Genomic DNA, 54688 nt, shown 5'->3' on the forward strand with positions numbered 1-54688 from the left:
GAACATCCTCATCTACGGGAAGACCGGGACCGGCAAGACCGCGAGCGCGAAGTTCGTCAGCGAGGAACTGGAGACGACCTCCCAGAAGTACGAGGTCCCCTGCGAGGTCGAGTACATCAACTGCGAGGTGACGGACACGCAGTACCGCGTGCTCGCCCAACTCGCGAACAAGTTCATCGAGAAAAACCGGACGGTCATCGACGACCGCATCGAGGACCTGGAAACACTTCGCGAGCGCGCACACGAAGGTTCTGTTCCTGCGGACTCGTCGGCCGACGTCGAGACCGTCGACGACATCGACGAGGAGATCGAACGGCTCCAGGCTGACCGCGAGGAGTTCGAGGAGGTCCCCATGACCGGCTGGCCGACCGACCGCGTCTACAACAGCTTCTTCGAGGCGGTCGACTACCACGAACGCGTGGTCGTCATCATGCTCGACGAGATCGACAAACTCGTCGAGAAGAGCGGCGACGACACGCTGTATAACCTCTCGCGGATGAACTCCGAACTGGAAAACTCCAGGGTGTCCATCATGGGCATCAGCAACGACCTGAAGTTCACGGACTTCCTCGACCCCCGCGTCAAGTCGAGCCTCGGCGAGGAGGAGATCGTCTTCCCGCCCTACGACGCAAACCAGCTCCGGGACATCCTCCAGCACCGCTCGGAGGTCGCCTTCGAGAACGACGCCCTCACCGACGACGTGATTCCGCTGTGTGCCGCCTTCGCCGCACAGGAACACGGCGACGCCCGGCGGGCCCTCGACTTGCTCCGGACGGCCGGCGAACTCGCCGAACGCGGCCAGACCGAGCGCGTCGAGGAGGACCACGTCCGGCGCGCCCAGGAGAAGATCGAACTCGACCGCGTGGTCGAGGTCGTCCGGACCCTTCCCACCCAGTCGAAACTCGTCCTCTTCGCGATCATCCTGCTGGAAAAGAACGGCGTCCACAACATCAACACCGGCGAGGTGTACAACATCTACAAGCGCCTCTGCGAGGAGATCGACGCCGACACGCTCACCCAGCGCCGCGTCACCGACCTCATCTCCGAACTGGACATGCTCGGCATCGTCAACGCCGTCGTCGTGAGCAAGGGCCGCTACGGCCGGACCAAGGAGATCAGCCTCTCGGTCCCCATAGACGAGACCGAAGCCGTCCTGCTGTCGGACTCCCGGCTGGGCGACATCGAGGACGTCCAGCCGTTCGTCCAGGCGCGTTTCGACAACTGATTCCCGACTGTTCTCTGAACCCGACTGCGTATCGTATTGCTGCGGCCTTGAAAACCGCCCGTCTTAGCTGACCGCGAGCTCCGCGGCTTCGACGCTCGGGACCGGCGAGATCGAGCCGACGCCGAGTCGGAGCTGCCCGATGATGGGCATTCGGAACTCGGCGGTGCCGATGACCCACTCGGGTTTGACGGGGGCGGAGACGCCGCCGGAATCGAGCTGGTCGTACCGCTCGTTGTTATCGCCCAGCGTGATGAACCCGCTGTGGGGGGCTGGACAGTACTCCAGGGCGTCACAACTCCGCTTGTCCTGCGGGAGGAACTTCGCCTGGGCTTTCGTCTGGTACCAGTTCTCGCTCTGGTTCACCCAGAAGACGGCCCGGTGGATGACCGGCGTCGCGTCCCTGTTGCCGTTGGGCGCGTAGACGATCACGTCGCCAGGCCAGTTGAACTTCGTGTAGCCTTCGTCCTGTGCCTGGTAGACGGGGACGACGCCTGTGTCCCGGATCTGTTCGTCCCCGGCGAACCGGTGTTCCTCCATGACGAACACGAGGTCGCCGATCTCGATGTTCGGCTCCATGCTGCCACTCTCGATGGCGACCATCGGTGGCCACACGCCGCTGATCGCGAACAGCAGGAGCCCGATCCCGAGGACGGCGAAGATGCTGCCGAGGAAGTCGTCGAGGAAGGACCCACCCCGTGGCCCGTTCGGGGACGACGACGGCTCCGGTCGCGGCCCCCCGTTGTCCTCGCTACGCTCACTCATCGAACCAGGGTTGTCCCGGCCAGTGCTTCAACTTTGTGTGTCATCGCACTGGTGGCTCCTCGTCCCACAGTGTCCGATCTTCCCTGTCCGATCTGTTCCGGTCGATACCGATCACTGCCGATTCGGTATCCTTTTTGTTTGGTCGAGTACACTGACTGTCCGTGCCACTGGAGACGCCGGCTCGCATCGTCACCGAACTAGCCGAACGCGGGTACAACGCCGACCGCGAAGCCGTGACGCTGCTGGCGAACGCCGGCGACCCCGGCCGCGCGCTCGAACGCGCACTCGAAACCATCGACGACGACGCCCTCAAACTCTCCGCAACTCACGTTCGGCGGACCCTCGACGGAGCCGACGACGGCGCGACTGCTGTCGATTCTGTCGCCGAAACGACGGACGTGAACGAATCGCAAGCGACGACCGAATCGGCCACGGGCAACCCCCCTGCTTCGACTGGAACGAACGACCGATCGTCGGGTAACGACGGTGGGTCGACTCCAGTCGAAACGGAGGGGTATCGGGACGCGGCCGGGGCCGACGACGGGGGTCGTTCAATCGACCCGTCACGCCACGAAGTCGAGGTCTCGGGGGACATGACCGGGCAGTCCACCGGGACCGGCGAGTACAGCGACTTCGTCGCGGTGTTCCGCGACCGCTACGAGAAACTCTCCGGGCAGTTGCGCGGGCGTGTCAACCACCGTCCCACCGACGCACTCGAAGCCATGGCCGGCGGGAGCGAGGCGGCCATCGTCGGGATGGTTTCGGACATCCGGTCGACCGCCAGCGGCCACTGGCTGATCGAACTGGAGGACACCAACGGGACCTACCCCTGTCTCGTGATGAAAGACCGGGAGATCGCCGACCTGGTCGACGAGTTGCTGTTCGACGAGGTCATCGCCGTCGACGGGACCCTCTCGGACGACAACGGCGACGGCGACGGCATCCTCTTCGTGGACGACATCTACTTCCCGGAAATTCCCCGTACGTACCAGCCGTCGACGGCCGACCGGGAGGTGAGCGCGGCGCTCGTCAGCGACGTCCACGTCGGCAGCCAGGAGTTCATGGCCGACGCGTGGTCCCGGTTCACCGACTGGCTCCACACCGAGGAGGCCGAACACGTCGAGTACCTCCTCCTGGCCGGCGACATGGTCGAGGGCGTCGGCATCTATCCCGACCAGGACGAGGAGCTTTCGATCGTCGACATCTACGACCAGTACGAGGCCTTCAGCGAGTACCTCAAAGAAGTCCCCGGCGACATGGAGATCCGGATGATCCCGGGCAACCACGACGCCGTCCGGCTGGCCGAACCCCAGCCCGGCTTCGACGAGGAACTCCGCTCGATCATGTCGGCCCACGACTGTTCGATCCACTCGAACCCCTCGACGGTCACAGTCGAAGGCGTCTCCGTGCTCATGTACCACGGGGTCTCGCTCGACGAGGTCATCGCGGAACTGCCCGACGACAAGGCCAGCTACGAGGAGCCACACAAGGCGATGTACCAGCTCCTGAAGAAACGCCACGTCGCCCCGCAGTTCGGGGGCCACACCCGCCTTGCACCCGAAACAGAGGACTACCTCGTCATGGAGGAGGTCCCCGACGTGTTCCACTCGGGGCACGTCCACAAGTTCGGCTACGGGAAGTACCACAACGTCCTGACGATCAACTCGGGCTGTTGGCAGGCCCAGACCGACTTCCAGAAGAGCGTCAACATCGATCCCGACTGCGCGATGGCGCCGATCGTCGATCTTGACACGCTGAACCTGACGATCCGGAAGTTCGCGTAGTCGTCGGGGAGTACGGGGTTAGCTGTCGAGCCGGTACTTGACGGTTGGCGTGCCGTCGAACAGCGGACCGGAGCCGACGTGGTCGAAGCCGGCGTCGTCGGCGGCCGACTGGATGTCCTCGTCGGGTTCGGGGACGAGCAGTTCGACGGCCATCCCCTCGCCGCGGGCGAAGCGGACGGGTTCTTCGAGGAGGCGGTCACAGACCGACGGCGACCCCTCAAGCTGGGTGACGTGAACCGTCCGTTCGCGAGCGTCGTAGCTGACGAACCCGACGATGCGGTCGTCCTCGGTGGCGACCCGGACCGTCCGGTCGTGAACGAGGTTCGTCATCACGTCGGTCGGGACACCGGTGAGTTCGGCCAGTCGGTCGGCGTCCGCCTCGACGGCGTCGCGGACGTCCATACCATCCCGTTGCCTCCCACCGGCCTAAACGTTTGTCCACGGTCGGGCGTGACGGCTGCCGGTGACCGTGGGAGGCGGGAGATAGCGACACCATTCAGCAAATGAAAGCAGTTATCCCCGCCGCTAGACAAGCGAGCGGATATGAGCCACGACCACACACCAACGGAGGCAGGCGGATGCGCGTAGTCGCGAAGTTCGGCGGGACGAGCCTCGGGGACGGGGACCGGGTCAATCGCGCAGCGGACTCGATTTCGGCCGCGGTCGAGGAAGGCCACGAGGTCGCCGTCGTCGCCAGCGCCATGGGGTCGACGACCGACTTCCTGCTCGACGAGATCCAGTACGAGGCCAACGAGGCCGACCGCGCCGAGATCGTCAGCATGGGGGAACGCACCTCCGTCCGGATGTTGAAGGGCGCACTCTCCGCGCGCGGGGTCAACGCCGTCTTCCTCGAACCGGGGCGGGACGACTGGCCGGTCATCACGAACGAACACGGCGAGGTCGACGTCGAGGAAACGACTCGACGCGCGAAAGTCCTCGCCGAGCAGATGCACAACGATGACGTGGTGCCGGTCATCACCGGCTTCCTGGCACAAGATCACGCCGGCAACGTCACCACGCTGGGCCGCGGTGGCTCGGACACGACCGCCGTCATGCTCGGGAAGTACATGGACGCCGACGAAGTCGTCATCGTCACCGACGTCGAAGGCGTCATGACCGGCGACCCGCGCGTCGTCGAGGGCGCGCGCAACGTCGGCGAGATCACCGTCGACGAACTCCGCAACCTCTCGTTCCGCGGGGCGGAGGTGGTCGCGCCGAGCGCGCTCACCTACAAGGGCTCGGGCATGAACGTCCGGGTGGTCCACTACCAGCACGGCGACATCATGACCGGTGGGACCAACATCGAGGGCGAGTTCGAGAACCTCATCGACCTTCAGGAGGACAAACTCGCCTGTCTGACCATCGCCGGTCGCGCCATCCGCAACCGACCGGGTATCCTCTCTGAACTCTCGACGGCGCTGGCCGACGCGGACCTCAACATCGACGCGGTCTCCTCGGGGATGGACTCGGTCACGTTCTACCTGAAAGAGGAGTTCGCCGAGGAGGCCGAAACGGTGCTCCACGACGAGGTCGTCGCCTCCGAGACGCTCTCGTCGATCACGGTCGACGATCCCTTCGCCGTCATCCGCGTCACCGGCGGCGAGCTCCAGGCCGAACCGGGCATCGTCTCTCGCATCATCGCGCCGCTGGCCGACGAACACATCAACGTCCACGACGTCATCACGTCGGCGACCTCCGTCGCGGTGTTCGTCGACTGGGAGAACGGCGAGGACGCGCTCCAGCTCATCCAGGGCGTCTTCGACAACTGAGCGCCGCTCCGATCCGGAATCAACGCGTTTTGCCCGACACTCGCTGCGTGTAATCGTACCGGGCCAGCAGCAGGACGACGACGAGCAACAGCGCAACGGCCCCGACGAACTCGAAGAATCCCTCGGTGATCGGCGAAATCACCGGTCTGTCGAGCCGGCTGCGTTCCGTGACGACGACGGTGTAGTAGCTCCCGTCTCGCTCGTAGACGACGCCGGTGTCGACCGTCCCGCCGCTGTCCTCGGGTTTATCCAGGGTCGTTACCGACTCGCCGGTGACGACGACCTCGTGGGCGAGGAACTCGCGGCTCGCCGCGTCGTCGGCGCTGACGCCGGTGAGGTTTCGACCGATTTCCGCGAGCAACTGGTCGGGCGTGACTCGCTCGACGTCGTAGGTGGTCACGGTTTCGTTTTCCGTCCGGATGCGCTCGTAGTACCGGCCGTCGAGTTCGACGAAGGCCGGCCGTTCGTCACTGGCGGTGTCCGTTTCGACTGCAACCGGCCCGTTCGAGCGGAGATAGCGGTCGAACCCGCAGACTCGGGACTCGCCGTCCACACGCTGGCAGTCCACGTCGGCGAGGTCGTTCGCGTGGCCGAACGCCCACATCGAGTCGCCGCGATAAGTAATGGAGCCGTTTTCGACGCTGATCTCGGCCCGTTCGTACGTGTACTGTGGCTCGCCCTCGTTGGGGAGCAACCATAGCGAGTTCGTCACGCCGAGGAGACCGATCAGAGCGAGGAGGGCGATGCGACGGACGGAGTACGGCATCGGCCGAAACCCGTTGCCGAAGTGACGTATAGCTACCGCCCGGTGTGGAGTCGTTTGCCGATCTTTTCGGGGAGTCCGGCCGCTTCGACGGCGTCCTCGACGGCCTCGATGTCGTACTCGACGCGGTGTTCCTCGACCGTCATCGCGTCCAGGTCGAGCACGGCGTAAGCAGCTCGCGAGTCCTGGTCGCGGGGCTGTCCCACGCTCCCCGGGTTCATCACGATCCCCTCGTCGAACACCTCGTGGGCCTGGACGTGGGTGTGTCCCATAATCAGTACGTCTTCGTCGTCGAGCATCTCGGGTTTGAACAGGGAGGGGTAGGTGTAGCGGTCGGGATCGTCGGGGTGGCCGTGGACGACCTTCACGCGGTCGTCGAACTCGGTGCGTTCGGTCGGGAGCTCGTACAGCCACTCGATCTGGTCCTCGGAGAGGTGCTCACGGCTGTGTTCGACGCCCGCCTGGGCCATGCTGTTGAACGCGAACGCGGAGTCCATCGCGACCGCGCGGTCGTGGTTGCCCATCACCGTCGGTGCATCGAGGTCCCGGACCGTCTCCAGACACTCCGCGGGCCAGGGGCCGTATCCGACCACGTCGCCCGCGCACACGTACGCGTCGACGGCGGGCATGTCGTCCAGTACCGCCTCGAAGGCAACCCTGTTGCTGTGAATGTCCGAGATGACGCCAACTCGCATGGTCGAAGCCTCGCGGGCGAGCGTGATAAATCGCCGCCCGGGAAATCAGTCCTCGCCGTTCTCGATGGCCGTCTCGAAGCCGTCGCCGGCTTTGGCGACGCCCGCGGCACAGACCGCGTGTTCGAACTCCAGGTCGTACACCTCCGTGGCGACGCCGGCGGCGTCCTCGGTCACGAGCCCGTGGGCTTCCGGGGTGTCCTTCTCGTAGGTCGCGACGAGCGTCGGGTCGTCGACGGCTTCCACCAGCAACGCGTCCCGGCGGACGATGCCGATGTAGCTCTCCTCGTCGCCGACGACGCCCGCGATACGAGGAGTGTCGTAGTCGTCTTTCTCGTAGTCCAGCGCGAGCAGGGACTCCGCCAGCGCGTCTCGGGCCGGGTAGCCGAGTTCGAGCTTTTCCGTGATCGGGTCGACCTGCGTGCCGTTGCCGATAACTGCCGCGTCGTCGGTCTGACGCAGGCAGTTGTAGGAGATGTAGGGGTTGTCCGTCGATTCCGCGTCGTCGGTCGGAACCACCGTGAGGGTCCCACCGTCGCGTTCGATGATCTTTCGGTTCGGGAACGACCGCGAGGAGACCCTGTAGGCTGCCCGGTCCGGTGCGACGACGATGAAGCGTCCGACGTACATACCCTTCTCTGGCCCCCTCGGCGGAAAGTAGGTGTCGATTCCCCGCGTTCCGGCGTTCTATCATCTACTCGTCACGGGGTGGTAACACCGGTGTAACCCGATAACACCGGTGTCCGCGCCGATTTATGAGGTTTCGGGCTGTAGTGAGTATCGAAGTTATCCCCGTTTCAACAGGATACTGATACCAATGTCACAGAAAGCAGACTACGCGGACGACGCCGACATCGACGAATCGCTCGACCAGGTCCCCGACGAGAAGACCATCGAGGAGACGGTCGCGAACCTCGAAGCCAACGGGTTCGAAGTCGAGGTCGTCGACTCCGCCGAGGCGGCGCTCGACACGGTTACGGACCTCATTCCGGCGGGAGCCTCCGTGATGAACGGTCACTCGACGACCCTCGAAGAGATCGGGTTCACGGACTTCCTGGAGGGCGACCACGACTGGGAGAACCTCGCCGCGGAGATCTGGAGCATCGACGACGACGAGGAGCGTGCGGTCGCCCGACGCGAGTCCCAGACCGCCGACTACTTCCTCGGGAGCGTCAACGCCATCGCGGAAACGGGCGAACTCGTCGCCGCCGACCGCTCGGGGAGCCGCATCGGGGCCTACCCCTTCGCGGCGGGCAACGTCGTTATCGTCAGCGGCGTGAACAAGATCGTCTCGGATCTGGACGCGGCGTTCGACCGCCTCGAATCCGTGGCCTATCCGCTTGAGAACGAGCGTGCGAAGGAGGCCTACGGCGTCGAGAGCGCCATCGCCAAACAACTCGTCTTCCGACAGGAACTCGAAGAAGGCCGGACGACTGTCGTGTTGGTCCGCGACCAGCTGGGCTACTAACCGTCGGTCAGTCGTTCGATTGGACCAGTGCTGTCTGTGTTCACAACCTGTCACCGGCGTCGTTCTCGCGGTGACGAGCCTGCGACTGCGTGGCCATCAGAATCGGAAAAGTGCGGTGACGACGGACCGCTCGTGTGATATCCCCATGTTGTCGTGTTCTGCGCTCGGGCAGTCGCTGTCACCGCACTGGCACAGTCGACGGTGGCGTCCGAACCGGTTCGGATGCGCCACCTGTGCCTACCCTTCGTTTCGTGTCGAGATCGTTTCAGTCTAACGGTATGGCCGACCGTTGACAATAGAGGTCGGGGATAGGTACATACCGCACTGGCTGCTAGTGACGGGTGTGCCCGCAGGATACGCTCCCTCGGAGGTCCCACTGTACGAGAACCGCGAGACCGTCGAAGCCCAGTATCAGGCGGCCGAATCCGACGAAACGCCCTTCTTCGCCGTCGAGCAGTACGAAGAGGGGTTCGCCGTCACGTACGACTTGCTCCCGGCGGGCTCGGAACTGGCCGAGCCCGTGGTTTCGGAACTCGACGAGCGGGTCACCCGCGAGGTCGAGGCCATCGTCGGCGACGAGAGCCGGCCGACGACGGAGGTGAGCCGGAGCGTCGGTGCGTCGCTCGGCCAGCTCTCCTTTTTCGTCAGCGAGGAGTCCGCACGCGAGGTCGCCGCGACCGTCTCGACGCTCGTGTTGGACGAGGCCAACTGGGTCCCCGCGTCGCCGCCGGATCAGGGATCGAGTACGGAATTTTCCCGGAACGACTGACGGCGGCCGACCCCGCCGTGAGTCTCGGGTGGCGTCGCTCGCTCGCTGATACGCCCCCGAACACTTAGTGTCTGGTACCCGAGAGACAGCACAATGGGGTTTCGCTGGCGGGTCCCTGTGTTCGTTGCGGTCGTGGCGGTCCTCGCCGTAGCGCTCGCCCTCGGCGGTGGGTCGGCCGCGCCGACAGCGCCGACGACGGCGGTCGCCACCAGTGCGACACAGGCGGGAGCGGACCCACCACCGGAGCGGTGGAACCGTACGTACGGAGCGACGGCCGGACGGTTCAACGACGTCGAGAGCACGCCCAACGGAACCGTTCTCGCCGCGGGATCGATCCTCGCGAGCGGCGGGACCGAACTCGATGGCTGGGTGGTGAACGCGACGACCAACGGGACCGAACGGTGGAACCGAACCTACGGCGGGAGCGAGGACGACGTCATCAACGACGCCGTGCCGACCGACGACGGCGGCGCGCTGCTCGTCGGGACGAGCGTCTCCCGGGGGCCGGGCGGGGAGGACGGCTGGGTCCTGAAGATAGACCGTCGAGGGGACGTCGAGTGGCGGATCGCGACCGGTGGCCCCGGGGACGACGGGTTCGCGGCCGTCGAGCGGACGCGGGACGGCTACCTCGCCGCCGGGACCTACGCGGACGGGGAAAACACCGACGGCTGGCTGGCCAAGGTCGAAACCGACGGGACCCTCGCCTGGACGAAGCGGTACGACGTGCGAGTGGGCGATTCGATCTCGACCATCGAGCGCCGGCCGACGGGCGGGTACGTCCTCGCCGGGGAGACGGCCTCGGTCGCCAACCCTCGACCCAAAGGGCTGGTGCTGACGGTCGACGCCGACGGGACGCAGCGACGCCGGCACCTCGTCGGCGGATCGGCGAGCGATCGGTTCCTGGCAGCGCGGGCGACGCCCGACGGTGGGATGGTCCTGACCGGCGCGACCCGCTCGTTCGGGGCGGAGAAACGACAGGGATGGGCGGTCCGGCTGGACGCGAACGGGAGCGAGCGCTGGAGTCGGGTCTACGAGACGGGGCCGCTCTCGGACGTGGTTCCGGCCGCTGACGGGGGCTTCCTGCTCGCCGGCGAGACCAACCCGGCGTCCGGATTCGGTGACGGGGCGCTGGTGCGCGTCGGGGCAGGCGGGGACCCGTCGTGGTCCCGGACCTACGGCGGGTCGAGCTACGAGTCGTTCGCCGGGATCGATGCCGCGCCCGGTGGCGGCTTCGTCGTCGCCGGCGAGAGCGGCACCGACAGAGGCTGGCCCGGGACCGCGTGGCTGTTGCGAATCGGTGGTCCCGAGCTGGCGACGCCGCTCGAACCACCGGGAACGCCAGGGGACGGTTCGACGACTCCGGACGGCGAGACGCCCGCAGGTGGACCGATGCCGGGGACGGCGACCGGAACGCCGGACGCAGCTGCGCCCCCGGCGTCAGGCGACGACGGTGGCGACGAGATGTCGCTGGTGTCGATACTGCTCGTCGTCGGCGTGGTGTCGATCTTCTTCGCGGGGTTCCTGTTCCTGCTGTGGGATCTCGCGGACAACCCGCTGCGGACGATCGACCGGCGGACGCCGCTGGTCGATCTGACGGTGGTGTTCAACCGCTTCGGCGTCGGTGAGAACTCCAAGGCAGGGCCGGACGCGGCCGGGGCCGGCCGGAACGTCGACGGTCGGGGTGAGGCCGGCAGCGGGCCGGACGGGTTCGGTGGCGCAGGTGGGTCGGCAACGGCGGGGAGCGCTGACGGCACCGCTGGATTCGGAGCGGCGGGTGGCTCGACCGCGGACGCCGGCGCTGGGTTCGGTGGTGCCGGCGAAGGGTCGACGGACCCCACCGACGAACCGATCGACGTGGGCGGGGGTGCCTCGACTGCCGCCGGCGCGGCGGGCGCGTCGTCGAGCGCCGGACAAGGAGGGACGGCACAGGAATCGGGAGCGGACGCCGGCGCTGCTGGCCCCGAGTCGGATGCTGGGGACGGGGACTGGGAGTACCCCGGCGGGGAGTCGATCGCGGAATCGGTCGCGGCGTCGACCGACCTCGTGGTCGCCGGGAGCGGCGACGAGGAATCGTCGGTCCCGGCGACGCGGGCACCGGTGCCGGGGACCTTCACGCTCCGGAACGGCGGGTCGCGCGCGCTGATCTGCCGGTTCCGGTGTCACACGACCGACGAGGTCGTCTTCGACTACTGGGTCGAGGTCGAACCCGGGGCGACGCGTCGAGCCCACGCCACGCCGACCGACGCACCGTTCGAGATTCTCATCAACGTCGAGGACGACCTGCTGGCCTCGCAGGTGTTCGTGAACAACGACCGCGGCGGCGCGAACGTTACGGCGACCGTCAGCGAGGACGCCATCGACATCTCGCTCACCGAGGACCTCGCCGACTCGCCGCTGGCCGAGGCCGACGATCACGAGTCCCCGACCGACGACGACGCGCTGGCCGGCGTCGGAGCGGACGAACGGAGCGGGGACGCGGAATCGGTGGCGAGCGAGGCCGACGCCGACGCGTCGTCGGTCGAGACCGCTGGCGAACCCGACGAGGGGGGCTCGTCGGAGGCGAGCGACGACCTGAACGGCGACCTGGCCGCCGAGGACGGGGACGGGTGGACGCCGGACGTCGAGGTCGCCGAACCGGAGCCAGTCGCGGAGTCGCCGGGAGACGGGGACGCCGCCGGACCGGCCGAGGGCGACGACGCGCAACTAGCCGAGTCCGAGGACGCTGCGCTGGACGAGGCGGTGGACGCGGACCCGCTGGCGGCCGAGGAGTCCGGTGCAGCGGGAAGCGACGACGAGAGCTCCGTGTTTGCGGGCGACGAAGGGGCAGAGACGGAGACGGACGAGGACGGATGGACGCCGGACGTCGAGGTCACCGAACCGGAGCCGGTCGACGAGGGGTCGGACCCGGCGGAACCCGAGAGCGTCGGTGAGCCGACGGCTGCCGAGGACGACTCGGCGGAGGACCCGGCAGTCGCGGCCGACGAACGGACGGCCGAACCCGAGGCTGCCGGAACTGACGGGTTCGAAACCGCCTGGACGGACGAGACCGCCGAGTCGGTCGGTGAGACCGACACGGGGACGGGCGGCATCGATAGCTCGCAAGCGGGCGATATCGACAGCTCACAGCTCTCGGGTCCCGCCGAGGCCGACGATGCCGACGCGACGGACGAGGCGGACGACGTGGCTGACGCCGAGACCGGCGAGTCCGATCCGGGAGACGAGGACGGGGACGAGTGGGCTACGGAAGCGACTGACGAGTCGGACGGTGGGGACGCGGACGACGTGGCTGACGCCGAGACCGGCGAGCCAGAAACGGGAGACGAGGACGGGGACGAGTGGACTGCCGAGGCGACTGACGAGTCGGACGACGAGGGCGGCTGGACGGTCGAGTCGGACGACGGGGGAGCAGAGCCGGAGGACCCCTGGATGGAAGACGTCGACATCGACACTGGGGAGTCGGACGACGGTCCGAACTGGACGGACGAGGTCGACGACTCGGGGATGGACGGTATCGGGTCCTCCTGGGACGAGACCGACGACGACTCGGCGGACGCCGGCGAGGACTGGCCCGGAGCAGGGAAATCCGGGTTCGACGACCTCGAAGACCTCGACGACGACTGGGCGGGCGATCTGGAACACCCGGACGACGACGAGGACGGTGGTGACGACGGCGGCGACGGCGACGACGAGGAGTCCGCCGAAGAGTGACGGCGCGGTCGGTGACGACCCTCGTCAGTGCAGCGTCCCCTCGCGAACGTCGTCGTCGTAGGCGAACAGGGCGTAGCCCACCTCGGCCGGCGTGTACCCGGTGTCGTCGGCGATGGTCCGGATCGGGTCGATCATCGTGACGTAGTCCGCTGCGTCGAAGCTTTCCTTGCGACCGTCGAGATAGTCCAGTCGGTCCAGCGCCGCCCAGACCCGCGTGTCGACGACTGCGTGCCGTTCGGGGTCGAGCGCGGCCAGGACGCAGGAGGCCGTCGGGGCTTTGAACCCGCTGAGTCCCGTGACGAGCTGGATCTTCGAGAAGTCGCCTTCGACGGCAATAACGTTCTCCGTGACCTCCCGGCACCGGGACTCGGGGTTGGATTCGACGTGGTAGGCGCTCCGCGTCGAGGACTCGTAGGCGATGTCGTACAGTTGCTGGCGAGTCAGATGGCCCTGCTGGCGGTACTGTTCGCCGAACTCGTCGAGTCGCTCGGGGAGAACGCCCTGAGTGTCCCCGTAGGCGTCCAGATACTCGGCGACGAACGCGTCCAGATCCTGCATATTCGGGGCCAGGGACGGCCACCCCTTGTGTTGTGGGATCGAGTGGGCCGTCGGGGCGGTCAACCGAAGTGTTCAATCCGGTCGACGAAGGAGAGTGGGTACGATGACACGTCACACACGAAAATCGGAGTGGTCGCGATGAGCGCCGACACGCACGATGTCGACCTCGTCGGCGAGGAAGTCGTCGAGAACGTCGCGCGGGCGGCGCTGTTCGCGGCGCTGATGGGGGCGTTCGCGTACGTCAGCTTCCCGAACCCGTTCTCGCCGGCACCGGTGACGCTGCAGGTGCTGGGCGTGTTCCTCGCGGGCATCTTCCTCGGTCCCGTCTGGGGCGGGGCGTCGCTGGTGGTGTACCTGGTCGCCGGCGCGGTCGGGGCACCGGTGTTCAGCGGCGGCGCGGCCGGTCTGGGCCACCTCGTCGGCTCGAACGCCGGTTACCTCATCTCCTGGCCCGTCGCCGCGTTCGTCGTGGGGGCCATCGTCCACGGCGGCCTCACGGTCGGTGACCCGCGTGCGGTCGGGTCGGTTCGGCTCGTCGGCGCGATGGTCCTCGCGACGGCGCTCATCTACGCCTTCGGCATCGCGGGGCTGATGATCGTCCTCGGAATGGGCCCGGTCGCGGCCTTTACGGCGGGCGCGGCGGCGTTCATCCCGGCCGAGGCGTTCAAGATCGCGGCCGCGGTCGGCATCGTTCGCAGCGACGCCTTCATCGCGGAATGATCGAGACCCGTGACCTCGTGGCTCGCTACGGGGAGACGGCCGTCCTCGACGGCGTCGATCTCTCTATCGGAGACAGGGAGTTCGTCCTGCTGGTCGGCCCGAACGGGGCAGGGAAGACGACGCTCGTGCGCCACTTCAACGGCCTCGTCGAACCGGACTCGGGCGACGTGCTCGTCGACGGCCGACCGGTGAGCGAGGACCTCGTGGCCGCACGCACGACCGTTGGAATGGTGTTCCAGGACCCCCGGGACCAGTTCGTCGCGGCGACAGTCCGCGGCGACGTGGCGTTCGGGCCGGAGAACCTGGGGCTCGCCCGCGAGGAGATTGACCGCCGAGTGGCCGAGGCGCTCGACACCGTTCGAATGGGCGACCGGGGCGACGACCGCATCGATCGGCTCTCGGGCGGCGAGCAGGCTCGAGTCGCCATCGCCGGCGCGCTCGCGATGGACCCAGACCACCTCGTGCTGGACGAACCGCTCGCGAGTCTCGACCAGCCGGCCCGCGAGGCCGTGCTCGACCGCCTCGCCGCGCTCCACGACGGCGGGAAGGGAATCGTCGTCGTCACCCACGACCTCCGGGACCTCGCTGACCTCGCCGATCGGGTCGTCGTTCTCGCCGATGGAGATGTTGCCCTCGACGGTAATCCAGGGGAAATCCGGGACGAACTGTCGGCGTTCGACGTGCGACCATGCTGAAATACGAGCCGGGGTCGACGGTCGTCCACGCGCTGGACCCGCGGACGAAACTGGCCGTGCAGGCGGGATTCGCGGTCGCGGCGTTCGCACACACGACGCCGCGGGGACTCGCGGTGTTGACCGCGATCGCGCTGGGGTTCGTGGGGGCGGCCCGGCTCTCGCCGCTCGGGACCCTCGTCGAGTTGCGGTTCGTGTTGCCGATCCTGATCGCTGCACCGCTGTTGGAGGGGTTGACGTTCGGCTGGCCGTGGTTCTCGCTCGCTCAGGCGCGCTTCCCGGCGCTGGCCAGCTATCGCGTCCTGCTGATCCTGTTCGTGAGCGCGGCGTACGTTCACACGACGCCGACGCGGGAGTCCCGGGCAGCCGTCCAGTGGCTTATCCCGGGCAAGCCCGGCCAGTTCCTCGGGATGGGCGTCGCCGTGGTCTTCCGGTTCCTGCCGGTGATCGTCGACGATCTGGTGCGGGCGCGGGAGGCGATGCACGCCCGACTCGGGACCGAGCGACCCCTGGCCGAGCGGATACGGATCGTGGCGACGGCGGGGCTCCGGCGGGTCTTCGCCCGGGCGGACGCGCTCTCGCTGGCGCTTCGGGCCCGGTGTTTCGCGTGGAACCCGACGCTGCCCCGGCTCTCGCTTGGCTGGTGGGACGTGCCCGGGATGGCGCTGGGTCTCGCGCTGGTCGGGTCGGCGGTCATCGGAAGCGTGTGACCCGGTGTCGCGACGAACTTACACGATGCAAGCTCGTATGTAGCGTATGAGCGACGATCCCGCGCTGACGGACGCTCGCCCGACGGACCTGGACGACGAATCCGACCTCGACGCGTTCGTCGACGAGTCCGACCTCGCACTCGTGGAGTTCTACACGGACGGCTGTACCATCTGCCAGAGTATGGAGCCAGTGTTGAGCAACGTCGCCCGATCGACAGAGGCGGCGATCGGCCTGATCAACCCGCGCGACGACCCGCCGCTGATCGACCGGTTTCGGGTCCAGAGCGTCCCGCTGCTCGTCCTGTTCGTCGACGGCGAGCCGGTCGACCGCCGCGCGGAGGGGTTCGTCGGGGCCGACGACCTCGTCTCCTGGATCGAGGAGACTGCCGACTAGCGATTGGGCGCTCGCAACAATTCTTGCCGGATTTGCGATGATCGATCATGAAGGTTTATGTGGGTGGCCGGCGACGGTGTAGATACGATGCGTGACGAAGCGTTCGCACCGACCGTGCCCGAAGTTTCGAGCGAGTCTACCACCAGCCAGCCGGCCATCCGGGCCGACGGCGGCCAGCTCAAACGTTCGGAAGCGGCACGCGTAGGCGACGCTCCGATGGTCCCGGACCTCTCCTGAAGCCTGGTTCCGAGACGCGAAGCCTGTTTTCGCCGTAGGTTGCTGGTTTCAATCGTTCGAGGGACACGCCGTGTCGCGAATCAGAACGTTCTACTGTGCGAGCAGTAACTGGTGGCTGTGTACGGGACGATACAGCGCGCCGGATACGTCGCCCTGCTGGTGACGCCCCTCGCCTTGCTGGTGGCCGCCCTCGGCGACCCGACCGGTGTTTCGGCCGGGAGACTCTCGGTCGAGGGCGGGCTCTTTCTCGCGGCCGGTCTCACCGCCGTCGTCGAACGCGAGTACATCGGCGGCCAGCTGGCGGCGTCCGAGTTCACCCACCGTGACGGCCTCGACGTGGCCGCAGTCGTGGCCGGGGCCGTCGGGACCTACGCGATGAGCGTCCACGCCGGACTCGGTCCGGTCCTGGCCTCGGCTGCCATCGGTCTGGTCGCTGGCGTCGCGCTCCCCGATATCGACGTCCCCGTCTACTGTGGTTCGTTCGTCGGGATGGTTTCGCCGTCGGTACTGCCGACGGTCGAGCACCTCGCGGTCGCGGCCGTCGTCGCCGGCCTCGCGTTCGTCGCCGCGACGGAGTCGTTCGGCGGCTTCGGTGGCAAACTCGGCACGCTAGCGCTGTTCGGCTGTCTGGCCGCGGTCGCGCTGCCCGGCGTCACGTTCGGCACCGGAGCCCCGATTCAGTGGGGCCGCGCCTCCCTGTTCGTCCCGGTGGCCGCCGTCGCCGCCGTGGCGACGGTCGTGCTGAGCGTCCGGTTCGATCTCGGGGCCGTCGTCGGCTCGGCGCTGGTCGGGCTGGTCGCCGGCGTCGCGTTTCCCGCCCTGTCGCCGGCGGCTGGCGGGACGCTGGCGGCGGTCGCCTTCTGTGCCTCGTTCGTCGGGATGTCCTCGCCCGACCGACTGACGACCGGCCACGTCGGCCTCGCGGGGGGGCTGTGCGGGCTGGTGTTCGTTCTCGTGTCGCCCGCCTTCGTCGGGGCCGGCGGGAAACTCGGGACGATCGCGTTCGTCTCTTGTCTCACCGTGGCCGGCGTCACGGAACTGCGCGACACCCTGGCGTCCCGGACGCCCCTGTGACCGACTCGATCAGCGCCCTCCGACAATTCTTGCCGGATTTACGATGATCGATCATGAAGGTTTATGTGGGTGGCCGGCGACGGTGTAGATACGATGCGAGACGAAGCGTCTGCACCGACCGTGCCCGAAGTTTCGAGCGAGTCCACCACCAGCCAGCCGGCCATCCGGGCCGACGGCGGCCAGCTCAAACGTTCGGAAGCGGCACGTGTAGGCGACGCCCCGATGGTCCCGGACCTCTCCTGAAGCCGAAACTGCGTTCCGTTTTCACCGTTTTCCGCCGACTGTCGAAGTTGCGCGCGAACTAGTCCTGACTGCCCGTGAGCGACGGTGCGGTCGCTCGCGAGTTCGTCGAACGAAGAGAATCAGACCGCGAACGAAACAGGGCCACGCCTGCAGGATTGCCGTCGAGCGAATCGCCGAACTGGCACTTGACGATACGACTCGGGTTTGAGGATGGTCGTGATCGATAGACTAGTTCATCACCGTCCACTCTATGGTAAGGCACACCATACCATGAACCTTTCGGTGAGAGCAACGCTCGTGGGGCTGTCGTCGCGGTGGAGCCAGCGGCTGTCGAGTTCGCCTACTCGCCGTCGGTGACTGGGCCCTTGTACTTGGATTTGATCCGGTCGCCATCGCGCCACTGCCAGTAGTGATAGCGGTTGTCGTTGATCTCCTTGACCGTGAGCGTCGCCTTCGCGGGGACGCCGTCGGGCAAGTCCTCGGTGGACTGATCGGCTTCCGTCGTCGCGTCCGCCTGTTCGGTCGACTCTGATTCCTGCTCGCGGTGGGCCGCGAGTGTCTCGGCGTACGCGGCGAGTCGGCGCAGCGCTGCCGGGGACAGCCCGTCGAGCGAGTCCACGACGGCCGCGGGAAGCCCGTCGGGAGGGTCCGGTGGCGAGGGTGGCATGGATACGGCTCGTTACCCGACATATCCGCCGAGATGTTAGTCCTATCGGTCAGTTGGTGAGTTCGGCGGTCTCGAAGAGGGGATCGAAATCGTCGGGCAACCCGTCGCGTGCCCGCTGGATCTCGTCGCGGCCGCCGTGGCTGACGATGGTCGCGAGGACGGCCCGGACGTGTCGGAGGGCGTCGGCCGGTTCCACGCCGAACCCCTGGCGCTCGGCGACTAACTCGACGAACTCCTCGGCGCTGGGTTCGTCCGCCGATTCGTCTCGCTCGGTGACCGCGTCGCCGAGTGCGCCGGGCAGGAAGACGCCGAGTGCGTCGGCCTCGCTCCGTGGCACGTACTCTCCGAGAGTGAGCAGGGTCTCGATGGCCGCGCGCTCGGCCTTGGCGAGGTTGTCGATCTCGGCTCGGGTCGCGATGTCGTCGACGAGGGTGTCGTAATCCGTTCGCATTGGGAGGGACTCTCGGGGCGTCGGCTTGAATATTCGGGCCGGGTCGCGAGCGGCGCGACCCGGACGAGTGACTGTCCGTCACGTAATCGAGCGCGATCGACGCAGTTTAATCGGCGACTCGGACTACACTCGGAGTGCCATGGACTCGATCGTGTGGGCCGTCGTCCTGGCGGTAGCGACGAACGTGTACTTCCTCTCTCGGGGCTGGCAGGACGCGGACTCGAACGACGCGGGTACTGGGGCGTACTGGACCGCTCGAACGGCGTCTCGCGACGGCACCCACATGGCGGTCGTCGACGCGGACACGGTCACGTGCCGGCGGTGTGGCGGGACGAACGACTCGGAGTTCCGGTACTGTCATCGCTGTACCACGCCGCTTCCAGAACGGCAGTTTGCCACTGCCTGCGACTGACGGCACCCGGCCTCGCGGTGAGCGGCCGTGTCGACGCTCGCCGCACTCGGATGGGCGAATCGGCGTCCGGTCGGGAACGGGTGTTGTCGGAGCGCAGTGAGTCCGACACGCATATCTGGTATCGGACAACCCCTGGTGTATGGCCGACTACGGACTGGTGTCACTGGTGCCGCCGCTGCTGGCCATCGGGCTGGCCATCGTCACCCGGAAGGCGGTGTTGTCGCTGTTCCTGGGCATCTGGGCCGGTGGCGCGCTGGTCAGTGGCGGACTGGGCCTCGTACGGACCTTCGACTGGATCGTGGCCGCGATGGCCGACGAGTTGCACGCCCGGATACTGCTCTTTACCCTGTTGCTCGGCTCGGGCGTGGGGATGGTCTGGCGACTCGGCGGGTCGCAGGCGCTGCGCAACTGGGCCATCGAGCGCCTGGACACGCCCCGGAAGGCCGGCCTGGTCGCCTGGCTGCTCGGCTTGCTGTTGTTTTTCGACGACTACGCCAACACGGCCATCGTCGGCAGTACGATGAAAGATGTTTCTGACAGGCTATCGGTGTCCCGGGAGAAGCTCTCCTACATCGTCGACTCGACGGCCGCACCGGTCGCGACGCTGGGCATCTCCTCGTGGGTCGCCTTCCAGTTGGGGCTGATCGCCGACGCCTACGCGGAACTCGGCGTCGACTCGGCCCCGCCGGCGTTCGAGGTGTTCCTGCGCTCGATCCCGTTCAACGCCTACGCCATCCTCGCCATCGCGATGGTCGCGATCGTCGTCGCGTCCGGCCGGGACTACGGCGAGATGCTCGACGCCGAGGCCCGTGCCCGGCGGACGGGCGAGGTCGTCCGCGAGGGGGCGACGCCGATGCAGGACGTCGAGGGAACGCTCGGGGAGCCGCGGGCGACCCGACCGCGCCTGCTCGCCTTCTTCGGGCCGGTCGCGGTCCTGATCGCGGTGACCGTCGGGGCCGCGCTGTGGACCGGCTACGAGCCGGGTGCGTCGGCGTACGACGTGGTGACCGGGGCCGACTACGCCGCAGCCCTGGTCTACGGCTCGTTCGCGATGGTCGGCTCCGGGTTCGTCCTCGGGCGAGTCCTGACTATCATGACGCTGGGCGAACTGACCGACACGGTGGTCGACGGCTTCGGCGTGATGCTCACGGCGGTGTCGATTCTCGTCCTCGCCTGGGGGCTGGGCGAGGCCGTCGAGGCGCTGGGCACCGGACGGTACGTCGCCGGCTACGCCGAGTCCGTCATCGACCCGGCCGTCCTCCCGGTTATCGTTTTGCTCACCGGGGCGTTCGTCGCGTTCTCGACCGGGACGTCGTGGGGCGCGATGGCCATCCTGACGCCCATCGTCGTGCCGGTCGCCTGGAACCTCACCGGCGACCACACGATGGTCGCAGCCGTCGTCGGTGCGGTGTTCTCGGGCGCCATCTTCGGGGACCACACCTCGCCTATTTCCGACACGACGGTCCTGTCGGCGACGTTTACGGGTGCCGATCTGATCGATCACGTCCGGACGCAACTCTACTACGCCGTCACGGTGGCGGCAGTCGCCATCGCTGTCCTGCTTGCGTGGGGCGTCACCGGCGTCACGACGCTGGTGTGGTTGCCGCTCGGCGCGCTGGCGCTCGTCGGCCTCGTGTACGTCCTCTCGACGCTGGACGCCGCGCGCAAGGACGTGGACCCGGCTGTCGCGACCACGACCGGCGACCGGGCCGACGACACGTCCGGGAGCAGTGGGACCGAGAGGACGGACCCGGTCCCAGAGCGGGCCCGCGAGGAGTGACGGCCGGCGGAGTCCGTGGTACGATTCTTGCACGCTTCGGGAGACGGGAACCGCCCGATGCCGTTCGACGAGCCGCCCGTCGAGACCGTTCGCTACCGGGTCCGCGACGGGGGCCCTCGTCGTGTCTGCTCGGTCGGTCGTGGTTCCGTCGGCGCTCCCTGTTGGATCGGTGGCTGGAGCCGTTGCGGTGGATGGCCGAGTTCGCGCTGGACGGCGGCGACGCGTTCGCCCATCCGTTGTGGGCGGCGCCGGTCCTCGTCGATCTCGACGGACGTGATGACGCGGTCGTCGGGGATGGCCTGGTGGGCGGCCTGAACGGCGGCGAACACCTGTTCGCTGGTGTCGGCCTCGATGATCGTGTCCGTGGCTGTCGTCTGATACGAGACGGGGAACTGGTCGAGGGCCCGGAGGGCGCTGGCGATGGCGGTCGACATGCGCCGTTCGCCCACCGGGATCACCTCGAATCGGGCAATCACTGACATGGCTGAGTATCGGCACCACCGTGGGGCTAGCGGACCGGCGGCGGCGCGTCTGTGGCTACCCACGAACACACGCAAAAGTGTTTTCGCGGGCTGTCGAAAGGTTCCCGCCAAGCCGCCTGCACACCGGCGGTCAGTCCCGGTCGGGTGCCGACGAGACCAGTACTGCCACGGGGTTGCCGATGCCTGTCAGCACACACCCGAGCAAGGCGAGATACGTGACCAGTCCCCAGGACACCGCGCCGAGCACCCACGGGACGGCCCGGACGGCGACGACGGCGAGACAGCCGAGGGCAGCCACACCGGCCAGGAAGGGGAGTGGTCGCTCCCAGACCGGAAGCAGGCGGTCGGGATACCGCAGAAAGACCGCTTCGATGGCGACCGCGCCGGTGACCCCGACCGCGACCGCCGCGGGCCGCACGAACACGGCGGTGCCCGTCGTCACTAGCGCGGTCGCGACGAGGACGACCAGCGCGGCGACTGCGACCAGTCCGTCCCGCAGGGCGCTACCCATGGCGTCGTCGCATTCACTTCGCGAGCGCGGCGTCCGAGAGCGGTTCCGCGACGCCGAGCAACTCGGCGCTCCGTTCCCAGAGCCGATCCTGTTCCTCGCGGTTCCGCGCGTGGCCGGCGGGTTTCCGCTGGCGCTGCTTCGAGAAGTATCGGCCGGTGACACCAGCCACGCGCTCTGAGGCGGCCAGGTGGACGAGCGCGGCGGCACCGTCCTCGACCGAGGTGACCAGCGGGGCTTTCTCCAGCAGTCCCATCCCCGTCGAGAGCGGGCCGGGCAGGAACCGGGAGAACTCCGATCCGGGGATGGCACCCGGATGCAGGGCGTTCGAGGTCACGTCGCGACCGGCGGCGTCGAGCCGTCGCGCCAGCCCGAGTGCGAACTGGGCGTTGGCGAGTTTCGAGCGCTGGTAGGCGTGGAACGGCGCGTAGTTTTCGACCGACGTGACGTCGTCCAGGTCGAGTCTGACGCCCCGATGTGCCACCGAGGAGGTGGTGACGATTCGCCCGCCCTCGTCGACGTGATCGAGCAGTTCCGTGGTCAGCAGGTACGGCGCGAGGTGGTTGACTTGGAAGGTGTACTCGACGCCGACGTCGGTCAGCCGACCCCCGCGGAACAGCCCGCCCGCGTTGTTGACGAGCACGTCCAGCCCGTCGGACTCGTCCCGAACTGTGGCGGCCAACTCCTCGACGGCCGCGACGTCGGCGAAATCGGCCCGGACGAACTGCGCGTCCGAGCCCACGCTCTGCAGGTCGTCGACGACCGCCCGGCCCGCCTCGGCGTCCCGACCGTGGACGAACACGTCCGCGCCGAGTCGACCGAGCGACAGCGCCGCCTGCCGGCCGATGCCGCTCGTCGACCCGGTGACGAGCGCCGTCGTCCCCGAGAGATCGACATCCGTTACCCCCGCCCGCCCTTCCGGTGTCCGTGTCATTGTTTCCACTTTGGCCCCAGCAACAAAAACTGTCGTGAACGGCGCAACACTCCGGTCAGGGGGCGTTTCCAGGCCACCTGGTGGCGGCCTGAGACGGACTGCTGTCGATCATTTTCGCATCGACCGCCCGATTACAGGCGGTCGTCGCGGTACACAGCTACCGCAAACCGTATGACCTCCTCGCTCTGTCCCGGCCGAGAGAGGGACGTTTTATGCTCCCTGCCCGCCTCGTGTACGACGATGTCGAACCACCGGGCGACCGTCACCTGTCCGTCTTGCGAACTCGAGGAGACGTTCGAGAAGCTCCAGGAGGCCCGTACGTGCATCGAGGACCACCGTGTGGAGACGGGCCACGACCCGCAGTGGGAACTGGCAACGCTCTCCTCGGGAGTCGAACGCGCCGGCGCGGCTGCCGGCGTCTGTGGCCGCCCTGGGAGTCTGTAGGGGTAGCGCCGGGCGAGTCGGACCGGCGGGGAGACGTTCTGTGGCTGCACCTCGCGCTCGCCGACACGACGGCGCGCCCCGGCCGCCGTCGTCGCGACGGCTTGGATCGACTGCTCCTTGCTCGCCGCTCGTGACTGATATTTAACATTAACTTTACTAATAATCCGCGTGACCACATCACATGGACGACATTTTCGTCGGGAGAGTCATGTCGGACTCGCTGCATACCGTGCGGCCGGACACGCTCGTCGAGGACGCCGCGCAGGTCATGCTGGACAACGACGTCGGCTCCGTCGTGGTCGTCGACGACGACAACCGACTCGCCGGCATCCTGACGCGGACCGACTTCGTCACCATCGTCTCGGAGAGCCATCCGAAAGCCGAGACGTCGGTGTCGCGGTACATGACGACGGACGTGGTCACGGCGTCGGCACAGGACTCGGTGCAGGACGTGGCGGACACGATGCTCGCTGAGGGCTTTCACCACATGCCGGTCGTCGACGACGACGAGGGCCTCATCGGGATGATCACGACGACCGACCTCGCGGCGTACATCGCGCAGGTGCGGACGTCGAACCCCTAGCGGCGGGTGAACAGCAGGCTCTTGAGGACCGCTCCCGTAGCCCGACAGACATGTATCTCGCAGACGAGGCCTGGCCCGACCTGGGGACGTACTTCGAGGAAGAGTCGCTGGCGATCGTCCCGCTGGGCTCGACCGAACAGCACGGTCCACACTTGCCCGAGGGTACCGACCATATGATCGCCGAGGCACTGGCCCGCGACGCCGCCGAGCGGACCGGCTATCTCTGCACTCCGACCATCAACGTCGGCGTCAGTTCCCATCACCGCCAGTTTCACGGGACGATGTGGGTCGACGCCCCCGTCTTCCGGGACTACGTCGAGAGCTTCTCGCGGAACCTCACCTCCCACGGCATCGACCGCATCGTCTACGTCAACGCTCACGGCGGCAACGTCGAACACCTCCGGGAGGTCGGCCGACGGCTCCACGAGGACGAGGTCGCCTACGCCGTCGAGTGGATGTGGGACGAATCCATTCCGGACCTGGTCGAGTCGGTCTTCGAGCACAACGGCCCACACGGCGGGCCCAAGGAGACGGCCATGCTCATGCACATCGCCCGGGACCTCGTTCACGAGGACCGACTCACCGATGCGCGGGACGGCGGGCTCGTCGAGTGGTCGAACGAACTGACACACGGCGCACGGACCTTCTACGACGCGGCCGACAACACCGACAACGGCGTTCTCGGCGACCAGACCGACGCCACGCCCGAGATCGGCGCGGAACTGTTCGAGGCCGCCAGCGACCAGCTCGTCCAGCTCTGTGAGTGGCTCACCGCCCAGGACTACGCGGACCTGATGCCCGAACCACACGTCTGAGGGAGTCACTGACCGGTCCCACAGACGCCACTCTCGGAGGGTAGTGTCAGAGTCGACGGCTCGCTCGGTTAGCAGCCAACTGCCAGCACCGGCGACGGTCTCAGCCGTTCAGCCGCCCGCCGCACTCGATGCAATACGTGGGCGGCACCTTCGTATGATGCTCTTTCCCACATATCTCGCAAACTGTCACGGGTCAGGAAATGCTCGGGCGATGTGTATAAAGTCGACGGTCGAAACGGCGGTTGAGTCGCTCTCACATCCGATTCCGATTATTCGCGTCCGAGCGTGTAGAACTCCGAGTTCGGTCGCATATCTGCTACGTGCGCCATCCTGTTCGAAAGATTATAGAATGCGGTCACGTTGCTCACGTCCCAGACTGCCTTCCTGCTGAAGCCGTGGTCGGTCAGGCGTTCGATGTCCGCTTCCTCGATTCGCTCGGGTTCCTCCGTGACTTTGACGGCGAAATCCAGCATCGCACGGTGGGCGTCGTTGATGTCGGCGGTCCGGTGGTTCGAGGCGAGTTGCTCGGCGAGCGTGGGGTCGTCGGCGTAGATGCGACAGAGCGCTCCGTGGGCGACGATGCAGTACAGGCAATCGTTCACGCCGCTGACCGTGACGATTATCATCTCGATCTCCTCGCGCTCCAGTGCCGTCTCCTCGAGCAGCGCGTCGTGGTACTGGATGAACGCCTGTGCCTGCTCGGGCCGGTACCCCAGCGCGCGGAAGACGTTCGGCGTGAACCCGGCGCGCTCCGTCTCCTCTTCGATTCGCTCTTGCAGCGGTTCGGGAAGTTCCTCGACGTCCGGGACGGGGAACCGTGTCATCGCTGGTATGTCGTCTGCCATACACTCCGTTCGCGGTGCCAACGACATAGGTGTTGTCCGCGGTCGCGTGGTCGGACCCGTGCGTGCACTGGTGATCGACGGCAACGCGACTCCCGGCCTGAAAACCTAGGGGGGTGTGGGTGGGAACCCACGAGAGTGAGAAATGGGGGTGGGTGGGGGAAACCGCTCGAACGCGGTTGTGGGGGGTGGCACGCCGTGTGCCAGTACCTGAAACGAGGCGCTGATCGGTAATAAATGTATCTCGTCTGTTATCATCACTGATATTCATCGGGGCCAGTGCTGTGGGACAAGCGCCGCCAGGTCGGCCGACACCTCGCACCCGCGAAGCGGTGGCGCTTCCCGGACAGGGAGGCCGGTGACGCCTCTCACTCGTCGCCGACGTACCGACTCGATTCGACCCTGTCCCACGCAGCTATCCCGTCCGAGAACTGGACCGAACCGTCGAACGGCGACCCGACCGGCCAACTGTCCGAAAGTGGTTTATATTATTTAGGTTTGCCTAAAACCATGGGACAGGTACGACGACACGACGTGAATCCCGGACGGTTCGTGCCAGGAGCGAGTGTGGTACTCGGTGGTCTGGATGGTGGCTGTTCAGCCGAACTCTCGCCGATGGGAGCCGCCCAGTTCGAGGGCGTCCCGGACGGTGCAGTCGCCTTCGACGCGGCCCGGGCGGACGGTCTCGTGGGTCTCGGGCAGGGTGACGCGGCCCTGTCGCTCGGGCATCAGGCGTCGTTCCACGGTGGGTACTACGAGCAGTCCGGCGAGTGGCCCGGCATCGGGACACACGGCGAGCGCGAGCGGCTGTTCGACCGCCGGCGACTCGCGGACAGCATCGAGGGGGGCGTCTGAGCGATGCAGAAAACCACTCCGTCCAACGTTATCGTCGTCGGCGGCGGCGTCGCTGGCCTCTCGGCTGCGACGTTCACCGCCCGTCACGGGCTGGACACGCTCGTCCTCGATTCGGGCGAATCGATCCTCCGGCGCAACGCGCACCTCGAAAACTTCCCCGGCTTCCCGGCCGGCGTCAACAGCCGGCAGCTGCTCGACCTGCTCGAGGAGCAAGCCGAAACTGCCGGCTGCGAGCGCCGCGAGGCGACCGTCACTCGCGTCGAACCGACCGACGAGGGATTCGCCGTCGAGACCGACGGCGACGACCGCCTCCGCACGGAGTACGTCGTCGCCGCGACGAAGAACGCGGTCGGCTACCTCGAAGACATCGACGGCGTGGGGACCATCGACCGCGGCACGGTGTTCGTCGACACCGACGAGCGCGGCCGCACCGGGGTCGATGGGCTGTACGCCGCGGGCCGACTCGCCGAGAAACCCCACCAGGCGGCGGTCTGTGCGGGACACGGCGCCGAGGTGGGCGTCACCATCCTCGAAGACGACGACCGGCCGTTCTACCACGATTGGGTCGCTCCCGAGGGCTACTTCACTGACCGCGGGCGTGACCTCCCGCCGGGCTGTGAGGAGATCGACGGCGCAGAGCAACGGGACCGCGAACGACAGTCGCTCGACGTGATGAGCGAGCGGTTCAGCGAGCCACATCCCGCTCCCCAGGAGACCCATCCGAGCCTGGACGACGAGTAACGCGACGGAGAGACCGCCGGTGAAAGAGCGGCGACGGCACCGCCGGCACTGACTCAGCGGAGTTGGGAATACGGACTTCGATCCACGACCCGCGGGGTCGCGTCCGGCACGAACGTGACGCCGTCACGAGAACACTCGACCCGATCGATCCCAGACGGCGGCGCTCGCCGGGGAACCCTTCGCCGTCGACACGGACGGGAAACCGGCCGACGAGCGGGTTTAGGCCCAGCAAAATTCATTCACATAGTGATGGGTATTACGCGGCCAGCGGTCGACGTCCAGACTGTAATGAACACACAGACGGCGGAAGTGCTTCGCGAGGCCGGCAGCGTCGAGAAGAGACCACGCGCCCGTCGAGATGCTCCGCCAGCAACTGCTCGAACTCGAAGAGTTCGCTCACACCATCGAGCACTTCCTCGGCGACGACTCGCTGGCAACGTCCGAGTAGTCGCTCCGTTCTACGCTGCCGTCGCTCGGGTTCACGCTCCCTCATCGGTGGCTCCACACTCCCTCTGGGTAACGGGGAGGCCGATTTTCAGGCCAGTACAACTGTGTGTGGGGGGACGGGAACGGGGAGCGCCACGGTTCGGCCTCACTCGACGGCGTTCAGGCGAACGGTGAACACTGCGCCAGTGGGTTCGCCGTCGACGTTTCGGTCGCCTCTGTCCTCGATCCACACCTCTCCACCGTAGTTGCCGACGAGGGTATTGACGAGGTACAGGCCGATGCCAGTGCCGTCGCTGTCGAGTCCCTTGGTGCCCTTGCCGAAGACTTCGTCTTTCCGGTCGTCCGGGATGCCCGGGCCGTTGTCGGCAATCTGCACCGTCACGGCCGATTCGGACTCCGTGACGGACACCTCGACCTCGGGTGTGTCGCTGTCGTTGTGCTCGACTGCGTTTTTCAGGATGTTGCGGAAGACCGAGCCGAGCATCTCATCGGCGTACACCTGTCGCCTGGGGATCGGCGAGGTGGTCCGAACGAGCGCTGATTCGTAGGTCGAGCGGACGTCTGCCAGTTGCGTTTCGAGCGTGCCGAAAAGCGGCGTCGGCTCCGGTCTGTTGTCGTCCTGCAGGACGGTCTCCATCAGGTCGCGGGCGGTCCGGGTCAGTTCGACGACGCGGTCGGCGTGATCCAGCACGCGCGTCGCGTGGTCGGCCAGGTCGCCGTCGGTCTCCAGCGCGAGCACCTCGGCCAGGCTCACGACGATCTGCATGTCGTTTCGGATGTCGTGCCGGACGATCCTGTTGAGCACCTCCAACTTCTCGTTTTGGGCTTCGAGTCGCCGTTCGCGGGTCTTGCGTTCGGTGATGTCGGTGACGACCCCGATCATCCGCTGTTGCCCGTCGTCGTTCTCGACGACCTGTCCCCGGGCTTCGACCCAGTGGGCCGTGCTGTCGTCCGGCTGAATCCGGTACTCGGCCTCGTACAGGTCGTTGTGTTTGATCGCCTGCTGGTGGGCGCGCGCGATCTCCGGGATGTCGTCGGGGTGGACGAGTTCCATGAAATCGTCGTAGGTACCTTCGAAGGTCTCTGTGTCGAGGCCGAACAGCTCCTCCATGCTCTCGTTCCAGCTCGTCCGGTCGGTCTCGAGGTTGCGCTCCCAGACGCCGGTGTTCGTCCCGTCGAGCGCGAGGTCGAGGCGGCGTTTCGTCTCCCTGAGGTCACGATCGCGCGCCTTCCGGCCGGTGATGTCGTGGCTGATGCCCATGACGCCGACGACGTTGCCGGCTCCGTCCCGGTAGGGGAACTTGTCGGTGAGGAACACGTGCTCGCGGCCGTCGATGTGCGTGACCGATTCGCGAGTCACCGGCTCGCCCGTCTCGATGACCTCGCGGTCGACCTCGCGGAGCTCGGCCGCACTCGACTCGTCGAACAACTCGGCGTCGGTCTTCCCGAGCAGGTCCTCGGACCCGGAGCCGAACAGCCTCGCGGCCGCGTCGTTGGCCAGCTGGTACTCCCCATCCCGGTCCTTGATGAAGATGGCGTTTCGCGTGTTCTCGATGATCGCTTCGAGCCGTCGTTCGTACACCTTGCGTTCGGTGATCTCCCGGGAGAAGACGGACAGCCCGTCGGCGTCGGGATAGACGTCGACCTCGACCCAGTACCCGAACGGCTCGCCGATGTACTCCTCGAAGGAGACCGGCGCTTCGGTCGCCATCGCCGTCCGGTACTGCTCGGCCATCTCCGTTCCCAGGAGTTCCGGAAACGCGTCCCAGAGCGACTCGCCGAGGACCTCGGATTCGGGGACGCCCGTCCGCTCGGCGACCCCGTCGTTCCAGTAGGTGATCGTCCAGTCGGTGTCGACCGCGTAGAACCCGTCGTCGACGCGCTCCGTCAGTCGCTCGTAGCGCTCTTTTTGCGCCTGGAGGTCGGTCCGGGCCTGGATGCCGTCGATGGCGTTCGCGATCGTCTCACCGAGTTCCGCGAGGAGCGTCCGCTCCGCGTCGTCGAAGCCGTCCGGCCGGTCGGTGTAGACGTTCAGGACGTAACACGCCCCCTCCCCCCAATCGAGCGGGACCGCCGCGCTGGCCTCGTACCCCCGTTCGAGCGCGTTCTCGCGCCAGGGCTCGTAGTCCGGGTTGTTTCGGATGTCCTGGACGACCCGCACCTCGCACGTCCGGACCGCTTTCGCGGTCGGCCCGCGGCTCCCCGGTGGTTCGTCGACCGCGATTACGAGGTCGTCACAGTAATCCTCGCCGACCCCGGCGGCCGTTCTCGGCACGACTGCCCCGTTTTCCGCGTCGTGTTCGCCGATCCAGGCGAATACGTACGGCTCCGACTCGGCGAACGTCTCACAGACGGCCGTCTCGAGCTCCCGCAAGGTGTCCGCTTCTACGAGTCCCCTGTTGATGTCCCGGATCGTCGCCGAGATCCGAAGTTGCTCCTCGGGGTCCTCGATATCCATGTCGGCGGATCGTCCACCGACAGCTAAACCGTACCGGCCCAAAAATCAGGATTAATACTCGCTCCGCTAGGGGCCTGCTCGGGGTCGGCGGTCGGATCGCCGAAGCCGGCCAGTCGATACGCGCGAGCGTCGGTGCAGTCCTCGTTTTCGGCAGCGAACTGAACCCGCAGCGATCCGGGCGAACCCGAACCCTGGCCTATAAGTATTCTCCAGATGATCCTGGAGTATGTCTCAACGGGGCGTTCGAGAGCAACCGGGCGGGACGGGACTGGCCGACGCCGGCGAGCGAACCCTGCAAGTCGGTCACGACCGGCCGATCCGCATCAGTACAGGACACCGTCTCCTGCACCACGACGGGAAGTGCTCCCGCCCACACGGCCACAACTACGAGATCTCGGTCGAAGTCACGGGCGAACTGACCGCCGAGGGGTGGGTCGTCGACAAGGGAGATATTACTGCAGTCATCTCCGAGTGGGATCACAGGTTCCTCCTCGAAGTGGGGGACCCGCTCGTCGAAGCGTTCGAGGAGAGCGGTGACGGGGACGCGACGGTCGTGCTCGACCACCCGCCGACGGCGGAGGTGATGAGCGTCGTCCTCGAACGCCGATTGCTCGACCGGCTCCCGGACACCGTCTCGGACGTGGCCGTCGCGGTCCGCGAGACGAGCGAACTCTGCGCGGGGTTCTGATGCCGGTCTCTGCTGACGCCACCGAGCGCGAACCCGCGGACACGGACGAGGCCCTGCCGATCAACGAACTGTTCTACTCGGTCCAGGGCGAGGGGCGGCTCGCGGGCGTTCCGACCGTGTTCGTCCGCACCAGCGGCTGTAACCTGCGCTGCTGGTTCTGTGACTCATACCACACATCCTGGGAACCGACTCACGACTGGCTGACCGTCGACGAGATCGTCGCCGAGGTCGAGGCCTACGAGCAGGCCACCCACGTCGTGCTCACCGGCGGCGAGCCGATGATACACGAGGAGTCGGTCGCGTTGCTGAACCGGCTGGGCGAAGCGGGCTATCACACCACCGTCGAGACCAACGGGACCGTCTACCGCGATGCGCACATCGACCTCGCGAGCATCAGCCCGAAACTGCAGAGCAGCACGCCCACGCCCGAAAAAGATCCGACGGGCGAGGGTGAGTGGGCCGAGCGCCACGACGAGCGCCGCATCGACATGGACGCGCTGACCGCCCTCGTGGACGAGTACGACAGCCAACTCAAATTCGTCGTCACCGGGGCGGACGATATGCCCGAGATCGAGCGCCTCGTCGAGCGGGTTCGGGACGGCACGACTACGACCGTCGCCGACGCCGACGTGTTGCTGATGGCCGAGGGGACGACCCGCGAGGACCTGGACGAATCCCGAAACGCCGTGGCCGAGTTGGCGATGGAGTACGGCTACCGGTACACGCCGCGACTGCACGTGGACCTCTGGAACGACGCACCTGGAACGTAAGCATGACTGACACAGACCGGCGAGCGGTGATCCTCGTCTCCGGTGGCATGGACAGCGCGACCGCGGTCTACGAGGCGATCGACCGCGGCTACGAACCGTACTTCTTACACGTCTCCTACGGACAGGAGACCGAGGACAAAGAGCGGTCCTGCGCCGGTCGCCTCGCGATGGACGTCGACGCGGCGGACCTGCTGGCCGTCGACACCCGACACCTCGCGGCGATCGGCGCGTCGAGTCTCACCGACGACGACATGGCCGTCGCGGACGCCGACGTCGACAGCGACGAGATTCCCAGTTCCTACGTCCCGTTCCGCAACGCCAACCTCCTCTCGATGGCCGTCTCCTACGCCGAGGCCAACGACTGCTCGGCGGTGTTCATCGGGGCCCACAGCGAGGACTTCTCGGGGTATCCGGACTGCCGCCCCGACTTCTTCGAGGCGTTCCAGCAGGTCATCGACGTGGGGACGAAACCGGACACGGAGATCGACCTGGTCGCCCCGTTCGTCGAGTGGTCCAAGACCGAGATCGCCGAACGCGGCCGCGAACTCGGCGTGCCCTACGAGCACACCTGGAGTTGCTACCGCTCCCAGTCGCCGGCCTGCGGGACCTGCGACGCCTGTGCGTTCCGGTTGGGGGCGTTCCAGCGACTCGGCGTCGAGGACCCCATCGAGTACGAGGAACGGCCGTCCTACGCGGACGGCCCGGCTTGACGGACCGGAACCAGCCGATGCGACGAGCCCGGAAATCCGTTCGACTGGCATAAATATTGTTCTAGGCACGAGTAAAGACGCCGTTCATTTATTGCGACGCCGCGCGTCAGGGGGGAGTATGACACGCGACTACGCCGGGCTCCACGACCCGAACGCCGAGTACACGATGCGGGACCTCTCGGCGGGGACGATGGGCGTCGAGGCCGAACGCGGCGGCGGGCGCGACGTGGAGATCACGGACGTCCAGACGACGATGGTCGACGGGAACTTCCCCTGGACGCTCGTCCGCGTCTACACGGACGCGGGCGTCGTCGGCACCGGCGAAGCCTACTGGGGCGCGGGCGTCCCCGAACTGATCGAGCGGATGACCCCGTTTCTCGTCGGGGAGAACCCGCTGGACATCGACCGGCTCTTCGAGCACCTCGTCCAGAAGATGTCCGGCGAGGGCTCCATCGAGGGCGTCACCGTGACCGCGATCTCCGGCATCGAGGTCGCGCTGCACGACCTCGCCGGGAAGATCCTTGAGGTGCCTGCCTACCAGTTGCTCGGCGGGAAGTACCGCGACGAGGTCCGCGTGTACTGTGACTGTCACACCGAAGACGAGGCCGATCCGCAGGCCTGTGCCGACGAAGCCGAGCGCGTCGTCGAGGAGTTGGGCTACGACGCACTCAAGTTCGACCTGGACGTGCCCTCGGGTCACGAGAAAGACCGGGCCAACCGCCACCTGCGGCCGGGCGAGATCCGTCACAAGGTCGAGATCGTCGAGGCCGTCACCGAGCGGGTCAAAGACCGCGCGGACGTGGCCTTCGACTGCCACTGGACGTTCTCCCGGAACAGCGCCGACCGGCTGGCCGCCGCCATCGAGGAGTACGACGTCTGGTGGCTCGAAGACCCCGTCCCGCCGGAGAACCACGACGTGCAGCGCCAGGTGACGAACGGCACGCTGACGCCGATCACCGCCGGCGAGAACGTCTACCGCAAACACGGCCACCGCCGCCTCCTCGAAGAAGGGGCCGTCGACATCATCGCACCGGACATGCCGAAGGTCGGCGGAATGCGCGAGACCCGGAAGATCGCGGACATGGCCGACACCTACTACGTCCCGGTGGCGATGCACAACGTCTCCTCTCCCGTGGCGACGATGGCCAGTGCCCACGTGGGTACCGCCATCCCGAACGCGCTCGCCGTCGAGTACCACTCCTACGAACTGGGCTGGTGGGACGAGCTCGTCGAGGAGACGGTCATCGAGGACGGCGCCATCGAGATCCCCGAAGAACCCGGACTGGGCGTCACGCTCGACATGGACGCCGTCGCCGAACACATGGTCGACGGCGAGACACTCTTCGACGCGACGTAGTCGCGTCGAGCCAGTGAATCTTCGATTCACGCTGTTCGACGCGGCGTAGCCGCGTCGGGCTAGCCAATCCCCGATTGGCGCTGTTCGACGAAGCGTAGACTCACTCCCGGCCCGCGTCCGGGTCGCTGAACTCGATGGCGGTCTTTATCACGCCGTCGTCGTCGGACCGTGCCGCGAACGCGTCGCGATAGCTCTCGAGGTCGGTCACGCTCGTGACCAGGTCCGACAGGAGCCACTCGGGGAGCGCCGCGAGCGTCTCGACGGCGGCCTCGAAGTGGCGGCGGTTGGCGTTGACGCTGCCGACCAGCGCCTTGTTGTGCATGACGAGGTCCTTGTGGATCGCCCCGCCGTCGACCTCGAACTCGTGGGACGAGGGGAGCCCCAGAAGGGCCGCGACGCCGTTCGGGGCCAGCGCCTGCGTCGACTCGATCCCGTGTCTCGCGTAGCCCGTCGCTTCGTAGACCAGGTCGACCGGTTCGTGAACCGCCGAAAACTCCGCCAGCGGCGTCTCCCGGGAGTCGACGTAGGTCGCGCCCAGCGACTCGATGACGTCGATGCTCGGGTCGGGGCGGCTGCGCCGACCCATGCAGTAGAGCCGCTCGTAGCCGCGTTCGTCGAGCATCGCGAGCGTGAGCAGACCGAGCGATCCGTTCCCGAGCACGAACGCGCTCTCGGGCCGCCAGTCGAACGCCGACCGCGAGGCGGCCGCGAGTTCGAGCGCCTTCTCGGAGACGCTGATCGGCTCGACGAGGAAGCCCCAGGGGAGCAACTCGCGGGGGAGTTCGACCAGCGTCTCGACGGGACTGGTGAAGTACTCGCTCATGAAGCCGTGTGCGCCCGCGATGCCGCGTTCGAGGCACTCCTCGGGCGGGGCCATGTCCGGCTCGCCACGCTCGAAGTATTCGCTTTCCGTGCCCGGGATCGGCCGTCGGACCGTGGCGACGACGGCGTCGCCCGGGTCGAGGTCGCTCCCGTCGGGGGCCGTCTCGACGACGCCGACGACCTCGTGGCCGAGGATCATGTAGTCGTCGCCGTCGGGGTAGCCGCCGTGTGTCCCGTCGATGACCTCCTCGTCGGTCCCGTCGATGCCCACCCGGACGGTCCTTACCAGCGCTTCGTCCGGCTCGGGTTCGGGCCGCGCCACGTCCCGAATCGTGGGTGCCGTCTCCCCGCGCTCGATGACCACTGCGTCCATGTCCCTAGCGTCTCTTCACGTGTGCAAAAGGGTTCGTACGGACCGAGTGAATCGATGCGTCGAGTGGCCGATCACTCCTCGAACCGGTCCTCGCTGGACCACGACTCCTGCCGCTGTTCGAGCGCGTGCGCTTCGCGGATGAAGGAGTGAAAGTGGGCGTTGATGTCGCTCTGTGTGAGGATGCCGACGACCTCGAGGCCCTCGACGACGGGCAGTCGCTTGACTCGCTTGGTCTGCATCCGGTCGATCGCGCTCCGGACCGTCTCGCTTTTCGTGGCCGTGACGAGCGGATGGCTCGCCACTCGCTCGACCGGGATCTCGGGGAAGGGTCGCTCGGTGACCGCGCCGGCGTGGAGCGCGTCGGTCTGGGTGAGGATCCCGAACGGGTCGCCGTCCCGCGTGACGATGACGCTCCCGACGTCGTTCGTGAGCATCCGCTCGACCGCGGTCTGCAGCGTCGCCCCGACGTCGCAGGTCACGATGTCGGTCGACATGATGTCCTTGACGCGCATACCCACGGTATTCTCGCCGTGCCGACATCAGTGTTCCCGCCCGTCGGGGACCGGCCGTCACGGACCGGGGACTGCCGGGTACGACTGCCGTGGGCCCGTCGTGTTCCGGGCGACGACCCGCGCGGTCGCGGACCGCCTGCCGTCCCCTCGCTCCTCGGTTCGCTCGTCGTAGTACAGCACCGTCATGTCGAGCGAGGCGTGGAGCAGTTCGTTCGCGGCGAACCGATAGCGGTCGGTGCTGGGGCCGCTCTCGATGGGGTCGGTCGTTCGCAGGTGGTGCTCCACGAAGAGGACGCCGCCGGGCCGGAGCGCTTCTTTGATGTCGGGCAGGCGGTCGACGGCCCGGTAGAAACTGATGGTGATGACGTCGTACGTCTCGCTCGGAAACCCGAAGGACGGCACGTCGGCCTGGATCCACTCGATGCGGTCGCCGACCCCGCGCTCGCGGGCGTTCTCCCGTGCTATCTCCAGGCCGGCGCGCGACTGATCGATCGCGTCGACCCGATACCCCTCGCTCGCGAGGAAGACGGCGTTGCGTCCCGTCCCGGTCGCGATATCGAGTGCGCGACCGTCCGGGAACGTCTCGACGTACCGTTCGAGCACCGACGACGGATCGGGGTCCTGCGGGTACTCCCCGTTTGCGAAGCGGTCATCCCATGTCGTCATATGGCACCGTACCACCGCCCGGATGATCAATTACCGGTGCAGGTCTGCCGCTGCTCGATGGCATCCGACGGTCCAGTCGTCACTAAAACGGTGTTGGGGGGTGTGGGTGGGAACCCACGAGAGTGAGAAATGGGGGTGGGGGGGGGAAACCGCTCGAAAGCGGTTGTGGGGGGTGGCACGCCGTGTGCCAGTACCTGAATCGTGACGGTGATCGATAATAAAAGCAACTCTCTGATTTTCACGTCTGATACTCGAACCCCCGTCATCGGCTGCTCGGGCGTCGACGGCGGTGACAACCGTTTTTTGGCTCGGCCGCCTCCGGTGGGATATGGACACCGACGACGTCGCGGCCCGCATCGAGGCCGCGATTCCGGACGCAGCGGCCGAGGTCACACACGCGCGCAGTCCCGAGGACGAGGACCACCTCGCGGCGACGGTGGTTTCGCCCGCCTTCGAGGGGGAGTCGCTGGTCGACCGCCACCAGCGGGTCCACGACGCGCTCGAAGCGCACATGACGACCGACATCCACGCCCTGGAGATAGAGACGTACACGCCGGCCGAACGCGACGACGCCGCGTGACCACTGCTGAGACGGCGGAAGGCATTTCCACGCGGCGGTCCTCGTATCGGGCATGACTTTCGATCCCAACGAGAGCCGCCCGCAGGAGGAGGTTACAGCCGCCGTCGACGACGCCATCGCGGACAACGAGGTCGTCCTGTTCATGAAGGGGACACCCATGATGCCCCAGTGTGGCTTCTCGGAGAAGGCGATGGGACTGATCGACCGCTATCGCGATGAGTTCGAGACGGTCGACGTCCTCGAATCGCTCGACGAGTACCGGACCGCCCTCGAGGACCACAGCGGCCGGGAGACCATCCCCCAGACGTTCGTCGACGGCGAGTTCGTCGGCGGCAGCGACATCCTCGAACAGCTCGACGAGCGCGGCGACCTCGAAGCGAAACTCGACGCTTGACACCGATCAGTGCGTCCCGCGTTCGACCACTGGGCGCTGGTGAGCACGATGCCTGAAGACGCGACGCTCACCGTCGACGAGTTCGTCGAGTACTGCCGGGTCCAGGCCGGGTTGCTGTCGGGGACCGTCGAGACGCTCACCGACGAACTCGACGACCTGCTGGACGAACTCGACGCGGAGACGGCAGAGATCCGGGCGCGACTCGACGAACATCCGGACAACGCCGCCGAGACGGTCGGGCCGCCGTCGACGACGGGGCCGGACGGCGAGACCGTCGACGTGGCGTCGCTGGAAGACATGGAGGGCCGACTCGAAGAAAAGCAGGCCCTCGCCGAGGCAAAGGGGGCCAGACTGGCCGCCTTCCAGGAACTGGCCGCCGACTACGCGGATCTGGCCGAGGAACTCCTGTCGGACGCCGACGACGGCGAGGACGCGCTCGAACGGGTCGTCCGCTTCGAGGTCGACCGCGACGCTCCGGACTACTTCCCGGACCGCCAGACGGTCGCCGAGGCCGCCGCGGCCTCCGCTGATGACGGCGACTAACCCGACGCGTCTCGCAACTCGGTCGCCTCGTAGACCCCGGTGATTCCCGTCTCCTGGACAGTCGCTGTTACCTCCTGCCCTTCCGAGGCAGGGGTCTCGGAGACGATCGTCACCGCTTCGATCGGTCGGCGCGCCAGAAACGACCGCAGGCGCTCGAACCACGAGGGCGAGCCGCCTTCCCGACAGACGAGGACGTACCGGGATTCGGCCAGCGTCCGGAGGTCCTCGGTGAGTTCGAACGCCTCTCTGTCGTCGGGCGGCACGACGTGGATGACCTCGCCGCGCATCGTCTCGGCCATGGCGGTGGCAGGCACTGGAGACGGATGTGTCTTGCAGGTTCGGCCTACAGGTCGACGGTCTCCAGGTCGGCTTCCAGGTCGGCGACGTGGTCGTTGTACGCCTCGACGAACCCCCGGAATGCCGGGACGTGTTCGCGGATGTCGGGCGCGGCGGGCGGTTCGTACTGCGAGAGGAGGTAGATGCCGCCCTCGCCGCCGACCCGGAGGTAGGACGCGCCCTCGTCGTTCCACTTCAGTTCCCAGCGGGTCCCGTCGACGCGGGCGGTGAAGGTGCCGTAGTCCCCGCCCTCGAACCGATGGAGGGCGCGGGCGATCGAGTTACAGACCTCCCGGACCCGGCCGACGATGCGGTCGCGCTCGGCGACGACGCCGTCGATCGGTTCGAGTCGCGGGAACTCGGTTCCCACGTCGTCGAAGACGCCGGAAAGCGAGTCGACGTGGTCGTTGTACGCGGCGACGAACGCCTCGTAGTCCCGCAGCGCGGTCGCCAGCGCCTCGGGTTCGGGCGGCTGTTTCGTCGAGACGACGTAGATGTCGCTCCCGGATTTCGGGGCGAAACGCAGATACTCCAGGTCCCCGGCCTCGTATTTGACCGTCCAGGACCCGCGGTCGGTGTCGAAACTCCGCTGGCCGTAGTCGCCGCCCTGCAGTTTCGCCAGCGCGTAGGCGATGCGTCCGGCGTGGTCCTGGACTGCCGCCAGCACCTCGTCGCGGCGGTCGGCGACCGCGTCGGGGTCTTCGAGGTCGGGCCAGTCTGTCATCACCGACGGGAGGCCGTCGCGCGGCATAACGGCTGTGTTCCGGTGGCGTCGCTGCGAGGTGGCGCCCCGCCTGCGATCGAGCGCCGCTCCGACTGCTGTCCAGACGGATATCCAACCGCGAAACACGACATCGATCAGAGGCGGAATAAAAGTAATATATCTGGTTGTTCTACAGAATCATACTTTTCCTAATAAATCTTGACTTGTCGCATCCGATTTCAGCTGGCCGACCGTTTGATACAGAAATACGTCGAAATCAGGCCGGAAAGGCAAATATAACGTTGGTCCAATCGATCTACTCGAACTCCTGTCTTTTGCATCTCCGACCCTGGGAGAATAAGGTAAATATTCCTACTATAGTGGAATACCTGTCTATATCTGGAATTCAATTGAATATATTGCATATATATGCTGAATAAACTTAAATACTAAAGATTAAAAGCAAGACTATAGGATATAATACATATGATAAATAGGATAGACAGAATACTGGTAATATTCGATAGTGCACCTGGTGCCCGGGGTGGCCGATGCGACCGGCCGACCGGCCGGACGCGCTCGATGCGTACTCGGCCATCACCAGTGCTCGACCCTCTGGAACGCCAGTGGAATAACAGAAATAACGCTGTTATCCTGCTCGTCACGTGAGCGAGATCTCCAGTTCGAACTCGTTGGCGGTGGCGAGGATGGTCTCGGGGAGTTCCGTCTCGAACCACTCTCCGGTCATCCGGTTCGCGGGGCTGGCCACGCTGAACGCGCCGAGGACCCGCCCGTCGGGGCCGCTGACGGGGACGCCGACGGCCTTCACGCCGTCGAGTTGTTCCTCGTGGTTGTACGCGTACCCTCGCTCGTCGACGGCGGCCAGTTCCTCGCGCAGGGCCTCCCGGTCGGTGATCGTGTTGTCGGTTTCGGCCGTGAGTCCGAACTCGTCGACGATCGCCTCGACGCGGGCCTCTGGGAGCTGTGAGAGGATCGATTTCCCGGCGGCGGTGGCGTAGAGCGGGAAGCGCTTGCCGACCGTCGAGTACGTCCAGACGGCGTGTTCGCCTGAGAACGTGTACATGTACACGCCCCGGCCGTGTTCTTCCACCGTGAAGACGGCGCGAGAGTCGGTCTCGGCCGCCAGTTGCTCCGTATAGGACTCCGCGATAGGATAGGGTTCCTTCCGGGTGCGGACGTGTTCGCCCAGTTCGAGAAACGAGAGGCCCAGATGATAGATGTCGCCCTCTTTGGTCAGATATCCCGCCGCCATGAGCGTCGCCAGGTGGCTGTGGACCGTGCTCGCAGCGACGTCCAGTTCGTTTGCGAGCTCCGTCACCCTCGCCCCGCCGCGCTCTTTGAGCAACTCGATGATCTCGAAGGTGGTCTGGGTCGTCGAGAGCGTGCGCGGCGCTTCCTTCTTTGTCATGGCATGACTTTGCGTACCACCCATATAAATAATTCGCGATGTCCGAATCCACGCCGGTTCGTGTGCTGGTCAGTCACACTCCGATTAAGATGGGGTCTGGGTTGTCCCTCCAGCAAGTATATAAGATTCGTCTCTGGCGAATATCAGTCGGTTTGGGCCGGGTTCTCGACGAGAATCCGGCCGGGTCCTGTGGCGCTCTGGCGTTGCTCACGATGGCCTGCTCCCGAGACGGCCGAATTCGGGGGTCTGTTCGGGGACAACTCGGACCGTAGTAAACAACTTGGCCGCTCCCGTTCGGACATGCCGAATGGAATAAACGGCAGAAAACAGAGCCCACGTTTCTAACCCTCGGCCGAACGCTGGATTTTCGTGGCGGAGTGGCCGAATCCTGCCGGTAGGGCGTCTGGGGGACAGTCGTCGGTCCCACTGCTGTCGAAACGCCGATTCGGTATGTGTGAAAGAACGTGATATAGCCAGTAACGGCCCAAACGCACGGAATCGGTGCGTCCCTCGTGGTGTGGCGTCGGTCGCGTCGATCAGAGACCGAGCATCTCACGCGTCTCGGCGGGGGAGGCGACCGGACGGTCGAGTTCGTCGGCGATGCGCGCGGCTCGGCGGACCAGTTGTGCGTTGCTCTCGGCGAGCTCGCCCTTGCGGTAGTAGACGTTGTCTTCCATCCCGACGCGGACGTGGCCGCCCATGGCCATCGCCATCGTCGTCATCGGGAGCTGGTGTTTGCCGACGGCGAGACACTGCCACTCGACCGGATCGGGGAGGTTCTCGACGAACGTGAGGAGGTTCCCCGGACTGGCCGGCATGCCGTTTTGCATCCCGAAGATCACGGTCGCCCAGTATGGTATTTCGAGCAGGCCTTCCTCGATGAGGTGTTCGGCCTCGGGGATGTGTCCCGGGTTGAACAGTTCGAGTTCGGGTTTCACGCCGGCCGCTCGCATCCGTTCGGCGTACTCCTCGTTCTGTTCGCGGGTGTTCACTGCGGTGCGCGTCTGGCCGAAGTTGATGGGGCCGAGATCGACGGTCGCCATCTCCGGGCGCGGATCCGTCTCGAGAATCGGCGCGATGCGCTCCTCGCGCGAGAAGATGCCCCCGCCGCCGGTCGTGAAGTTGACGACGATGTCCTCACACTGCCGGTCGATCTCGTCACGCAGTTCCTGATAGCGGGCGACGGATTTGGTGTTCTCACCGTCGTCGTCTCTCGCGTGGAGATGGACGATCGACGCGCCGGCCTCCTCACACGCCCGGATGTCCTCGGCGACCTCCTCGGGCTGTGTCGGGAGGTTCGGGTTCGCTTCCTTCCCCTGGTGTCCGCCGGTGGTTGCGACACTGATGATCACCTTCTTCGAGAAGTAGTCCTCGTAGCCACTGTATGCCATACGCCTGCAGAATACGCGGACTGGTATTTAAACGTTCGTGTGGCTCTCCCGAGCGACCACCGCGTCCGGCCGGCGGGCCCACTCACTAGATTTAAGGTGTTGAACATGAGTCCTGCATACGTGACTCACGATAGCACTGCGATCGTTACCGGTGGTGGTCGCGGTATCGGGCAGGCGATCTGTGTCGAACTGGCTGCCGAGGGCTTCGACGTGATCGTCGCCGATATCGACGAGGACGCGATGGACGAGACGGCCGACCTGATCGAAGCCGAAGGGCAGCGGGCCTATCCGGTGTACACGGACCTCGGCGACGAGGACAGCGTCGAGTCGACCGTCGAGGAGGCCGTCTCGGAGTTCGGGTCGATCGAAGCCCTGGTGAACAACGCGGGCATCGCCGGTCCGACTGCTCCCTGCGAGGAGGTCGAATCCGACGAGTGGGCACAGACCGTGGCGGTCAACCTGACCGGCCCGTTCACGATGTGCCGGGCCGTGCTCCCCCACATGAAAACGGCCGGCTACGGGCGAATCGTCAACATCGCGTCGGTCACCGGCAAGCGCCCGCTCGTCAACCGGACGCCCTACGCGACGACGAAGATGGGGCTGATCGGCTTCACCCGGACGCTCGCCGCCGAGGTCGGTGCCGACGACGTCAACGTCAACGCGGTCTGTCCGGGATCGGTCGACGGCCCGCGGATCAAGCGCGTCTTCGAGAAACAGGCGGAGGCGACGGGCCGAACGTACGACGCGGTCCGGGGCGACGTCGAGGCCGAGAGCCCGCGGAACGAACTCGTCGCCCGGGAGGACGTCGCGGATCTGGTCGCGTTCCTCTGTTCGGACCGCGCGGACCGGATCACCGGCCAGGACATCAACGTCTCGGCCGGCAAAGTCATGTACTGAGTCTCTCCTCGTCGGCCAGAGCCAACGACCCGCGGCGGGCGAACCGCGCTTTTCCCGCCGCCAGACCAGCAGGATTCGCATCTGAGAACGTGTGACTGTGTAGTTCATCACAAACTATATATACGGTTTCCACAGAACGGTAGAAGTGCATTCGCATGGCAAGGAATACCAGTAACCAGTCGAGACGGCGGTTTATGAAGCAGACGGCCGGTGCAGGCACGCTCGCGGGCCTGGCCGGCGTCGCAGGCTGTCTCCAGGGTGAGGCAAGTGGGAACAGCACGTCGATGGGGTCGATCGCGAACCTCCAGAACTCCTACTGGCTCTCCTGGGAGAAAGGCTATTTGGAGGCCGCAGAGGCACTGGGGTACGACACGAGCGTCCAGACGAACGACGGGAACGTCACGACCCAACAGGAACAGTTCGACACTGCAATCGCGAACAATACGGACACGATCGTCGGCCAGACGTACACCAACGCGGCGTCGATTTCGCTGGCCGAAACCTGTGTGTCCGCTGGCGTCCCGACGATTCTGGCGGTGACCCTCGCGGACTGGTACACGCCACAGGACGCGGGTGACGAGTACGTGCAGTTTTTCGCCCCCCACTTCGTCAATCACGCCTACACGGCGGCGAAGATCCTCTTCGAGTCGATGGGCGGCGAGGGCGGCTTCGTCCACATCGAGGGGAACCGGGGGACCGCACCCAACATCGGGCGGAACAAGGGTGTCGACCTGGCGATGGAGGAGTACCCGGACATCGAGATGCTCGGGGACCGCATCCAGGGCAACTACATCCGCTCGGACTCCCGCGACGCGATGGCGGACAAGGTCTCGCAGTACGGTGACGACATCGAGGGGTATTTCGGCCAGAACGACGCCGTCGCCATCGGCGGGCAGACCGTGCTCGAGGAGAACGGCATCGACGTGCCGATCGTCGGGATCGACGCGGGCGAACCCGGCCTCGCGCGGATCGAGGAAGGGACGCTCACCGCCTCCGTCTCCGGGATGGGGCCGTGGCAGGCCGGCTGGTCGCTCGTGAAGTGTCACGACTTCCTCAACGGGCACGAACTGCAGCCCGCGGAACGGATGATGGCGTTCAACGCACCGGTCTGTGTGAAAGACCCCGAGGAGTGGACCGACGTCATCGACACGCTCCCGGTCGTCGACGCCGCCGAGTACAACGAACTGATCTTCGAGGACGAGACGCCCTACGACTGGGAGAAGATGTCCGTCGCCGAATCCGGCGAGGACGCCTGGGACCCACAGATCGACCTCCAGCCGATGAGTCTGGACGACCTCAAAGAGGTCCTCGACTGGAAGGAAGCGGACAGACCCGACGGCTACTCGATGGCAGACGCCTACACGGACGACGCTGCCCAGCAGGAGATCTCCCAGCTGTATACGGACCGCTTCAACAACAACCCGCTGAAGCAATAAGGAACAGATGCACGAATGTCCAAGACAGATAACTCGGCCGTCGACGCGGATGAAGAAATGAAGGAGGGTACCGCCTCGGCAGCGGCGGGAGAGACGAGTCTCCGCGTCGACGGCATCTCGAAATCGTTCCGTCACGTCCAGGCGCTCTCGAACGTATCGCTCGATATCAACCGAGGTGAGGTCGTCGGACTGGTCGGTGAGAACGGGGCCGGCAAGAGCACGCTGTTGAACATCCTCACCGGCGTTCTCGACGCGGACGAGGGGCAGTTATCCGTCGACGGCGAACCCGTCGAGTTCGACAGTCCACGGGAAGCAGCCGACTACGGTGTCTCGCTCGTCCGGCAGGAACAGGACGTCATCACGAACTTCCGCGGCTACGAGAACCTCTATCTCGGTCGCGAAGAGCAACGCCTGGGCGTCCTCAGCCGCGACGAGATGCGCGAGGACGCCCAGGCGTTCGTCGACGACCTCGGGATCGACCTGGACGTCGACGCGTTCGTCTCGGAGTACTCGTTCAACGAGCGCCAGATGCTCGAGATCGCCAAGTCGTTCCACGTCTCGCAGAAATCGGATAATCCGGTCATCCTGCTGGACGAACCGACGGCCGCACTCGAGGAAGCGGGCCGGGAACTCCTGTTCGACCTGATCGACGACCTCCGTGACCGGGCGACCTTCGTGTTCGTCTCACACGAACTCGACGAGGTACTGCAGGTGTCGGACCGCATCTACGTGCTCAAGGACGGCGAACTGGTCGACGAGACCACGGCAGCGGCGGCGACGACCGACAGCCTCCAGCAGAGCATGGTCGGTCGTGAAGCCGCGGACGAGTACTACCGCGTTCCACAGCAACGGGCGGCGGCGGACCTCGGACCGGAGACGTTCGGCGTTTCCGACCTGGAGACCGACGACCTCGGGCCACTCTCGTTTTCGCTCCGTGAGGGCGAGATATTCGGCATCGTCGGCGTCGAGGGCTCGGGGAAAGAACGGCTCGGTCGTGTTCTGGCCGGCGACGTCCCGAAGACTGGCGGTACCGTCACTGTCAATGGCGACGCGGTCGGCGATACCTCGGTCGCGAAGATGGTCGATGCGGGTGTCGGGTACATCCCCAAAGACCGGAAATCGGAGGGACTCCTCCTCTACCAGTCGGTGCTGGTGAACACCTCACTGGCGATGGTCCGGACGATGAACGGCAGGCTCCCGTTGCTCGACCTCGACAGAGAGGAACAGGCGACCGCCGACGCCATCGAGGAACTCAACATCAAGACGCCCGGACCGGACGCGCTGGTCCACGGGCTGAGCGGCGGGAACCAGCAGAAGGTCGTCATCGCCCGCTGGCTCGCACAGGACACGCCGATTCTCGTGATGGACAACGTGACACGCGGTATCGACGTCGGGGCCAAAGAAGAAGTGTACCGACTCTGTCGCGAACTGACCGATCGGGGCGTCTCGATCGTGTTCATCGGCGACGAACTCCCGGAAGTCATCGGCATGTCGAACCGCATCGCCGTGATGGCCGAGGGTGAGTTCGCCGGGGAGCCGTTCGACGCCGCAGCCGGAAACAAACCAACCGAAGAGGATCTGATTCAGGAGATGATTTAAATGAGTTCGACGAACCCCAACGCGATTCAGGAGTGGCTCTCCAAACAGCGCGAGCAACGCACGATGCACGACTGGATAACGGACGTCGGTCCGTTCGCCATGCTGTTTTTCCTGTCGTTGCTGTTCGCCGTGGGTACACGTGAGTTTCTGACGTACAACAATCTGATCAACAACGTCGCGAAAAACAGCGCGTTCCTGCTGTTGGTCGCGCTGGCTGGCACCTTCCCGATCCTCCAGCAGAGCATCGACCTCTCGGTCGAGTCCATCGTCACGCTGACCGGCGTGCTGACGGTGGTCCTGATCGGCGAGTACCAGATGGGGCTGCTCGCCATCCCGATCGCCATCGGCTTCGGGATGCTCGCTGGACTCGTCAACGGCATCGTCTTCACGAAGCTGAAGGTGCCGTCCTTCCTCGTGACGCTCGGGACGCTCTCGATACTGATGGGATTCGCGCTCATCGTCACCGGCGGGTCGACGATCACCTTCCGCAATCAGGCCATCCGCGGCATCGCCACCGGGACGTGGATTCCCGGCGTCCCGAACCTGGTGATGTGGGGCCTGCTCATCTACGGTGGGACGGTGTTCCTGGCCTGGCGGACGAAGTTCGGCCGCTACTGTTTCGCCCTCGGCGAGAACGAACGCGTCGTCGAACTCGCGGGTGCGAAGGTCGACCGCTACAAGATCTACCCGTTCGTCCTCTCGGGGCTGCTCTGTGGGACCGCGGGCGTCCTGCTGACGCTGCGCATCTCCTCGGCGTCGCCGAACATCGCCGGCGGGCTGTTGTTGCCCAGTATTGCGGCCATCGTCATGGGCGGGACGGCACTGACCGGCGGCGTGGGCGGTCCACACCGGACCATCCTCGGCGTGCTGGTCATCGCCGTCCTCCAGAACGGCATGAACCTGCTGTCGATCAACCCGTTCGTCCAGGAGATCATCCTCGGCGTCGTGGTCGTCAGCGCCGTCGCGATGTCGATCGACCGCGAGAAGATCGACGTGGTAAAGTAACGGTATTCCACGCTGTCGGCGAATTTTTGCGCTGTCTCACGCGGAAGCGACCCTTCAGTCTCGACCAGCGGTCTCTTTTGAGTCGCTCTCCATCGCAGAAAACAGTGCCACCGTGAACTCGAGTCAGTCAGCCGAGACCGGGCTCTCGCCGGCAGGGTTGTCCGGCACCGTTCCATCCGCGTTCCAGTCGCGCAGTTCGTAGTACTCGTCGAGTGCGGACTCGAACTCCGGCAGGTCGTAGGGCAACTCGTCGTCGTCGCGGTCGACGCCGCGCTGGTTGTTGAAGTGCCGTTCGAGTTCGACGACGCGCGCACCGATGTCCAGGAGGTCGTCGTAGTCCTCGCCGAAGATGGTCTCGAAGCGCTCGGGCGTCATGAAGGAAAAGGCGAACCGGCAGACGATACCACAGTCCTCCATCGCACGGGCGTTCTCCTGTTCCACGACCATCTCGGGCTTGCCCTCCAAGGTGCCCTTGGGGAGCGCCTCGTCGTCGGAAACCAGCGGGTACTCGAAGTGGTACATGGTGGTGAACATGTGGTCTGCGCCACGGGTAGCTACAGCATACGAGAGCCCCTGCCCGTTGAGCGTGCGACCGTCGTGGGCCGCGAAGGACAGGCCCTTGACCGTCCAGTTTTCGACGTCGAGGTCCTCGTGGAAGCGGGCGATCCCCTCCGCGAGCAGGTCGCCCTCGTCCTCGCGGTTGGCGATCTTCTCGACCGTCTCGTGGACCAGTTCGGTGTTACCGAACTCCCCCTCGCTCTGGAGGTACGCCGCGACGACGTTGCCACAGGAGATGGTGTCCATCCCGTAGCGGTCACAGAGCTCGTTCGACTGCATCACGTCGACCACGTCGTCGACGTCGCAGTTCGAGCCGAAGGCCATCACCGTCTCGTACTCCGGGCCTTCGGTCTCGACCCCGCGTTCCTCGTCTTTCGTCGGCAGTTTGCAGGCGAAGGCACACGACGAGCAGGTCCCTTTCTTGTACTTCTTGTCGCCGACGGCCTCGCCGTTGATGCCCTCGACGCCCTCGAAGGACAGTTCCGAGAAGTATCGCGTCGGGAGGGCCCCGACCTCGTTGGCGAGGTCGGTGACGTTGGTCGTCCCCTGCTCTTTCATCAGACTGTCGCTGGTGGCCGCCTCACGGTGGATGTCCATCCCTATCGGGTCGATGTCTACGTCCCTGCGGGAGTCTCCTTCGAAGGTAATCGCCTTGACGTTCTTGGAACCCAGCACTGCACCGAGGCCGCCGCGGCCGAACGCACGGCTCTCGGTGGTCATGATCGAGGCAAAGCGAACGAGGTTCTCGCCGGCCGGGCCGATACAGGCCGTGTGTTCCTTGCTCAGGTCGTGTTCGTCGGCCATGTACTCCGTGACCTCCGGCACTGTGGCCCCGTCGAGGTCGGGTACCGCCTCGAACTCGACACCCTCGTCCGTGACGTGAATGGCGAGCAACTCGTCGCTCTCGCCGGTGATCTCGACGGCACCGTAGCCGGTGTCGGCCAGGTTCCGCGAGATGAACCCGCCGGCGTTCGACGACAGGAGGCCGCCCGTCAGCGGCGAGACGCCGGTGCAGTTGGTGCGACCGGTGAAACTCATGTTCGAGGTCTGCATCGGCCCGGTGGTGAAAAACAGGCTGTTCTCCTCGCTCAGCGGGTCGGCGTCGAACGGAATCCGGTCGTGGGCGAGCCGGGTCGCGACGCCGCGGCCGCCGATGAACGATTCCAGGACGTCGTCGACGGTCGTGGTCTCCGTGTCGCGGTCACCCACGTCTACGGTCAGCAGTGGACCCTCTACGTGTAGCATGTGACTGAGAATCACGCGCTGTCCAATTAAACATTCCCACTGGCCGGATGGGGCCGAAAAGAGCCGGTAGTTCGCCGTCTACGCCGTGAAGCCGCCGTCCATCACGAGGTTGTGGCCCGTGACGAACGAGGACTGGTCGCTGGCCAGAAACAGCGCGGCGTCGGCGACTTCTTCGGGCTGGCCGGCCCGCCCGAGCGGCGTCTGATCGAGGATGCCGCCCGCGGTGTCGCCGTCCTCCATGGTCATCGCCGTCTCGATGAACCCGGGGTTGAGCGCGTTGACGCGGATGTCGTTCTCGCCGTGTTCGACGGCCAACTCACGGGTGAGGTTCGTCACGCCGCCCTTCGAGGTGCAGTACAGCGAGGAGTCGTCCAGGCCACGGATGCCGCCGATGGAGGACATGTTGATGATCACCGACTCGCCGTCCTGGTCGACCATCTGCTGGATGGCGGCCTGACTGCCGAAGTAGACGCCCTTGAGGTTGATGTCCATCAGCCAGTCGTAATCCTCCTCGTCGGCCTCCTCGATGGGAAGTTGGCGTTCGACCCCGGCGTTGTTGACCATGACGTCGAGCGAGCCGTAGGCGTCGACGGTCGCCGCCACTGCGGCCTGCAGGTCCTCGATGGAACTGACGTCACACTCGACGAACTGTGCCTCGCCGCCGGCGTCAGTGATGCGGTAGTGTGTCGGCTCGCCGCCCATCCGGGGGTCGTCGCGGATGTCCGCGACGGTGATACTGGCACCTTCCTCCGCGAACCGGCGCGCGATCGCGCGACCGTTGCCCGAAGACGCTCCTGTCACTAGCGCAGCCTTGCCGCTCAACTTGCCTGCCATGCTACCCTGTGGTAACTTTCCGCACATAAGTGTTCCCGCTTTCGCCCTAGTGGCCCCCAGATGCGGTCTCAGCGCCGCCCGATGTTCGCACAGACGTTCTTGACCTGCGTGTAGTTGTCGATGGCCTGGACGCCGTTCTCCCGGCCGATGCCACTCGCCTTGTAGCCGCCGAACGGCGTCTCGTTCCCGCCAGCGAAGAACTCGTTGACGTAGATCTGGCCGGCGTCGACCTCGCGGGCGAAGCGGTGGGCGCGCCCGACGTTCTCCGTGTAGACGCCAGCGACGAGGCCGTAGTCGGTCGCGTTGGCCAGCTCGATGGCCTCGTCCTCGTCTGCGAACGGGGTGACCGTCAGCACCGGGCCGAAGATCTCCTCCTGGGCGATGCGGGTGTCCATGGGCACCTCGTCGAAGACCGTCGGTTCGACGAAGTAGCCGTCCCGCTCCAGGACGCTGCCGCCGGTCGCTGGCTCGCCGACCTCCGCTCGCCCGATCTCGATGTACTTCTGGACTTTCTCCAGATGGGACTCGGAGACGAGTGGGCCCATGTCCGCGTCGTCGATGCCTGGGCCGACGTCGAGGGCCGCCACACGCTCGAGGAGGTCGGCGACGAACTCCTCGTGGATCTCCTCGTGGACGAGCAGCCGTGACCCGGCCGAACAGACCTGCCCGGCGTTGGTGAAGATCGCGGTCATCGTGCCGTCGAGGGCAGCTTCCCAGTCGGTGTCCGGGAACACGACGTTCGGGCTCTTCCCGCCGAGTTCGAGGTGTGTCTCGGTGACGTTCTCGATGGCACTTTTCGCGACTGCCGTCCCGGTCGGGCCTGACCCGGTGAACGTGAGGCCGTCAACCTCCGGATGGTCGGTGATCGCGGCACCTGCCTCGTGGCCGTAGCCGGGGACGACGTTGAGCAGCCCCTCGGGCAGCCCGGCCTCGGTCGCGAGCCTGGCGAGTTCGAGTGCGCCCAGTGGCGTCTCCTCGGCGGGTTTGACGACGGCAGCGTTGCCGGCTGCGAGTGCCGGTGCGACGCTTCGTGCGAAGAGATAGATCGGTACGTTCCACGGGACGATGTGTGCGGTGACGCCCAGTGGCTCCCTGATGGTATAGTCGACGTACTCCTCGCCGAGCGGGATGGACTCGCCCTGAATCTTGTCGGCGACGCCGGCGTAGTACTCGAAGTGGCGGGCAGCACGTTCGACCTGCTCGGCGGCTTCGGCGAGTGGCTTGCCGTTTTCGAGGGTCTCGATCCGGGCGAGCCGATCCGACTCGTCGCGGATGGCGGCTGCGATGGCAGTGAGAACTCGGGTCCGTTCCTTCGGCGGGCGGCGGTGCCACGGCTCGAAGGCGTCGCGAGCGGTCTCGACGGCGTCGTCGACGTCGTCGGCCGCCCCCATCGCTACCTCGGTGAGCGGGTCTTCGGTCGCAGGGTCGACGACTGCCAGCCGGTCGCCGGTTCCGGCCGGTCGCTCCGTCCCGTCGATCCACAGGTCGTACTGGTCGCTGATCGTCGCGAGCGCTTCGTTCGGCATTGACAACTGTATCGAATTTCTGCCCATGCAAATAGATTGTGCGTTATCTGATCTCCCGGTGCTGTTTGAACAGACCGTAACAACTGCACGCGACCCATCCTAAGTTTTATTACGTATTCAGAGAAAGCTCTCTATGCTATGTTAGAGAGTGGCGCCCTAGTCGTTGATTCAGTGTCTCACTGTTTCAACCATACAGAGGAGAACCTGAAACACGATCACGCCCAGCGCTGGAACGACGAGACCTTCGAGCTCGGCGAGCAACTACAGCCCGACGAGTACGTTCACCCGAAGGAAGTCTTCTATCGCGACCACTCGGTCGAGGAACTCGAACGGCTGCTGTTCCTCGAGAGCGAGGTCGATTACACGAACTACCACTCGCTCCCACTCGACGACTACTTCCACGATGGGCTGGTCTCCCGCGAAAAGGGGTTCGAACTCCGCGACCGCAACCCCAACCGTGTCTCGATGTACGCCGACATCAACCCGCTCGACGATGACGCCGTCGAGCAGGTCGAGTACTTCGTGAAAGAGCGCAACGTCGAGGGGATCAAGCTCTACCCATCACGCTACCAGAACGGCCAGGACCTCTCGCTGCAGTTGAACGAGGACTGCGTCCGCCCGGTTCTGGAGAAAGCCGCCGAACTCGACGTGACCTCCGTGGGCATCCACAAGTTCATCCCGTTCGCCACTGCGCCTGTCCGCTACTTCAGGATGGGCGACGTCGAGGACGCCGCCAACGCATTCCCCGACCTCAACTTCGAGGTCATCCACGCCGGCTTCTCGTTCCTCGAAGAGACCGTCTTCGCGATGGCGAGCCACGAGAACGTCTACGCGAACCTCGAAAACACCATCCACATGGCCTGCTCACGGCCGCGGAAGTTCGCCCGCTCGCTGGGCGAGATGCTCTACTGGGCCGGTCCGGACCGCATCGTCTTCTCCGGTGGGTCGACCGCGCTGCACCCGCAGGCGGCCATCGAGTCCTTCTGGGACTTCCAGATTCCAGAGGACATGCGCGCCGGCAACGACTACCCCGAAGTCACCGACGAGATCAAGGAGAAGATCCTCGGGAAGAACGCACTCCGACTCCTGGACAAGGACCCCGAACAGGTCAAAAAGGACATCGAGGGCGACAAGTGGGACAAACTGCGCCAGGAACGCAAGGAAGACGGCGACTTCCCCGCCGAACCGTGGTCGACCTACGAAACTCCCGCCTAAACAATGAGTATCTACGATACAGACACAGATCCCGAGGCGGACCTCGGCCACGTCACGCCCGATACCGAGTTCGAGAGCGACCTCGCGATGGACGTCAAAGCGCAACTGCGAGAGGTACTCGACCCCTGCAGTTGCATGAGCGACCATCCCATCGACATCGTCGACCTCGGCCTCGTCGACGACATTGCGGTCGACGAGGAGACGGGGGAGGCCCGAATCGACATCCTGTTGACGTCCCAGCGCTGTATGTACGTCATCGACATCACCGACGAGATTCGGGACCGGGTCGAGTCGGTTCCCGAAATCGAATCGGCTGATGTTCATCAGGTGACCAGCGGGAAGGTCTGGACGGCCGAACGCATGTCCGACGAGCAGCGCAACGAGCGCCGCGAGCGGTTCGAGGCCCGCATCGAAGCCGCGGATATCACACCCTATGCCGAACAGTCCGACTGAGCCATGACACACCAGATCCTGGTCGCAGTCGACGACTCACCGCAGGCGATGGCTGCCGTCGAACACGCAGTCACACACTACGCGGACGCCGACATCACGCTCCTCTCCGTCATCGAGTACACGGAGAAGAAAACCAGTCTCAAACGCGGTGGCCGCGGCCGTGACGAAGGCTGGTACGCCGCCGAACGGGAGGCCGCCGAGGAACTGCTCGACGACGCCAGTGACCTCGCGGCCGACCACGATGTCGAGGTCGGCACTGCCATCGAAGACGGCAGTCCATCCACCGAGATACTCGACTACGTCGACGACCACGATATCGATGTGCTCGTGATGGGGTTCCGCAAGCGGAGTCCGACCGGCAAAGCCCTCTTCGGGTCCACCGCACAGGACGTGCTGCTGTCGACGGACTGCCCGGTCGTCACCGTCCCGAAGGATAGCTAATCGGAGAAATCGACGACCGACCTGTCGTCTCCACGTCTGGCCACTGCCGCAGCTTTTTCCGGCAAACCCGAATCCGTTTCGCGACCGTTATCTGGCGTTCTCGACGTCGTCGAGCGCCTCGGGATTCTCGATACTGCTCATATCGCCCAGATCCTCGTCCGTGTAGGTCGCCTGGACGGCCCGGCGGATGATCTTGCCCGACTGGGTCTTGGGGAACTCGTCGACGAACAGCACCTCCCGGGGCCGGAAGGGTTTGCCGTGTTCCTGCCCGATGACCGCGCGGATGTCGTCGCGCAACTCGTCGGTCTCCGCGACGCCGTCTCGCGGCTGCGCCGCTCGACTGTCTGGGGACTCGCTCCGGTCGTCCCCACCGTCCTCGACGATGACGTAGAGCACGACGGCGGTCCCGGTAGTATCGTCGGGTACCCCGACGGCGGCGGCCTGATTGACGCCGTCGTGTTCCATCGCTGCGCCCTCGACCTCTGCGGGGCCGACCTTGCGGCCGGCGACGTTGAGCGCATCGTCGGACCGTCCGTGGAGGAACCAGAGGCCGTCCTCGTCTTTCTGGGCCCAGTCGCCGTGGTCCCACAGCGGCGGGTCCTCGAACGTCGACCAGTACTCCTCGAGGTAGCGTTCGTCGCCGCTCCAGAGCGATTTCGTCATCGACGGGCAGGAGTCGCGCGCGACCAGATAGCCGCGCTCGTGGTCGTCTCTGATGCTCGTGCCAGCCTCGTCGACGATGTCTATGTTCATCCCGAGGCCGGGGCCGCCGAGCGTCCCGGGTTTGAGCGGCTGGGTCGGCATGGGCATGAGAAAGCAGCCCATGATCTCGGTCCCGCCCGAGATGTTGACGATCGGTGCCTCGCCGCCGCCGACGTGCTCGTAGAACCACTGCCAGGACTCGGGGTCCCAGGGCTCGCCGGTCGAGCCGAGCATGCGGAGCGAGGAGAGGTCGTGGCCCTCGACCCAGTCGTCGCCTTTCTTCCGGAGCGCTCGGATGGCGGTCGGGGAGATGCCGAACTGGGTGAGGTCGTGGCGGTCGATCATCCGCCAGAAGCGGTCGGGCTGGGGGTGATCCGGCGCGCCCTCGTACATGAACATCGTGCCGCCGAAGGCGTGGGTCCCGATGAGCGTCCACGGCCCCATCATCCAGCCGATGTCCGAGACCCAGAAAAACCGGTCCGAGGGTTTCAGGTCGAACCCGAAGTGGAGTTCCTTGGCGGCCTGCATCAGCGCGCCCGAATGGGTGTGGACGATCCCCTTCGGTTTGCCTGTGGTGCCTGATGAATACAGCAGCATCGACTCCTGATCGCTGGGGAGCGATTTTGTCTCGTACTCGTCGTCCTGGGTTTCGACGGCCTCGTCCCAGTGTTCGTCGCGGTCGTCGTCCCAGGGAATCTCGCCGTCTCCTGCTAGGCCCAGCCGATCGTAGACGATGGTGTGTTCGACGTGGCCGGCTTCTTCGATGGCCGCGTCGGCGGTCTCTTTGAGCGTGATCTCGCCGCCGCGGCGCTGGAAGCCGTCGCCGGTGAACAGCACGGAACACTCGGCGTCCTCGATCCGCGTCGCGGCGGCGTCGACGCCGAAGCCCGAGAAGATCGGCACCGCGATGGCACCGACTTTGAAACAGCCGTAGAGGATGGCGATGACCTCGGGGACCATCGGCATGTACAGGTCGACGGTGTCGCCGGTCCCGATACCCCGTGCTTCCAGAGCGTTGGCGACCTGGTTGGCCCGCCGGGCGAGTTCGTGGTAGGTGACCTCCCGAATCTCACCGTCTTCGCCCTCCCAGATGCAGGCGACCTTGTTCCGGCGTTCGTTGTCGGGGGCGGCGTGCCTGTCGAGGACGTTGTGCGCGATGTTGATCTCGCCGCCGGGGTACCAGTCGGTGAACTGTGGCCCCTCACTGTCGTCTCGAACGTCGTCGTAGTCCTCGTAGAATTCGACGTCGAGATAGTCGACGAGTTCGTCCCAGAACCAGTCGACACCCGACTGGGGAACGCCCTCGATCTCGGTCGTCGTGCGCTCGATGAGTTCGTCGTAGTCGTCGATGCCGTACGCCTGCATGAACTGCCAGACGTTCGTCGACTCGACGAACGCCTGCGTCGGTTCGTGGACGATACCCGTCTCTGTCGGTGACTCCGCTTGCTCGGTCATGCTCGCGTACACGTGTGCGCGCCCGAATAGTTAACCTGACGGTCAACAGCAACTGGTCGCG

Annotated in this window: 58 protein-coding genes (1 of these 58 only partly in view); 34 read left to right on the forward strand and 24 right to left on the reverse strand. The window is 65.9% G+C overall.

The features are described 5' to 3' along the window. Window positions 1-1225 carry the 3' portion of a Cdc6/Cdc18 family protein gene (locus E2481_RS09575; protein ID WP_136716921.1) on the forward strand. It extends 413 nt beyond the left edge of the window, so the window shows 1225 of its 1638 coding nt (coding positions 414-1638); its start codon lies off the left edge, out of view; its stop codon occupies window positions 1223-1225. A gap of 63 nt (window positions 1226-1288) precedes the next feature. Here the strand turns inward: E2481_RS09575 and E2481_RS09580 are convergent, their stop codons facing one another. Further along, a complete protein-coding gene (locus E2481_RS09580) occupies window positions 1289-1987 on the reverse strand; it encodes a S26 family signal peptidase (protein ID WP_136716922.1) in 699 nt (232 codons plus the stop codon). 161 nt (window positions 1988-2148) lie between these two features. On the opposite strand from E2481_RS09580, the gene E2481_RS09585 reads away from it, so the two are divergent. After that, window positions 2149-3771 carry a DNA-directed DNA polymerase II small subunit gene (locus E2481_RS09585; RefSeq protein ID WP_136716923.1) on the forward strand — a complete coding sequence of 541 codons (1623 nt, stop codon included), beginning with the start codon at window positions 2149-2151 and terminating at the stop codon, window positions 3769-3771. 18 nt (window positions 3772-3789) lie between these two features. Here the strand turns inward: E2481_RS09585 and E2481_RS09590 are convergent, their stop codons facing one another. Then, window positions 3790-4173, reverse strand: coding sequence for a hypothetical protein (locus E2481_RS09590; RefSeq protein WP_136716924.1), 384 nt, complete (start codon window positions 4171-4173; stop codon window positions 3790-3792). Between the two features lie 176 nt (window positions 4174-4349). Between E2481_RS09590 and E2481_RS09595 the strand changes: the two genes are divergently transcribed. Beyond that, window positions 4350-5540 carry an aspartate kinase gene (locus E2481_RS09595; protein ID WP_136716925.1) on the forward strand — a complete coding sequence of 397 codons (1191 nt, stop codon included), beginning with the start codon at window positions 4350-4352 and terminating at the stop codon, window positions 5538-5540. Between the two features lie 19 nt (window positions 5541-5559). Here the strand turns inward: E2481_RS09595 and E2481_RS09600 are convergent, their stop codons facing one another. From E2481_RS09600 to E2481_RS09610, 3 genes are read right to left on the reverse strand one after another with little or no spacing between them, the layout of a single operon-like run. Next, window positions 5560-6306 carry a hypothetical protein gene (locus E2481_RS09600; RefSeq protein ID WP_136716926.1) on the reverse strand — a complete coding sequence of 249 codons (747 nt, stop codon included), beginning with the start codon at window positions 6304-6306 and terminating at the stop codon, window positions 5560-5562. Window positions 6307-6338: 32 nt separating this feature from the next. Beyond that, window positions 6339-6998, reverse strand: a complete 660-nt coding sequence (locus E2481_RS09605; protein ID WP_136716927.1) for a metallophosphoesterase family protein — start codon at window positions 6996-6998, stop codon at window positions 6339-6341. 45 nt (window positions 6999-7043) lie between these two features. Beyond that, on the reverse strand, window positions 7044-7625 hold the full coding sequence (locus E2481_RS09610) for an IMP cyclohydrolase (protein ID WP_136716928.1): 582 nt from the start codon (window positions 7623-7625) through the stop codon (window positions 7044-7046). Window positions 7626-7812: 187 nt separating this feature from the next. Between E2481_RS09610 and E2481_RS09615 the strand changes: the two genes are divergently transcribed. The 3 genes from E2481_RS09615 to E2481_RS09625 all read left to right on the forward strand — a co-directional run bounded on the left by E2481_RS09615 (window position 7813) and on the right by E2481_RS09625 (window position 12940). After that, entirely contained in the window at window positions 7813-8463 is a 651-nt protein-coding gene (locus E2481_RS09615) for a lactate utilization protein (protein WP_136716929.1), read from the forward strand. Between the two features lie 343 nt (window positions 8464-8806). Continuing rightward, window positions 8807-9232: a hypothetical protein gene (locus E2481_RS09620; RefSeq protein ID WP_250137778.1), complete on the forward strand. Its 426-nt coding sequence runs from the start codon at window positions 8807-8809 to the stop codon at window positions 9230-9232. A 93-nt stretch (window positions 9233-9325) separates the two neighbouring features. After that, on the forward strand, window positions 9326-12940 hold the full coding sequence (locus tag E2481_RS09625; RefSeq protein ID WP_136716930.1) for a hypothetical protein: 3615 nt from the start codon (window positions 9326-9328) through the stop codon (window positions 12938-12940). Window positions 12941-12964: 24 nt separating this feature from the next. On the opposite strand, the gene E2481_RS09630 is transcribed toward E2481_RS09625, so the two are convergent. Further along, window positions 12965-13489, reverse strand: a complete 525-nt coding sequence (locus E2481_RS09630; protein ID WP_136717149.1) for a hypothetical protein — start codon at window positions 13487-13489, stop codon at window positions 12965-12967. Window positions 13490-13636: 147 nt separating this feature from the next. On the opposite strand from E2481_RS09630, the gene E2481_RS09635 reads away from it, so the two are divergent. The 7 genes from E2481_RS09635 to E2481_RS18695 all read left to right on the forward strand — a co-directional run bounded on the left by E2481_RS09635 (window position 13637) and on the right by E2481_RS18695 (window position 17568). Beyond that, on the forward strand, window positions 13637-14218 hold the full coding sequence (locus E2481_RS09635; protein ID WP_136716931.1) for a biotin transporter BioY: 582 nt from the start codon (window positions 13637-13639) through the stop codon (window positions 14216-14218). Then, window positions 14215-14913 (forward strand): energy-coupling factor ABC transporter ATP-binding protein, encoded by a 699-nt coding sequence (locus tag E2481_RS09640; protein WP_136716932.1) that lies wholly within the window; start codon window positions 14215-14217, stop codon window positions 14911-14913. The genes E2481_RS09635 and E2481_RS09640 overlap by 4 nt, the downstream gene beginning before the upstream one ends. Continuing rightward, a complete protein-coding gene (locus E2481_RS09645) occupies window positions 14907-15620 on the forward strand; it encodes an energy-coupling factor transporter transmembrane component T family protein (protein WP_136716933.1) in 714 nt (237 codons plus the stop codon). Before E2481_RS09640 ends, E2481_RS09645 begins: the two co-directional genes overlap by 7 nt. A gap of 46 nt (window positions 15621-15666) precedes the next feature. Next, window positions 15667-16014, forward strand: a complete 348-nt coding sequence (locus E2481_RS09650; protein ID WP_136716934.1) for a thioredoxin family protein — start codon at window positions 15667-15669, stop codon at window positions 16012-16014. Window positions 16015-16101: 87 nt separating this feature from the next. Further along, on the forward strand, window positions 16102-16251 hold the full coding sequence (locus E2481_RS18690; protein WP_169302413.1) for a hypothetical protein: 150 nt from the start codon (window positions 16102-16104) through the stop codon (window positions 16249-16251). Window positions 16252-16368: 117 nt separating this feature from the next. Continuing rightward, window positions 16369-17325: a hypothetical protein gene (locus E2481_RS09655; protein ID WP_136716935.1), complete on the forward strand. Its 957-nt coding sequence runs from the start codon at window positions 16369-16371 to the stop codon at window positions 17323-17325. A gap of 93 nt (window positions 17326-17418) precedes the next feature. Continuing rightward, window positions 17419-17568, forward strand: a complete 150-nt coding sequence (locus tag E2481_RS18695; RefSeq protein ID WP_169302414.1) for a hypothetical protein — start codon at window positions 17419-17421, stop codon at window positions 17566-17568. A gap of 340 nt (window positions 17569-17908) precedes the next feature. Here the strand turns inward: E2481_RS18695 and E2481_RS09660 are convergent, their stop codons facing one another. Then, window positions 17909-18235, reverse strand: coding sequence for a hypothetical protein (locus E2481_RS09660; RefSeq protein WP_136716936.1), 327 nt, complete (start codon window positions 18233-18235; stop codon window positions 17909-17911). A gap of 49 nt (window positions 18236-18284) precedes the next feature. Beyond that, entirely contained in the window at window positions 18285-18686 is a 402-nt protein-coding gene (locus tag E2481_RS09665) for a DUF2267 domain-containing protein (protein ID WP_136716937.1), read from the reverse strand. A 139-nt stretch (window positions 18687-18825) separates the two neighbouring features. Between E2481_RS09665 and E2481_RS09670 the strand changes: the two genes are divergently transcribed. Further along, entirely contained in the window at window positions 18826-19098 is a 273-nt protein-coding gene (locus E2481_RS09670; RefSeq protein WP_136716938.1) for a DUF7577 domain-containing protein, read from the forward strand. 139 nt (window positions 19099-19237) lie between these two features. Beyond that, window positions 19238-20878 (forward strand): Na+/H+ antiporter NhaC family protein, encoded by a 1641-nt coding sequence (locus E2481_RS09675; protein ID WP_136716939.1) that lies wholly within the window; start codon window positions 19238-19240, stop codon window positions 20876-20878. A 92-nt stretch (window positions 20879-20970) separates the two neighbouring features. Here the strand turns inward: E2481_RS09675 and E2481_RS09680 are convergent, their stop codons facing one another. The 3 genes from E2481_RS09680 to E2481_RS09690 form a co-directional block, all read right to left on the reverse strand. Further along, entirely contained in the window at window positions 20971-21360 is a 390-nt protein-coding gene (locus tag E2481_RS09680; RefSeq protein ID WP_136716940.1) for a thiamine-binding protein, read from the reverse strand. A 130-nt stretch (window positions 21361-21490) separates the two neighbouring features. Then, on the reverse strand, window positions 21491-21871 hold the full coding sequence (locus E2481_RS18975) for a hypothetical protein (RefSeq protein WP_250137779.1): 381 nt from the start codon (window positions 21869-21871) through the stop codon (window positions 21491-21493). A 13-nt stretch (window positions 21872-21884) separates the two neighbouring features. Further along, entirely contained in the window at window positions 21885-22802 is a 918-nt protein-coding gene (locus tag E2481_RS09690; protein WP_136716941.1) for an SDR family NAD(P)-dependent oxidoreductase, read from the reverse strand. Between the two features lie 240 nt (window positions 22803-23042). On the opposite strand from E2481_RS09690, the gene E2481_RS09695 reads away from it, so the two are divergent. The 3 genes from E2481_RS09695 (at window position 23043) to E2481_RS09705 (ending at window position 24644) form a co-directional block, all read left to right on the forward strand. After that, window positions 23043-23246 (forward strand): DUF7542 family protein, encoded by a 204-nt coding sequence (locus tag E2481_RS09695; RefSeq protein ID WP_136716942.1) that lies wholly within the window; start codon window positions 23043-23045, stop codon window positions 23244-23246. Between the two features lie 181 nt (window positions 23247-23427). Beyond that, window positions 23428-23829: a CBS domain-containing protein gene (locus tag E2481_RS09700; RefSeq protein ID WP_136716943.1), complete on the forward strand. Its 402-nt coding sequence runs from the start codon at window positions 23428-23430 to the stop codon at window positions 23827-23829. A 50-nt stretch (window positions 23830-23879) separates the two neighbouring features. Continuing rightward, window positions 23880-24644 carry a creatininase family protein gene (locus E2481_RS09705; RefSeq protein WP_136716944.1) on the forward strand — a complete coding sequence of 255 codons (765 nt, stop codon included), beginning with the start codon at window positions 23880-23882 and terminating at the stop codon, window positions 24642-24644. A gap of 269 nt (window positions 24645-24913) precedes the next feature. Here the strand turns inward: E2481_RS09705 and E2481_RS09710 are convergent, their stop codons facing one another. Further along, window positions 24914-25489 carry a peroxidase-related enzyme gene (locus tag E2481_RS09710; protein WP_136716945.1) on the reverse strand — a complete coding sequence of 192 codons (576 nt, stop codon included), beginning with the start codon at window positions 25487-25489 and terminating at the stop codon, window positions 24914-24916. 507 nt (window positions 25490-25996) lie between these two features. Here E2481_RS09710 and E2481_RS09715 point away from each other — a divergent pair. Further along, the gene (locus E2481_RS09715) at window positions 25997-26341 is read left to right on the forward strand and encodes a hypothetical protein (protein WP_136716946.1); all 345 of its coding nucleotides are present in this window, start codon (window positions 25997-25999) and stop codon (window positions 26339-26341) included. A gap of 3 nt (window positions 26342-26344) precedes the next feature. Next, window positions 26345-27082 carry an NAD(P)/FAD-dependent oxidoreductase gene (locus E2481_RS09720; RefSeq protein WP_136716947.1) on the forward strand — a complete coding sequence of 246 codons (738 nt, stop codon included), beginning with the start codon at window positions 26345-26347 and terminating at the stop codon, window positions 27080-27082. 592 nt (window positions 27083-27674) lie between these two features. On the opposite strand, the gene E2481_RS09730 is transcribed toward E2481_RS09720, so the two are convergent. Next, window positions 27675-29987: a PAS domain-containing protein gene (locus E2481_RS09730; RefSeq protein ID WP_136716948.1), complete on the reverse strand. Its 2313-nt coding sequence runs from the start codon at window positions 29985-29987 to the stop codon at window positions 27675-27677. Between the two features lie 226 nt (window positions 29988-30213). Here E2481_RS09730 and E2481_RS09735 point away from each other — a divergent pair, with 226 nt between their 5' ends. The 4 genes from E2481_RS09735 to E2481_RS09750 all read left to right on the forward strand — a co-directional run bounded on the left by E2481_RS09735 (window position 30214) and on the right by E2481_RS09750 (window position 33512). Beyond that, the gene (locus tag E2481_RS09735) at window positions 30214-30675 is read left to right on the forward strand and encodes a 6-pyruvoyl trahydropterin synthase family protein (RefSeq protein WP_136716949.1); all 462 of its coding nucleotides are present in this window, start codon (window positions 30214-30216) and stop codon (window positions 30673-30675) included. After that, window positions 30675-31445 carry a 7-carboxy-7-deazaguanine synthase QueE gene (locus E2481_RS09740; protein ID WP_136716950.1) on the forward strand — a complete coding sequence of 257 codons (771 nt, stop codon included), beginning with the start codon at window positions 30675-30677 and terminating at the stop codon, window positions 31443-31445. Before E2481_RS09735 ends, E2481_RS09740 begins: the two co-directional genes overlap by 1 nt. 2 nt (window positions 31446-31447) lie before the next feature. Further along, entirely contained in the window at window positions 31448-32155 is a 708-nt protein-coding gene (gene queC / locus E2481_RS09745; RefSeq protein WP_136716951.1) for a 7-cyano-7-deazaguanine synthase QueC, read from the forward strand. A 118-nt stretch (window positions 32156-32273) separates the two neighbouring features. Continuing rightward, on the forward strand, window positions 32274-33512 hold the full coding sequence (locus tag E2481_RS09750) for a mandelate racemase/muconate lactonizing enzyme family protein (RefSeq protein WP_136716952.1): 1239 nt from the start codon (window positions 32274-32276) through the stop codon (window positions 33510-33512). Between the two features lie 100 nt (window positions 33513-33612). On the opposite strand, the gene E2481_RS09755 is transcribed toward E2481_RS09750, so the two are convergent. The 3 genes from E2481_RS09755 to E2481_RS09765 form a co-directional block, all read right to left on the reverse strand. Next, a complete protein-coding gene (locus tag E2481_RS09755) occupies window positions 33613-34707 on the reverse strand; it encodes a glucose 1-dehydrogenase (RefSeq protein WP_136716953.1) in 1095 nt (364 codons plus the stop codon). A gap of 71 nt (window positions 34708-34778) precedes the next feature. Then, a complete protein-coding gene (locus tag E2481_RS09760) occupies window positions 34779-35219 on the reverse strand; it encodes a CBS domain-containing protein (protein WP_136716954.1) in 441 nt (146 codons plus the stop codon). Window positions 35220-35276: 57 nt separating this feature from the next. Continuing rightward, window positions 35277-35885: a class I SAM-dependent methyltransferase gene (locus E2481_RS09765; RefSeq protein WP_136716955.1), complete on the reverse strand. Its 609-nt coding sequence runs from the start codon at window positions 35883-35885 to the stop codon at window positions 35277-35279. A 328-nt stretch (window positions 35886-36213) separates the two neighbouring features. Here E2481_RS09765 and E2481_RS09770 point away from each other — a divergent pair, with 328 nt between their 5' ends. From E2481_RS09770 to E2481_RS09780, 3 genes are read left to right on the forward strand one after another with little or no spacing between them, the layout of a single operon-like run. Next, window positions 36214-36465, forward strand: a complete 252-nt coding sequence (locus tag E2481_RS09770) for a BolA/IbaG family iron-sulfur metabolism protein (protein WP_136716956.1) — start codon at window positions 36214-36216, stop codon at window positions 36463-36465. Between the two features lie 52 nt (window positions 36466-36517). Next, the gene (locus E2481_RS09775; protein ID WP_136716957.1) at window positions 36518-36859 is read left to right on the forward strand and encodes a glutaredoxin family protein; all 342 of its coding nucleotides are present in this window, start codon (window positions 36518-36520) and stop codon (window positions 36857-36859) included. 48 nt (window positions 36860-36907) lie between these two features. Further along, window positions 36908-37402, forward strand: coding sequence for a hypothetical protein (locus E2481_RS09780; protein WP_136717150.1), 495 nt, complete (start codon window positions 36908-36910; stop codon window positions 37400-37402). Here E2481_RS09780 and E2481_RS09785 read toward each other — a convergent pair. The 4 genes from E2481_RS09785 to E2481_RS09800 form a co-directional block, all read right to left on the reverse strand. Beyond that, window positions 37399-37701 carry a DUF7526 family protein gene (locus E2481_RS09785; protein WP_136716958.1) on the reverse strand — a complete coding sequence of 101 codons (303 nt, stop codon included), beginning with the start codon at window positions 37699-37701 and terminating at the stop codon, window positions 37399-37401. The two genes, E2481_RS09780 and E2481_RS09785, sit on opposite strands and share 4 nt — an antisense overlap. A gap of 44 nt (window positions 37702-37745) precedes the next feature. Beyond that, complete coding sequence (locus E2481_RS09790) at window positions 37746-38462, reverse strand: hypothetical protein (protein ID WP_136716959.1); 717 nt, start codon at window positions 38460-38462, stop codon at window positions 37746-37748. Between the two features lie 640 nt (window positions 38463-39102). Beyond that, window positions 39103-39870, reverse strand: a complete 768-nt coding sequence (locus tag E2481_RS09795) for an IclR family transcriptional regulator (protein WP_136716960.1) — start codon at window positions 39868-39870, stop codon at window positions 39103-39105. Between the two features lie 536 nt (window positions 39871-40406). Continuing rightward, window positions 40407-41261: a BKACE family enzyme gene (locus E2481_RS09800; RefSeq protein ID WP_136716961.1), complete on the reverse strand. Its 855-nt coding sequence runs from the start codon at window positions 41259-41261 to the stop codon at window positions 40407-40409. A 120-nt stretch (window positions 41262-41381) separates the two neighbouring features. On the opposite strand from E2481_RS09800, the gene E2481_RS09805 reads away from it, so the two are divergent. The 4 genes from E2481_RS09805 to E2481_RS09820 all read left to right on the forward strand — a co-directional run bounded on the left by E2481_RS09805 (window position 41382) and on the right by E2481_RS09820 (window position 46198). Further along, window positions 41382-42158: an SDR family NAD(P)-dependent oxidoreductase gene (locus tag E2481_RS09805; protein ID WP_250137780.1), complete on the forward strand. Its 777-nt coding sequence runs from the start codon at window positions 41382-41384 to the stop codon at window positions 42156-42158. A 155-nt stretch (window positions 42159-42313) separates the two neighbouring features. Next, a complete protein-coding gene (locus E2481_RS09810; RefSeq protein WP_136716962.1) occupies window positions 42314-43594 on the forward strand; it encodes a substrate-binding domain-containing protein in 1281 nt (426 codons plus the stop codon). A gap of 57 nt (window positions 43595-43651) precedes the next feature. Continuing rightward, window positions 43652-45193 carry a sugar ABC transporter ATP-binding protein gene (locus E2481_RS09815; protein ID WP_136716963.1) on the forward strand — a complete coding sequence of 514 codons (1542 nt, stop codon included), beginning with the start codon at window positions 43652-43654 and terminating at the stop codon, window positions 45191-45193. Between the two features lie 99 nt (window positions 45194-45292). Next, window positions 45293-46198 carry an ABC transporter permease gene (locus E2481_RS09820; protein WP_136717152.1) on the forward strand — a complete coding sequence of 302 codons (906 nt, stop codon included), beginning with the start codon at window positions 45293-45295 and terminating at the stop codon, window positions 46196-46198. Between the two features lie 123 nt (window positions 46199-46321). Here the strand turns inward: E2481_RS09820 and E2481_RS09825 are convergent, their stop codons facing one another. From E2481_RS09825 to E2481_RS09835, 3 genes are all read right to left on the reverse strand, one after another. Further along, complete coding sequence (locus E2481_RS09825; protein WP_136716964.1) at window positions 46322-48001, reverse strand: aldehyde ferredoxin oxidoreductase family protein; 1680 nt, start codon at window positions 47999-48001, stop codon at window positions 46322-46324. Window positions 48002-48079: 78 nt separating this feature from the next. Further along, window positions 48080-48835, reverse strand: a complete 756-nt coding sequence (locus E2481_RS09830) for an SDR family NAD(P)-dependent oxidoreductase (protein WP_136716965.1) — start codon at window positions 48833-48835, stop codon at window positions 48080-48082. A 68-nt stretch (window positions 48836-48903) separates the two neighbouring features. Then, window positions 48904-50361 carry an aldehyde dehydrogenase family protein gene (locus E2481_RS09835; RefSeq protein ID WP_136716966.1) on the reverse strand — a complete coding sequence of 486 codons (1458 nt, stop codon included), beginning with the start codon at window positions 50359-50361 and terminating at the stop codon, window positions 48904-48906. A 138-nt stretch (window positions 50362-50499) separates the two neighbouring features. Between E2481_RS09835 and E2481_RS09840 the strand changes: the two genes are divergently transcribed. The 3 genes from E2481_RS09840 to E2481_RS09850 are packed head-to-tail and all read left to right on the forward strand — an operon-like array spanning window position 50500 to window position 52470. Further along, complete coding sequence (locus tag E2481_RS09840) at window positions 50500-51576, forward strand: amidohydrolase family protein (RefSeq protein WP_136716967.1); 1077 nt, start codon at window positions 50500-50502, stop codon at window positions 51574-51576. Between the two features lie 3 nt (window positions 51577-51579). After that, window positions 51580-52029 (forward strand): metal-sulfur cluster assembly factor, encoded by a 450-nt coding sequence (locus E2481_RS09845; RefSeq protein ID WP_136716968.1) that lies wholly within the window; start codon window positions 51580-51582, stop codon window positions 52027-52029. 3 nt (window positions 52030-52032) lie between these two features. Next, on the forward strand, window positions 52033-52470 hold the full coding sequence (locus E2481_RS09850) for a universal stress protein (protein ID WP_136716969.1): 438 nt from the start codon (window positions 52033-52035) through the stop codon (window positions 52468-52470). Between the two features lie 87 nt (window positions 52471-52557). On the opposite strand, the gene E2481_RS09855 is transcribed toward E2481_RS09850, so the two are convergent. Further along, window positions 52558-54627 carry an AMP-binding protein gene (locus E2481_RS09855; RefSeq protein WP_136716970.1) on the reverse strand — a complete coding sequence of 690 codons (2070 nt, stop codon included), beginning with the start codon at window positions 54625-54627 and terminating at the stop codon, window positions 52558-52560. Window positions 54628-54688 lie beyond the last annotated feature (61 nt).

This window comes from Halorientalis salina (assembly GCF_005049285.1).
In the GTDB taxonomy this organism is placed as follows: domain Archaea; phylum Halobacteriota; class Halobacteria; order Halobacteriales; family Haloarculaceae; genus Halorientalis; species Halorientalis salina.

Excerpts from the sequence above, each read along its gene's own strand:
- E2481_RS09580 (WP_136716922.1), bottom strand. The coding sequence starts at position 1,987 with ATGAGTGAGCGTAGCGAGGACAACGGGGGGCCGCGACCGGAGCCGTCG.
- E2481_RS09590 (WP_136716924.1), bottom strand. The coding sequence starts at position 4,173 with ATGGACGTCCGCGACGCCGTCGAGGCGGACGCCGACCGACTGGCCGAA.
- E2481_RS09595 (WP_136716925.1), top strand. The coding sequence starts at position 4,350 with ATGCGCGTAGTCGCGAAGTTCGGCGGGACGAGCCTCGGGGACGGGGAC.
- E2481_RS09600 (WP_136716926.1), bottom strand. The coding sequence starts at position 6,306 with ATGCCGTACTCCGTCCGTCGCATCGCCCTCCTCGCTCTGATCGGTCTC.
- E2481_RS09605 (WP_136716927.1), bottom strand. The coding sequence starts at position 6,998 with ATGCGAGTTGGCGTCATCTCGGACATTCACAGCAACAGGGTTGCCTTC.
- E2481_RS09610 (WP_136716928.1), bottom strand. The coding sequence starts at position 7,625 with ATGTACGTCGGACGCTTCATCGTCGTCGCACCGGACCGGGCAGCCTAC.
- E2481_RS09615 (WP_136716929.1), top strand. The coding sequence starts at position 7,813 with ATGTCACAGAAAGCAGACTACGCGGACGACGCCGACATCGACGAATCG.
- E2481_RS09625 (WP_136716930.1), top strand. The coding sequence starts at position 9,326 with ATGGGGTTTCGCTGGCGGGTCCCTGTGTTCGTTGCGGTCGTGGCGGTC.
- E2481_RS09635 (WP_136716931.1), top strand. The coding sequence starts at position 13,637 with ATGAGCGCCGACACGCACGATGTCGACCTCGTCGGCGAGGAAGTCGTC.
- E2481_RS09640 (WP_136716932.1), top strand. The coding sequence starts at position 14,215 with ATGATCGAGACCCGTGACCTCGTGGCTCGCTACGGGGAGACGGCCGTC.
- E2481_RS09645 (WP_136716933.1), top strand. The coding sequence starts at position 14,907 with ATGCTGAAATACGAGCCGGGGTCGACGGTCGTCCACGCGCTGGACCCG.
- E2481_RS09650 (WP_136716934.1), top strand. The coding sequence starts at position 15,667 with ATGAGCGACGATCCCGCGCTGACGGACGCTCGCCCGACGGACCTGGAC.
- E2481_RS18690 (WP_169302413.1), top strand. The coding sequence starts at position 16,102 with ATGCGTGACGAAGCGTTCGCACCGACCGTGCCCGAAGTTTCGAGCGAG.
- E2481_RS18695 (WP_169302414.1), top strand. The coding sequence starts at position 17,419 with ATGCGAGACGAAGCGTCTGCACCGACCGTGCCCGAAGTTTCGAGCGAG.
- E2481_RS09660 (WP_136716936.1), bottom strand. The coding sequence starts at position 18,235 with ATGCCACCCTCGCCACCGGACCCTCCCGACGGGCTTCCCGCGGCCGTC.
- E2481_RS09665 (WP_136716937.1), bottom strand. The coding sequence starts at position 18,686 with ATGCGAACGGATTACGACACCCTCGTCGACGACATCGCGACCCGAGCC.
- E2481_RS09670 (WP_136716938.1), top strand. The coding sequence starts at position 18,826 with ATGGACTCGATCGTGTGGGCCGTCGTCCTGGCGGTAGCGACGAACGTG.
- E2481_RS09675 (WP_136716939.1), top strand. The coding sequence starts at position 19,238 with ATGGCCGACTACGGACTGGTGTCACTGGTGCCGCCGCTGCTGGCCATC.
- E2481_RS09680 (WP_136716940.1), bottom strand. The coding sequence starts at position 21,360 with ATGTCAGTGATTGCCCGATTCGAGGTGATCCCGGTGGGCGAACGGCGC.
- E2481_RS18975 (WP_250137779.1), bottom strand. The coding sequence starts at position 21,871 with ATGGGTAGCGCCCTGCGGGACGGACTGGTCGCAGTCGCCGCGCTGGTC.
- E2481_RS09690 (WP_136716941.1), bottom strand. The coding sequence starts at position 22,802 with ATGACACGGACACCGGAAGGGCGGGCGGGGGTAACGGATGTCGATCTC.
- E2481_RS09695 (WP_136716942.1), top strand. The coding sequence starts at position 23,043 with ATGTCGAACCACCGGGCGACCGTCACCTGTCCGTCTTGCGAACTCGAG.
- E2481_RS09700 (WP_136716943.1), top strand. The coding sequence starts at position 23,428 with ATGGACGACATTTTCGTCGGGAGAGTCATGTCGGACTCGCTGCATACC.
- E2481_RS09705 (WP_136716944.1), top strand. The coding sequence starts at position 23,880 with ATGTATCTCGCAGACGAGGCCTGGCCCGACCTGGGGACGTACTTCGAG.
- E2481_RS09710 (WP_136716945.1), bottom strand. The coding sequence starts at position 25,489 with ATGGCAGACGACATACCAGCGATGACACGGTTCCCCGTCCCGGACGTC.
- E2481_RS09715 (WP_136716946.1), top strand. The coding sequence starts at position 25,997 with ATGGGACAGGTACGACGACACGACGTGAATCCCGGACGGTTCGTGCCA.
- E2481_RS09720 (WP_136716947.1), top strand. The coding sequence starts at position 26,345 with ATGCAGAAAACCACTCCGTCCAACGTTATCGTCGTCGGCGGCGGCGTC.
- E2481_RS09730 (WP_136716948.1), bottom strand. The coding sequence starts at position 29,987 with ATGGATATCGAGGACCCCGAGGAGCAACTTCGGATCTCGGCGACGATC.
- E2481_RS09735 (WP_136716949.1), top strand. The coding sequence starts at position 30,214 with ATGTCTCAACGGGGCGTTCGAGAGCAACCGGGCGGGACGGGACTGGCC.
- E2481_RS09740 (WP_136716950.1), top strand. The coding sequence starts at position 30,675 with ATGCCGGTCTCTGCTGACGCCACCGAGCGCGAACCCGCGGACACGGAC.
- queC (WP_136716951.1), top strand. The coding sequence starts at position 31,448 with ATGACTGACACAGACCGGCGAGCGGTGATCCTCGTCTCCGGTGGCATG.
- E2481_RS09750 (WP_136716952.1), top strand. The coding sequence starts at position 32,274 with ATGACACGCGACTACGCCGGGCTCCACGACCCGAACGCCGAGTACACG.
- E2481_RS09755 (WP_136716953.1), bottom strand. The coding sequence starts at position 34,707 with ATGGACGCAGTGGTCATCGAGCGCGGGGAGACGGCACCCACGATTCGG.
- E2481_RS09760 (WP_136716954.1), bottom strand. The coding sequence starts at position 35,219 with ATGCGCGTCAAGGACATCATGTCGACCGACATCGTGACCTGCGACGTC.
- E2481_RS09765 (WP_136716955.1), bottom strand. The coding sequence starts at position 35,885 with ATGACGACATGGGATGACCGCTTCGCAAACGGGGAGTACCCGCAGGAC.
- E2481_RS09770 (WP_136716956.1), top strand. The coding sequence starts at position 36,214 with ATGGACACCGACGACGTCGCGGCCCGCATCGAGGCCGCGATTCCGGAC.
- E2481_RS09775 (WP_136716957.1), top strand. The coding sequence starts at position 36,518 with ATGACTTTCGATCCCAACGAGAGCCGCCCGCAGGAGGAGGTTACAGCC.
- E2481_RS09780 (WP_136717150.1), top strand. The coding sequence starts at position 36,908 with ATGCCTGAAGACGCGACGCTCACCGTCGACGAGTTCGTCGAGTACTGC.
- E2481_RS09785 (WP_136716958.1), bottom strand. The coding sequence starts at position 37,701 with ATGGCCGAGACGATGCGCGGCGAGGTCATCCACGTCGTGCCGCCCGAC.
- E2481_RS09790 (WP_136716959.1), bottom strand. The coding sequence starts at position 38,462 with ATGACAGACTGGCCCGACCTCGAAGACCCCGACGCGGTCGCCGACCGC.
- E2481_RS09795 (WP_136716960.1), bottom strand. The coding sequence starts at position 39,870 with ATGACAAAGAAGGAAGCGCCGCGCACGCTCTCGACGACCCAGACCACC.
- E2481_RS09800 (WP_136716961.1), bottom strand. The coding sequence starts at position 41,261 with ATGGCATACAGTGGCTACGAGGACTACTTCTCGAAGAAGGTGATCATC.
- E2481_RS09810 (WP_136716962.1), top strand. The coding sequence starts at position 42,314 with ATGGCAAGGAATACCAGTAACCAGTCGAGACGGCGGTTTATGAAGCAG.
- E2481_RS09815 (WP_136716963.1), top strand. The coding sequence starts at position 43,652 with ATGAAGGAGGGTACCGCCTCGGCAGCGGCGGGAGAGACGAGTCTCCGC.
- E2481_RS09820 (WP_136717152.1), top strand. The coding sequence starts at position 45,293 with ATGCTGTTTTTCCTGTCGTTGCTGTTCGCCGTGGGTACACGTGAGTTT.
- E2481_RS09825 (WP_136716964.1), bottom strand. The coding sequence starts at position 48,001 with ATGCTACACGTAGAGGGTCCACTGCTGACCGTAGACGTGGGTGACCGC.
- E2481_RS09830 (WP_136716965.1), bottom strand. The coding sequence starts at position 48,835 with ATGGCAGGCAAGTTGAGCGGCAAGGCTGCGCTAGTGACAGGAGCGTCT.
- E2481_RS09835 (WP_136716966.1), bottom strand. The coding sequence starts at position 50,361 with ATGCCGAACGAAGCGCTCGCGACGATCAGCGACCAGTACGACCTGTGG.
- E2481_RS09840 (WP_136716967.1), top strand. The coding sequence starts at position 50,500 with ATGTTAGAGAGTGGCGCCCTAGTCGTTGATTCAGTGTCTCACTGTTTC.
- E2481_RS09845 (WP_136716968.1), top strand. The coding sequence starts at position 51,580 with ATGAGTATCTACGATACAGACACAGATCCCGAGGCGGACCTCGGCCAC.
- E2481_RS09850 (WP_136716969.1), top strand. The coding sequence starts at position 52,033 with ATGACACACCAGATCCTGGTCGCAGTCGACGACTCACCGCAGGCGATG.
- E2481_RS09855 (WP_136716970.1), bottom strand. The coding sequence starts at position 54,627 with ATGACCGAGCAAGCGGAGTCACCGACAGAGACGGGTATCGTCCACGAA.